Origin of the sequence: Pseudovibrio denitrificans JCM 12308 (genome assembly GCF_001310815.1) — a bacterium.
Classification (GTDB): Bacteria; Pseudomonadota; Alphaproteobacteria; order Rhizobiales; family Stappiaceae; genus Pseudovibrio; species Pseudovibrio denitrificans.
In genome coordinates, this window is the sequence record NZ_BAZK01000018.1 from 56,869 (window position 1) to 109,465 (window position 52,597).

50 protein-coding genes and 5 pseudogenes (1 of these 55 cut by a window edge) are annotated in these 52,597 nt (G+C 52.0%); 18 read left to right on the forward strand and 37 right to left on the reverse strand.

Going from position 1 to position 52,597, the window contains the following annotated elements:
* From JCM12308_RS20575 to lgt, 5 genes are all read right to left on the reverse strand, one after another.
* Positions 1 to 244, reverse strand: the 5' end (the start) of a protein-coding gene (locus JCM12308_RS20575) for a hypothetical protein (protein ID WP_041768747.1). Its footprint begins 260 nt before the window's first position; the window shows 244 of its 504 coding nt (coding positions 1–244); its start codon is at positions 242 to 244; its stop codon lies off the left edge, out of view.
* A 76-nt stretch (positions 245 to 320) separates the two neighbouring features.
* A complete protein-coding gene (locus tag JCM12308_RS20580) occupies positions 321 to 1,499 on the reverse strand; it encodes a M24 family metallopeptidase (RefSeq protein WP_008547693.1) in 1,179 nt (392 codons plus the stop codon).
* A 53-nt stretch (positions 1,500 to 1,552) separates the two neighbouring features.
* Positions 1,553 to 2,320 (reverse strand): peptidoglycan editing factor PgeF, encoded by a 768-nt coding sequence (gene pgeF, locus JCM12308_RS20585; RefSeq protein ID WP_054784921.1) that lies wholly within the window; start codon positions 2,318 to 2,320, stop codon positions 1,553 to 1,555.
* A gap of 24 nt (positions 2,321 to 2,344) precedes the next feature.
* Complete coding sequence (locus JCM12308_RS20590; protein WP_054784922.1) at positions 2,345 to 3,436, reverse strand: class I SAM-dependent methyltransferase; 1,092 nt, start codon at positions 3,434 to 3,436, stop codon at positions 2,345 to 2,347.
* Positions 3,433 to 4,266, reverse strand: coding sequence for a prolipoprotein diacylglyceryl transferase (gene lgt / locus JCM12308_RS20595; RefSeq protein ID WP_054784923.1), 834 nt, complete (start codon positions 4,264 to 4,266; stop codon positions 3,433 to 3,435). Before lgt ends, JCM12308_RS20590 begins: the two co-directional genes overlap by 4 nt.
* 385 nt (positions 4,267 to 4,651) lie before the next feature.
* Between lgt and JCM12308_RS20600 the strand changes: the two genes are divergently transcribed.
* From JCM12308_RS20600 to JCM12308_RS20620, 5 genes are all read left to right on the forward strand, one after another.
* A complete protein-coding gene (locus JCM12308_RS20600; RefSeq protein ID WP_054784924.1) occupies positions 4,652 to 4,936 on the forward strand; it encodes an accessory factor UbiK family protein in 285 nt (94 codons plus the stop codon).
* Between the two features lie 295 nt (positions 4,937 to 5,231).
* Positions 5,232 to 5,732: a type III secretion system chaperone family protein gene (locus JCM12308_RS20605; protein ID WP_008547464.1), complete on the forward strand. Its 501-nt coding sequence runs from the start codon at positions 5,232 to 5,234 to the stop codon at positions 5,730 to 5,732.
* Positions 5,729 to 6,550 carry a pyrroline-5-carboxylate reductase gene (gene proC, locus JCM12308_RS20610; protein ID WP_054784925.1) on the forward strand — a complete coding sequence of 274 codons (822 nt, stop codon included), beginning with the start codon at positions 5,729 to 5,731 and terminating at the stop codon, positions 6,548 to 6,550. Before JCM12308_RS20605 ends, proC begins: the two co-directional genes overlap by 4 nt.
* Before the next feature lie 273 nt (positions 6,551 to 6,823).
* A complete protein-coding gene (locus tag JCM12308_RS20615; protein ID WP_054784926.1) occupies positions 6,824 to 7,516 on the forward strand; it encodes a hypothetical protein in 693 nt (230 codons plus the stop codon).
* 36 nt (positions 7,517 to 7,552) lie between these two features.
* Positions 7,553 to 7,909, forward strand: a complete 357-nt coding sequence (locus tag JCM12308_RS20620) for a tRNA-binding protein (RefSeq protein ID WP_008547588.1) — start codon at positions 7,553 to 7,555, stop codon at positions 7,907 to 7,909.
* A 564-nt stretch (positions 7,910 to 8,473) separates the two neighbouring features.
* On the opposite strand, the gene JCM12308_RS20625 is transcribed toward JCM12308_RS20620, so the two are convergent.
* The 3 genes from JCM12308_RS20625 to JCM12308_RS20635 all read right to left on the reverse strand — a co-directional run bounded on the left by JCM12308_RS20625 (position 8,474) and on the right by JCM12308_RS20635 (position 11,087).
* A complete protein-coding gene (locus tag JCM12308_RS20625; protein WP_054784927.1) occupies positions 8,474 to 9,790 on the reverse strand; it encodes an ATP-binding protein in 1,317 nt (438 codons plus the stop codon).
* 109 nt (positions 9,791 to 9,899) lie between these two features.
* Positions 9,900 to 10,601, reverse strand: coding sequence for a response regulator (locus tag JCM12308_RS20630; RefSeq protein ID WP_008547432.1), 702 nt, complete (start codon positions 10,599 to 10,601; stop codon positions 9,900 to 9,902).
* A 9-nt stretch (positions 10,602 to 10,610) separates the two neighbouring features.
* The gene (locus tag JCM12308_RS20635) at positions 10,611 to 11,087 is read right to left on the reverse strand and encodes a MarR family winged helix-turn-helix transcriptional regulator (RefSeq protein ID WP_008548140.1); all 477 of its coding nucleotides are present in this window, start codon (positions 11,085 to 11,087) and stop codon (positions 10,611 to 10,613) included.
* A gap of 319 nt (positions 11,088 to 11,406) precedes the next feature.
* Here JCM12308_RS20635 and JCM12308_RS20640 point away from each other — a divergent pair.
* Positions 11,407 to 12,305 (forward strand): annotated as a pseudogene (locus JCM12308_RS20640) (branched-chain amino acid aminotransferase).
* Between the two features lie 60 nt (positions 12,306 to 12,365).
* Here the strand turns inward: JCM12308_RS20640 and JCM12308_RS20645 are convergent.
* The 11 genes and pseudogenes from JCM12308_RS20645 to JCM12308_RS20690 all read right to left on the reverse strand — a co-directional run bounded on the left by JCM12308_RS20645 (position 12,366) and on the right by JCM12308_RS20690 (position 21,305).
* Positions 12,366 to 13,625, reverse strand: coding sequence for a multidrug effflux MFS transporter (locus JCM12308_RS20645; RefSeq protein WP_054784928.1), 1,260 nt, complete (start codon positions 13,623 to 13,625; stop codon positions 12,366 to 12,368).
* 160 nt (positions 13,626 to 13,785) lie between these two features.
* Positions 13,786 to 14,261 (reverse strand): annotated as a pseudogene (locus JCM12308_RS20650) (molybdenum cofactor biosynthesis protein MoaE).
* Between the two features lie 49 nt (positions 14,262 to 14,310).
* On the reverse strand, positions 14,311 to 14,562 hold the full coding sequence (gene moaD / locus JCM12308_RS20655; protein WP_054784929.1) for a molybdopterin converting factor subunit 1: 252 nt from the start codon (positions 14,560 to 14,562) through the stop codon (positions 14,311 to 14,313).
* 60 nt (positions 14,563 to 14,622) lie between these two features.
* Positions 14,623 to 15,195 (reverse strand): CDP-diacylglycerol--glycerol-3-phosphate 3-phosphatidyltransferase, encoded by a 573-nt coding sequence (gene pgsA / locus JCM12308_RS20660; RefSeq protein ID WP_008547678.1) that lies wholly within the window; start codon positions 15,193 to 15,195, stop codon positions 14,623 to 14,625.
* Between the two features lie 117 nt (positions 15,196 to 15,312).
* On the reverse strand, positions 15,313 to 15,594 hold the full coding sequence (locus JCM12308_RS20665; protein ID WP_054784930.1) for an HlyU family transcriptional regulator: 282 nt from the start codon (positions 15,592 to 15,594) through the stop codon (positions 15,313 to 15,315).
* 35 nt (positions 15,595 to 15,629) lie between these two features.
* Entirely contained in the window at positions 15,630 to 16,256 is a 627-nt protein-coding gene (locus tag JCM12308_RS20670; protein ID WP_054784931.1) for a thymidine kinase, read from the reverse strand.
* 117 nt (positions 16,257 to 16,373) lie between these two features.
* A complete protein-coding gene (locus JCM12308_RS31760) occupies positions 16,374 to 16,547 on the reverse strand; it encodes an HAD family hydrolase (RefSeq protein WP_306303369.1) in 174 nt (57 codons plus the stop codon).
* A gap of 53 nt (positions 16,548 to 16,600) precedes the next feature.
* Positions 16,601 to 17,062: pseudogene (locus JCM12308_RS20675) on the reverse strand (HAD family hydrolase); the annotation flags it as partial.
* Between the two features lie 49 nt (positions 17,063 to 17,111).
* A complete protein-coding gene (locus tag JCM12308_RS20680; RefSeq protein WP_208608792.1) occupies positions 17,112 to 18,143 on the reverse strand; it encodes an endonuclease/exonuclease/phosphatase family protein in 1,032 nt (343 codons plus the stop codon).
* 83 nt (positions 18,144 to 18,226) lie between these two features.
* Positions 18,227 to 20,259, reverse strand: a pseudogene (gene uvrC / locus JCM12308_RS20685) (excinuclease ABC subunit UvrC).
* A gap of 101 nt (positions 20,260 to 20,360) precedes the next feature.
* Complete coding sequence (locus JCM12308_RS20690) at positions 20,361 to 21,305, reverse strand: calcium/sodium antiporter (protein WP_506344899.1); 945 nt, start codon at positions 21,303 to 21,305, stop codon at positions 20,361 to 20,363.
* Between the two features lie 436 nt (positions 21,306 to 21,741).
* Between JCM12308_RS20690 and JCM12308_RS20695 the strand changes: the two genes are divergently transcribed.
* On the forward strand, positions 21,742 to 22,407 hold the full coding sequence (locus JCM12308_RS20695; RefSeq protein WP_014286725.1) for an outer membrane protein: 666 nt from the start codon (positions 21,742 to 21,744) through the stop codon (positions 22,405 to 22,407).
* Between the two features lie 55 nt (positions 22,408 to 22,462).
* Here the strand turns inward: JCM12308_RS20695 and JCM12308_RS33105 are convergent, their stop codons facing one another.
* From JCM12308_RS33105 to JCM12308_RS32510, 5 genes and pseudogenes are all read right to left on the reverse strand, one after another.
* Entirely contained in the window at positions 22,463 to 23,722 is a 1,260-nt protein-coding gene (locus JCM12308_RS33105) for a glutathione S-transferase N-terminal domain-containing protein (protein ID WP_373282395.1), read from the reverse strand.
* 145 nt (positions 23,723 to 23,867) lie between these two features.
* Positions 23,868 to 24,416 (reverse strand): menaquinone-dependent protoporphyrinogen IX dehydrogenase, encoded by a 549-nt coding sequence (hemG, locus tag JCM12308_RS20710; protein WP_174519207.1) that lies wholly within the window; start codon positions 24,414 to 24,416, stop codon positions 23,868 to 23,870.
* Positions 24,417 to 24,500: 84 nt separating this feature from the next.
* Positions 24,501 to 25,025, reverse strand: a complete 525-nt coding sequence (locus JCM12308_RS27925; RefSeq protein ID WP_128647450.1) for a hypothetical protein — start codon at positions 25,023 to 25,025, stop codon at positions 24,501 to 24,503.
* A 179-nt stretch (positions 25,026 to 25,204) separates the two neighbouring features.
* A pseudogene (locus JCM12308_RS20720) lies at positions 25,205 to 26,057 on the reverse strand (23S rRNA (adenine(2030)-N(6))-methyltransferase RlmJ).
* Positions 26,058 to 26,253: 196 nt separating this feature from the next.
* Entirely contained in the window at positions 26,254 to 26,901 is a 648-nt protein-coding gene (locus JCM12308_RS32510) for a cold-shock protein (RefSeq protein ID WP_054784935.1), read from the reverse strand.
* 549 nt (positions 26,902 to 27,450) lie between these two features.
* Between JCM12308_RS32510 and JCM12308_RS20730 the strand changes: the two genes are divergently transcribed.
* Entirely contained in the window at positions 27,451 to 28,116 is a 666-nt protein-coding gene (locus JCM12308_RS20730) for an MBL fold metallo-hydrolase (RefSeq protein ID WP_054784936.1), read from the forward strand.
* A 44-nt stretch (positions 28,117 to 28,160) separates the two neighbouring features.
* On the opposite strand, the gene JCM12308_RS20735 is transcribed toward JCM12308_RS20730, so the two are convergent.
* Entirely contained in the window at positions 28,161 to 29,138 is a 978-nt protein-coding gene (locus JCM12308_RS20735) for a DUF1402 family protein (RefSeq protein ID WP_054784937.1), read from the reverse strand.
* Positions 29,139 to 29,210: 72 nt separating this feature from the next.
* Entirely contained in the window at positions 29,211 to 29,624 is a 414-nt protein-coding gene (locus tag JCM12308_RS20740; RefSeq protein WP_373282397.1) for a septal ring lytic transglycosylase RlpA family protein, read from the reverse strand.
* 244 nt (positions 29,625 to 29,868) lie between these two features.
* Between JCM12308_RS20740 and JCM12308_RS20745 the strand changes: the two genes are divergently transcribed.
* The 3 genes from JCM12308_RS20745 to JCM12308_RS20755 all read left to right on the forward strand — a co-directional run bounded on the left by JCM12308_RS20745 (position 29,869) and on the right by JCM12308_RS20755 (position 34,593).
* Entirely contained in the window at positions 29,869 to 30,813 is a 945-nt protein-coding gene (locus JCM12308_RS20745) for a heparan-alpha-glucosaminide N-acetyltransferase (RefSeq protein ID WP_054784939.1), read from the forward strand.
* Between the two features lie 734 nt (positions 30,814 to 31,547).
* On the forward strand, positions 31,548 to 32,747 hold the full coding sequence (locus tag JCM12308_RS20750) for an OmpP1/FadL family transporter (RefSeq protein WP_054784940.1): 1,200 nt from the start codon (positions 31,548 to 31,550) through the stop codon (positions 32,745 to 32,747).
* A gap of 613 nt (positions 32,748 to 33,360) precedes the next feature.
* A complete protein-coding gene (locus tag JCM12308_RS20755) occupies positions 33,361 to 34,593 on the forward strand; it encodes an OmpP1/FadL family transporter (RefSeq protein WP_054784941.1) in 1,233 nt (410 codons plus the stop codon).
* 54 nt (positions 34,594 to 34,647) lie between these two features.
* Here JCM12308_RS20755 and JCM12308_RS20760 read toward each other — a convergent pair whose 3' ends face one another.
* Together JCM12308_RS20760 and JCM12308_RS20765 are read right to left on the reverse strand one after the other, a co-directional pair.
* Positions 34,648 to 35,148 carry a hypothetical protein gene (locus JCM12308_RS20760; RefSeq protein ID WP_054784942.1) on the reverse strand — a complete coding sequence of 167 codons (501 nt, stop codon included), beginning with the start codon at positions 35,146 to 35,148 and terminating at the stop codon, positions 34,648 to 34,650.
* A 118-nt stretch (positions 35,149 to 35,266) separates the two neighbouring features.
* On the reverse strand, positions 35,267 to 35,638 hold the full coding sequence (locus JCM12308_RS20765) for a hypothetical protein (RefSeq protein WP_208978807.1): 372 nt from the start codon (positions 35,636 to 35,638) through the stop codon (positions 35,267 to 35,269).
* A gap of 254 nt (positions 35,639 to 35,892) precedes the next feature.
* Here JCM12308_RS20765 and uvrB point away from each other — a divergent pair, with 254 nt between their 5' ends.
* Together uvrB and JCM12308_RS20775 are read left to right on the forward strand one after the other, a co-directional pair.
* Positions 35,893 to 38,736 carry an excinuclease ABC subunit UvrB gene (gene uvrB / locus JCM12308_RS20770; RefSeq protein WP_054784943.1) on the forward strand — a complete coding sequence of 948 codons (2,844 nt, stop codon included), beginning with the start codon at positions 35,893 to 35,895 and terminating at the stop codon, positions 38,734 to 38,736.
* A 164-nt stretch (positions 38,737 to 38,900) separates the two neighbouring features.
* Positions 38,901 to 39,542, forward strand: coding sequence for an HAD family hydrolase (locus JCM12308_RS20775; protein ID WP_014286706.1), 642 nt, complete (start codon positions 38,901 to 38,903; stop codon positions 39,540 to 39,542).
* Positions 39,543 to 39,547: 5 nt separating this feature from the next.
* Here the strand turns inward: JCM12308_RS20775 and JCM12308_RS20780 are convergent, their stop codons facing one another.
* The gene (locus JCM12308_RS20780; RefSeq protein ID WP_054784944.1) at positions 39,548 to 41,323 is read right to left on the reverse strand and encodes a S9 family peptidase; all 1,776 of its coding nucleotides are present in this window, start codon (positions 41,321 to 41,323) and stop codon (positions 39,548 to 39,550) included.
* Between the two features lie 431 nt (positions 41,324 to 41,754).
* On the opposite strand from JCM12308_RS20780, the gene JCM12308_RS20785 reads away from it, so the two are divergent.
* Positions 41,755 to 42,219 (forward strand): plastocyanin/azurin family copper-binding protein, encoded by a 465-nt coding sequence (locus JCM12308_RS20785; protein ID WP_208608794.1) that lies wholly within the window; start codon positions 41,755 to 41,757, stop codon positions 42,217 to 42,219.
* Between the two features lie 59 nt (positions 42,220 to 42,278).
* Here the strand turns inward: JCM12308_RS20785 and JCM12308_RS32515 are convergent, their stop codons facing one another.
* From JCM12308_RS32515 to JCM12308_RS20805, 5 genes are all read right to left on the reverse strand, one after another.
* Complete coding sequence (locus JCM12308_RS32515) at positions 42,279 to 42,974, reverse strand: DMT family transporter (protein WP_280138409.1); 696 nt, start codon at positions 42,972 to 42,974, stop codon at positions 42,279 to 42,281.
* The gene (locus JCM12308_RS32520; RefSeq protein WP_280138410.1) at positions 42,959 to 43,177 is read right to left on the reverse strand and encodes an EamA family transporter; all 219 of its coding nucleotides are present in this window, start codon (positions 43,175 to 43,177) and stop codon (positions 42,959 to 42,961) included. The genes JCM12308_RS32515 and JCM12308_RS32520 overlap by 16 nt, the downstream gene beginning before the upstream one ends.
* Before the next feature lie 199 nt (positions 43,178 to 43,376).
* A complete protein-coding gene (locus JCM12308_RS32525; protein WP_256377897.1) occupies positions 43,377 to 43,505 on the reverse strand; it encodes a hypothetical protein in 129 nt (42 codons plus the stop codon).
* Between the two features lie 168 nt (positions 43,506 to 43,673).
* Complete coding sequence (locus JCM12308_RS20800) at positions 43,674 to 44,084, reverse strand: DUF3775 domain-containing protein (RefSeq protein ID WP_008547506.1); 411 nt, start codon at positions 44,082 to 44,084, stop codon at positions 43,674 to 43,676.
* Between the two features lie 443 nt (positions 44,085 to 44,527).
* Complete coding sequence (locus tag JCM12308_RS20805; protein WP_208978808.1) at positions 44,528 to 44,854, reverse strand: GtrA family protein; 327 nt, start codon at positions 44,852 to 44,854, stop codon at positions 44,528 to 44,530.
* A 345-nt stretch (positions 44,855 to 45,199) separates the two neighbouring features.
* On the opposite strand from JCM12308_RS20805, the gene JCM12308_RS20810 reads away from it, so the two are divergent.
* Positions 45,200 to 46,399 carry a pyridoxal phosphate-dependent aminotransferase gene (locus JCM12308_RS20810; RefSeq protein ID WP_008547844.1) on the forward strand — a complete coding sequence of 400 codons (1,200 nt, stop codon included), beginning with the start codon at positions 45,200 to 45,202 and terminating at the stop codon, positions 46,397 to 46,399.
* A 96-nt stretch (positions 46,400 to 46,495) separates the two neighbouring features.
* Here JCM12308_RS20810 and JCM12308_RS20815 read toward each other — a convergent pair whose 3' ends face one another.
* Positions 46,496 to 47,233, reverse strand: a complete 738-nt coding sequence (locus JCM12308_RS20815; RefSeq protein ID WP_208978809.1) for a hypothetical protein — start codon at positions 47,231 to 47,233, stop codon at positions 46,496 to 46,498.
* A gap of 448 nt (positions 47,234 to 47,681) precedes the next feature.
* Here JCM12308_RS20815 and JCM12308_RS20820 point away from each other — a divergent pair, with 448 nt between their 5' ends.
* Complete coding sequence (locus JCM12308_RS20820) at positions 47,682 to 48,191, forward strand: DUF992 domain-containing protein (RefSeq protein ID WP_054784946.1); 510 nt, start codon at positions 47,682 to 47,684, stop codon at positions 48,189 to 48,191.
* Positions 48,192 to 48,437: 246 nt separating this feature from the next.
* Positions 48,438 to 50,498 (forward strand): elongation factor G, encoded by a 2,061-nt coding sequence (locus JCM12308_RS20825; protein WP_054784947.1) that lies wholly within the window; start codon positions 48,438 to 48,440, stop codon positions 50,496 to 50,498.
* Between the two features lie 118 nt (positions 50,499 to 50,616).
* On the opposite strand, the gene JCM12308_RS20830 is transcribed toward JCM12308_RS20825, so the two are convergent.
* Positions 50,617 to 51,066 (reverse strand): HIT family protein, encoded by a 450-nt coding sequence (locus tag JCM12308_RS20830; RefSeq protein ID WP_054784948.1) that lies wholly within the window; start codon positions 51,064 to 51,066, stop codon positions 50,617 to 50,619.
* Positions 51,067 to 51,128: 62 nt separating this feature from the next.
* Here JCM12308_RS20830 and JCM12308_RS20835 point away from each other — a divergent pair, with 62 nt between their 5' ends.
* Positions 51,129 to 51,968 (forward strand): metallophosphoesterase, encoded by an 840-nt coding sequence (locus JCM12308_RS20835; RefSeq protein ID WP_208978810.1) that lies wholly within the window; start codon positions 51,129 to 51,131, stop codon positions 51,966 to 51,968.
* A 2-nt stretch (positions 51,969 to 51,970) separates the two neighbouring features.
* Here JCM12308_RS20835 and JCM12308_RS20840 read toward each other — a convergent pair.
* A partial coding sequence (locus JCM12308_RS20840) for an NAD(P)-dependent oxidoreductase (RefSeq protein ID WP_054784955.1) occupies positions 51,971 to 52,597 on the reverse strand: 627 nt, incomplete at its 5' end.

Sequence of the window (52,597 nt, forward strand, 5' to 3'; positions counted from 1 at the left end):
TGAGATTCGCTGCTGCTGCGCGATTCCCCAGTTCCTCGGAGAGATCGTCGGCAATGTTGCCAGGCAGTCCGGTCAGCTGTTCGAAGGCGAACGTTGCTTTGGCGGGAGATACAGCCGGAGGAGCAGACTTGGTTTCAATCATGTCCCCGATGCTGGACGGGGGAATAGGGTTTGCCGCACAGCCTGCAAGAATTGCCATAGCGGCAATGATTAATACCCGAGGTGAAAGTACGAGCTTCAGCATGTCAGTCCTTAAAGTCCACTCAAAGAATCAGCGAGGGGTGCCCCAGTAGATTCGTAAAGAATAATTATGGCAGTCTTTACCCTGCCTTCACAGGGAGGTCGAGAGAAAGCTGTGATAAGCTTTCTGGCCCATCTTCGTGTGTGATGTAAGTTTGGCCCAAAGTCATGGCAGTTTCGCTATCGGAATCCATGATGATCATGTGCATAAACAACACCATGTTTTCCTGAATTTCATGTGCATTTTCTTTGAAAGCCATATACGGCGGCTCCATCCAGCTTGGTGTGAAGCGGGCACCAAGGGAATATCCGCAGGCATTGAGGCGATGTGGCATCAGGCCGCGATCATCCAGAATATGAGCGTGCGCGGCAAACAGATCGCCAAAGGTGTTGCCAACCTGCATGGCCTGTTCAACGGCAATCATCGCGTCTTTTGCAGCTTGATGAAGCTCCAAATGGCGCGGGGTCGGTTCCCCCAGAATAACGGTGCGGATGGCGGCTGCGTGGTAATGACGGTAAACACCGGCCCACTCCAGTGTGAGCTGATCATTTTCTGAGAGCGTTCTGCGGCCAGACTTGTAACGGCAGAGTAAGGCGTCCGGGCCGGAGCCGATGACAAACTCGTTGGCGGGATAGTCTCCGCCGCCTTCGAAGATAGTGCTTTGCATCTTTGCGAGGATGCGGCCTTCATCTGCTCCCGGCTTGATCTCTTCCATGGCAGCGAGGAAGGCCTGATCAGCGAGTTTGCCAGCGGTTCTGACGTATTCCAACTCGGTTGGTGATTTGACCAGACGCAGTTCCTTGATGATGTCGGAGGCGTCGTCCACGTCTGCGAAGGAATGGAGAGACTCGTCGAGCAGGCGGCCATTGGCGGCAGTGAGACCGTGGGTGTCGTATTCCACGCCGATGCGGGTGCCGAGCAGGTCGAGATCGAACAGGAGCTCCTTCACCTGCCCAACAGGAGATTTGCCAGCCACATCCATCCAGAGGCGGATGTCTTTGAGGTTGGAGGTGTTGCGGGCCTGTCTGAGGTCTGCTGAGCGGGTGAGTAGGATTGGTTCTTCGCCTGGGCGATAAATCAGGCATTGGAAGAAGCAGTAGCCGAAGGTGTCGAAGCCTGTCAGCCAATACATGCTTTCCTGCGCGAAGATCAGCAGGCAGTCCAGATTGCGCTCTTTGAGTTTTGCGTCCAGAGCAGCACGGCGCTCAGCAAATTCTTCCGGTGAAAAGTGCAGGGCCATGGTTTTCTCCCAATCCATAGTTTGCAACGCAATCTGAAACAGAACTTACTCTTGCTCGCCCGCCAGCACAATCAGGCGGTTAACATGATAGTTGATATTTGGCGCCCGTAATCCGGTTCTTTGTTATGGGTGGTTCTTCGGTAGGAGAAGAACCTATCTGCATCTGCATAGGTGCAGAGTTTCAGGTCGATGACTTCTTTCAGGCCCAGTTGGTCGAGCTGTGCTTTGATGAAGGCAGGTAGGTCGAACATACTGTGCAGTGGCTTTTCGGAAGGTACAAAGAAGCGTTGATTGTCCTTGGATTGCTCAAGGAAGCGCAGGGCAAACTCCGGGCCGACTTCGTAGGCTTGCTGGGAGATCATCGGGCCCATCACAGCCGTGATGTTGGCTGGATCTGCGCCAAGCTGCTGCATGGCTTTAACGGTGTTGGGCAGGATGCCGTCTACTGCGCCTTTCCAGCCGGAATGGGCTGCACCGATGACGCCTTTGTCCGGATCAACAAACAGGATCGGGCCGCAGTCCGCTGTCAGAATGCCGATGGCGACACCGGGTGTGTTGGTGACAAGGGCGTCGGCGCGTTTATCGTCTTCTTCAGCGAAGGGGCCGGATACACTCAGGACCTTGGTGGAGTGGATCTGGTAGGGCGTGACCAGATGCTCTGGCGTGGTGCCGAGCTTTTCGGCAACGCGGCGGCGGTTTTCCAGCACGTCCTCGCGGTTGTCGCTGGAGCCGAGGCCGACGTTGAGGCCTTTATAGATGCCGGAGGAGACGCCGCCTTCGCGGGTGAAGAAGCCATGTGAGATGCGTTGCATTGCTTCAAGCTCTGGCACTTTAATCATTGGCTTCTCCGGCGTTTGACTGGTTTAATTCTGGAAAGGAATTGGTTGTTCTGAAGTGTTGGAGATGCAGAGGACTTTGAACAGGGTGCCCATCTGATCATCGGCGGCAAGACGCTCTACATCCTTGCGGATCTGGTCCTGATCCAGCGTGGATTTGCCTGCACCAAGCTGGCCTGCGCGTTCCAGCAGACCGAGGCCGAGCAGGAACTGGCCTTGACCGATTGGGCCGTGCGCAGTGGCGCCTTCTGCTGCAGCTGCGTTTGCCAGTGCCTGAAAGTTGACGTGTGCGGTCAGATCTGCTTCGCCGCAGTGTTCCAAAGTGGAGACGTACTCGTGCTTCTTGAGAGCCTGGAAGGTGTCACCGGTGGCAGTCTTGGCGTAACCGTAGTCGATCAGCAGTGCTGCGCCGCCATTTGCTTTGAGGCGGTGGCCGATCTGGGAAGCAATGGCGTTGGAAGCTGGTGACAGTTCCAGTGTGTCGCCGATCTTTGCCTGCAGGTTCGCTTTTGCGACGTCTGCTGGTGACAGAGTGCCTGAGCCAATGCCGAACGTGAGGTTGCCATCTTCATCCAGACCAACGCAACGCTCGCGCCAGCCGGTGTCTGTCAACTGGTACTGGTGGATTGGTAATGCGTCGAACAGCTCGTTGGCGACGAGCAGCGTCGGGCCTTCCGGGATGGTGTCTAGCGTGTCGTGCCATTTGATGGAATAAGCCTTCAGCAGCTTGCGCTGTGCTTTGCGTAAAGATGGGCTGGTTTCGACCAGATGGATCTGAATGTTGGCGAGCATCTGAGGGCGCAGTGAGATCACGCGCAGGATGTCCTTCATCAGTGTGCCACGGCCCGGGCCCATTTCTACTAGATGCACTGGTCCTTTTAGGTCCTGCGAAAGCCATTGGTGCAGAAGCCACGCGCCGATGAGCTCGCCGAACAGCTGAGAGATCTCTGGCGCTGTGGTGAAGTCGCCTTTTGCGCCGAAGGGCTGCTGGCGCATGTAATAGCCGTGCTCAGGATCAGACAGGCACAGCGCCATATACTCGGCAACGGTCATTGGACCATGATCCGCAATGCGCTTTTTGATTTTTTCCTGAAGAGGCGTGGATGCGGAACCGGTCATTTTGCTTCTTTGTTTTCCGTATTTCTTTTAAGTGCCCAAACCACGATGACGATACCGATCAGAACCATTGGCAGGCTTAGCAGCATACCCATGGTGAAGAAGCCGGATAGATAGCCAATGTGTGCATCCGGAACGCGGTAGAACTCTACAAAGGTGCGTGCCAGACCGTAGCCAATTGCGAAGCTGCCTGCGAGCACGCCGGGCTTTTGCAGCAGTTTGAAGCGGTGAGACAGCAGGCGGAGCACGAGGAACAACAGAGCTCCTTCCAGTGCTGCTTCGTAAAGCTGGCTTGGGTGTCTTGGTTCTGGTCCGCCATTGGGGAACACGACAGCCCACGGCACATCCGTGACACGGCCCCAAAGCTCGGAGTTGATGAAGTTGGCGATGCGTCCGAAGAAGAGACCGATCGGCGCGGCAATGGCAGCCAGGTCAAACATGGTCCAGCCGGACAGGCCGCGGGCTCTGGAGTAGATGAACAGCACGACAATCATGCCCAGCAGACCGCCATGGAAGGCCATACCGCCTTGCCAGACTGCAAGGATCTCGGTCGGGTTCGCCAGATAGTAGGGCAGATTGTAGAACAGCACGTAGCCCAAACGACCACCCAGCACGATGCCGAGTGTTGCCCACATGACGAAGTCGTCGATATCGGTTCCTGTTGGATGAGCTGTCTTGCTCCACAGATTGGTGTTGCGCACGGTCACGACCATATAGCGCCATGCGAGAAGAATTCCGGCGATATATGCCAGCGCATACCAACGGATGGCCAGTGGTCCGAACTCAATCAGAACCGGATCAATCATCGGGAACGGTATGGCTAGGAGCGGCATATGAGATCCTTTTGTTTTTGGAGCGTACCTGTCGTCAGAACTCTTAGGGCTGTTCGCATTTATGTTGAAACGCCTGACCTGCTTTCGCTCATATTCTGCGTATCTTTATCCGAAAAACGGTCCCCACTTTTTGGAGATACGCTGTAGATTTGAGCGGTATGTGGTCATTTGATTGCAACGGATCAAGCAACAGACACCCCGAATGAGCGAGCATTCCGACAACTAGAGGATTTGGTCAAGTGGTTTGTGGGAGGTGTTCAACACAAGCTTTCGGCATTTTACTGACAGGTTCTTTAGGGTTCTGGGCGCAAAACAGCTCTCAACGCTTGAAAGTGGCGGGCCAGACCAATACTTGTTTGAGAGAGATAAATTTTAAGAGGACGCCATGAGCCAGTCTCCTAATCGCATGTTCGACGAGTTTGCTAAGCTGATGACCGATGCAGCTGGTGTTGCACAGGGTGCCAAGCGGGAAGTCGAAACCGCATTCCGAGCACAGATCGAGCGTTTCATGTCGGATATGGATCTGGTGTCCCGCGATGAGTTTGACACAGTCAAAGACATGGCGATCAAGGCACTGGATGACGTAGAAAAGCTGGAAGAGCGCCTTGCAGCTCTGGAAAAGCGCCTTGCGGATCAGGACGAAAAAGCTGCCCCTGAAGACAAGGCATAATGCCCGCTGAAAATTACATGTGAATATGCTGTGGGCGGCTTTGAGTCGTCCACAATTTTCGCAATGAACTGTCTGTTCCCCCTATAGGGGAATGTCCAAGTCTATCGGTATATTGGCAAAAAAAGGGATTCGATGTGTTGCATCAATAGTTCCCGTGAAACCTTCTTGGTGGAACTTCCTTTGTAGCGCATGCTTCTATCTAAAGAGCACGTAAGTGTCTGGTCCATGATCACTCAACCCGCGTCCGTCCGGAGTGGGTAGATAAACCATTCCTCAAACGGAAAGAGGACCGGAAATGAGCCTTATTGAGTTCGGCACGGAACGCCCCCTGAATCCGGTTGATACGATCGAAAACCTTGCAACCGGTAACGACTGGTCCTTTGAACGACTTGGTGATGATGAAATTTCCATTTCGGTTACAGGGACTTGGTGCGACTATCACGTAACCTTCTCGTGGATGGAAGAGTTGGAAGCGCTGCATATGGCAAGCGCATTCGACCTGAAAGTCCCAGCTCCCCGCAAAGATGAGATTGTCCGCCTGCTTGCGTTGATCAACGAGCAGCAATGGATGGGCCACTTTGATATCTGGGGCCGCGAAGGTGTTGTTATTTTCCGTCAGTCTTTGCTTTTGGCTGGTGGTGCAGAAGCCAATTCTTCTCAGATTGAAGTCCTTTTTTCCAATTCTCTGGATTCATGCGAACGGTACTATCAGGCATTCCAGTTTGTCGTCTGGGCAGGCAAGACCGCTCAGGAAGCGATGGAAACAGTGATGTTTGAAACTGCCGGTGATGCATGAAATTAACGAATGAACGTCCGCTTGTTCTGATTGGAGCAGGTAAAATGGGTGGTGCCATGCTGTCCGGCTGGATGAAGCAGGGTATGGCACCAGAACATGTGGTTGTTGTTGACCCGAACCCACCTGCCGAGACGATTGAAACCATTCAGGCACATGATCTGGTCTGGCACAAAAGCGTGCCTGACGGTGTTGTTGGCGGTGTGCTTCTGCTCGCTATCAAGCCACAAATGATGGAAGACGTGCTGCCGACGCTTAAAGGTCTGGCAGATGCGCAGAGCGTGGTGCTTTCGGTGGCTGCCGGTACGACCATCAAGCGGTTTAAAGACAACTTTGGTGCCGGACAGCCGGTGGTTCGCGTTATTCCAAATACACCTTCGCAGGTGGGCCGTGGTGTGACGGCTGGTTATGCCTCTGATGAAGTTCAGGACACGCAGAAGGCACTGATGAGTTCTCTGCTGGAATCCATCGGCGTGTTTTACTGGGTGGAAGCTGAAGAGCAGATTGATCTGGCAACGGCTGTGAGTGGTTCTGGTCCTGCCTACGTGTTCCATCTGGTTGAAGCGATGAGCGCAGCAGGACAGCGTTTGGGCCTGACTGCGGAACTTGCGGAAGCGCTCGCAAGAGGGACAGTATCTGGTTCTGGTGAGCTGCTACACCAATCCTCTGAGGATGCGGATGTTTTGCGTAAGAACGTAACCTCGCCGGGCGGCACAACAGCTGCAGCGCTTTCTGTGCTGATGGGGGATGATGCCCTGACCAACCTGATGAGCGATGCGGTTGCGAAGGCAGCGCACCGTGCAACAGAACTTGCTGATTAAGGCAGCTTTGGCGGTGCTGGAAGATCGCTTCCGGCAGGTTTCAAAATTACTCGATATTGACGTAAAGCCTCGGTTACTAGACTGAGGCTTTTTCTTTGTACGTGGGGTGTTCCTGTGTGTATGATTAAGTGTTGATGCGTAGTTGGAGCACGTTGCGTTCATTTACATTCACGCCCCGCACTCTAACTTCTTTAATGAAGCGGGTTCTCTGCGGTTGGTCCTGGCCAATCTAACGGAATGCGCTTCAGAGTGTTGGCCATACAGGAGCGTGCCATGCCTACTGAGAAGACCCATCAGAAAGTCGTCGCGAGTTTCATTGAGCTGCTGGAGACGCACCGGATTGAAGAAATCACCTATGCGGCGATCGCGGACAATGCGGGTGTCAAGATTGAAGTGGTGCGTGCGTGCTGTAATGGCAAACTGGACCTGCTTGCTGCCTTTATGCGGGAGATCGATCAGAAGGTTTTGAAAGAGCGGGACCCTGATCTCATGGATGAGACCCCTCGGGACCGCCTGTTTGATGTGCTGATGTGTCGTCTGGACCTCATGGAGCCACACAGAGAAGCCATCCGAAATCTACGCAGAACAGTTGTTAAGGATCCCGCTCTGGCTATGCACATGCATAAGCTGGTGACACGCTCCATGAAGTGGATGCTGGTGGCTGCCGGTATTGAAGAGTTTGGCTTGCGCAATGTGGGTATGTCGAATGCGTTGGCGCTGGGCTTTGAGCGGTTGGTGCGGGTGTGGCTGGAAGATGATGCGCCCGGACATCCTAAAGTTATGGTCGCCGTTGATGATATGTTGGCAAATGGCGAAAAGTGGATGGGCCGTGCTTGCCGGGTCGAGAAAGTGGCGGCACCCTTTATTGAAGGGCTGGGCCGTTTGTGTCAGAGGCCGCTGCGCCCAAAAGGCCAGAGCACACCTCCATCAGCTACTGCAAATGGTGGGGCTGAAGCCAGCCCCTGATGCGGTTGGCGTCTAATTTAAGTTATTGAGAAGAATATGGACCAAAAAGAAACTACTAAAACCATCGGCATTGATGATTTTTTGAATGTGGATGTGCGTGTTGGCACCGTTATTGAAGCAGTTGATTTTCCAGAGGCACGTAAGCCTGCGTACAAGCTGAAGATTGATTTTGGTGATGACATTGGCGTCAAAAAGACGTCTGCGCAGATCACTGCGCATTACACACCTGAGACACTGATTGGTCGTCAGGTGGTTGCTGTCGTGAATTTCCCACCACGCCAGATCGGGCCTTTCATGTCTGAGGTTCTGACCCTTGGGTTGGCTGATGAGAATGGCGATATTGTTCTGCTGCATCCTGACAGCAAGGTGCCAAATGGCGGGCGGATGCACTGACCCTTATGTGGTTGTTCGGGCAGGGAGATGAAAACTTATCCCCCTGCTGGATTTCTCCCGTAATCTAAACCCATGCCTACGTAACGGGCTGCTGGCGGAGCGACCGTCAGTGTGTCGTAGGCTGGGCGGGGCTATCGGAAGAAGTAACGCAACTTTCGGTGGTCCGGTGAACCGAACTTCAAACGTGGCCGCATGGTTTGAAGGGAAGGGCCCAGGAATATAGGGTATCACGCGGTGACGGGTGTTGATGCACCGGCAGGGGAACCTGCTTTTGCTGATGTGTCTGTCAGAGACGGAGGAACTGTTTGGGCAGGGAAACCTGACTGAATAAGCCACTGTCTTTCCGGGAAACCGGCTATCGTGCCTTATAGGCAAAAGAGGCGACGTTGTTCATCCCAAGAAAGCCCGGGCAAGGCGAGTAGCCAATGCCGAAGAATTAGTTTCAATAAGTAGCGCAGGTATTGCCTGCCGCCTTGCTCTCCCCGATTAACTCGGGAACTCCAGCTTCACCACTGCATGGGATGCCATGCAGTGCTATTGGCATGTCTGCTTGCTTATTGTTGGTTAGATCGGGATGCGAATGCGCACGCGCAGGCCGCCCAGAGGGGACTGGCGAAGGAAGATTTCACCGCCGTGGCTTCTGACGATATCCCGCGCAATGGCAAGGCCCAGACCTGAGCCACCGCTGTCCTGATTGCGGGCCGTATCCAGTCTATGGAACGGACGGAAGACGTTTTCACGCTCTTCCCGCGGGATGCCAGGTCCATCATCATCGACTGTAATGATCAGCCAATCCGGGGTTCGGTTGCCCTTGATGCGCAGCGTCTTGCCGTATCGGGCTGCGTTGGAGATGACGTTCAGCAGACAGCGCCGGAACGCACGGCCTTTGACGATAACGAGTGGATCGCCGTCGAAGGATGAAGATACATCCGCCCCAACAACTTCAGCCTCAACCTCCAGATCTTCCAGCATGAGCGAGATGTCGACTGGGGCAGGGGGCTCGTCGCCGTAGCCCTTGGAGAAGGACAGATAGTCCTCCAGCATCCGATTCATCTCATCCACGTCTTTGCGCAGTGCATCAGCTTCAGGCGATTGAGGCAGCAGTGCGAGCTGCAAGCGGAAGCGGGTGAGAATGGTGCGCAGATCATGGCTCACACCAGCGAGCATGGTGGTGCGCTGATCCACATGGCGCTCAATCCTGCGGCGCATATCGATGAACGCAAGCGCTGCCCGGCGGACTTCTCGTGCACCATGCGGACGGAAGTTGGAGACCTGCCGGCCTTTACCAAACTCCTCCGCCGCATCGGCCAGTTGCTCGATGGGCCGGATCTGATTTCGGAGGAACAGCACAGCAATGATGATCAGCACAAGGGACGTGGCCACCATCCACACGATGAAGATGTGCGAGTTGGAGGCATAGGTCTGGCTGCGCCGCGCAATGATGCGAAGGGTCTTGTCTTCCAGCTGAATGCGGATCTCAACGTATTTGGCTGCACCGACAGTATCGATCCAGAAAGGCTTACCGATGCGCGCTGCAATTTCCCGGGTCATGTAGCGGTCCACCAAATCAAAGAGAGGCTTTGGTTTTGGTGGTGGAAGTGGCTCTTTAGGGAGCACTGTCACAGACAAGCCCAGTGCTGAAGCACTGATTTGCTTTAGTGTCGCGTAATTGTCGTCGTGATTATAGGTCTCCGCCATATCGACGACAGCTGCAATCTGTCGGACCACTGCTTCAGACAAGCGCTTGGTCACGAGGTCGTAGTGGCGCTCCATGAAAACGAAAGCGAGGACCGATTGCAGGATCAGGAAAGGGATGACGATGATCAGAAGGGCGCGGACATACAGGCCTTTGGGAAGGCGGTAGTGCAGCCAGCTTGTCACCGCGAAGTAGGGCGTTAATAGCGTTCTGACCCATTGTGGGAGTTTGAACCGGTCTGATAAGCCATAGTCCTCTCACTGTTTGCGTGTCTGCTGGCTGTTACTATGACAGCTAGTTGGTAATAAGCCGATAACCTATCCCACGCACAGTTTGCAGGTACAAGGGATTGCCGGGATCTTCCTCAATCTTTCTTCTTAAGCGGTTTACCTGAACATCAATTGTGCGTTCACCGAGGGAGGCATCTGCTCCCACCAGATCAGTTCGTGCTACAGTTTGTCCTGGCTTCTCTGCAAAGGTGTTGAGGATCTGTTTTTCGCGGTCAGTCAGGCGGACGTGTTCGTCATTACGCTTCAGTTCACCGCGTTCGGCGTTGTATTGGAACGGACCGAAAGAGAGGACTTCCAGCTTCATTTTTGGTTTGGGGCCACCCCGACGGAGGATGGCGGAAATTCTTAGGAGGAGTTCGCGTGGTTCGAAGGGTTTGGAGACGTAATCATCGACGCCAGCTTCCAGACCTTCGATGCGATCTTCGATCTCAGAGCGGGCAGTGAGCATGAGGATCGGGACAGCTTTGGAGCGGCGCAGGTCTTTGGCGAGCTCAATACCGCTTTCGCCCGGCATCATGACGTCGAGAATGAGGAGGTCGAACTCCAGACCAGATAATCTGCGGCGTGCTTCTTCTGCGTCTTTGGCGACGGTGACGCGGAAGCCGTTTTCCCCGAGGAATCTGTTGAGGAGGTCACGGATACGACTGTCGTCATCAATCAGGAGAATGTGAGGTGCATCATCTTCCAGAAGAGCAGAGCGGGCCACGGTAATTCCTCAATCTGTTTGTTTGCCAATGAGACGGGCAACTTCGCTGCGATCGTTCTCATCGATCATAAGATATAAAAACTGTCGGACAATCTCATCACTGCCGTCGGGCATCAGGGAGATCGCCTTATTAATACGCTGCGACTGAAGTTTGGACAGCTGGGCACAAAATTCCGTACCCTTTTCAGTGGTATAAAGCAGGCGCTGGCGGCGGTCCAACGCTCCGGGTTCCTGACAAATGAAGTCTTCATCCACCAACTGTTTCAAAACGCGTCCCAGACTTTGCTTTGTAATCTTCAAAATATCGAGCAAGTCGGAGACTCTGATTCCCGGGTTTCTGTGCACAAAATGGAGAACACGGTGATGGGCACGGCCAAAACCCAGTTCATCAAGAAGCACATCCGGATCACCCGTAAAGTCGCGATAAGCGAAGAAAAACAGTTCAATAAGGTCAAACCGTGGTGAATCGCTGTCTTTTTTGTTCATTTCCTGTCCCGGATAACTGCCTATTTTTTAATCTTATAAAAAATACGTCAGCTATGTTGACTTATTTCAGAATGATAGTTACAAGTTACTCATCGCTGAAGAAAGGAAAGAACTCAACATGCGCTGTGTGCGCAATAGTTGAAAAATTAATTTCTTCATCGGTTTTACATCGTGGATAGATATTGAACATCTGCAGTTGTAATGCGGCTGGTCGTTATACCTATCCTTTAAGAACTCATTGATTTAGCTAGAACACACCTTGACTGGCAAGGCCTTGCTTTGCCTGCACCGTGAATTGTTCGCCATATGGAGAAGAGAAATGGCGGGTATACCCTTTGATCAGCTGGAAGGCTCAATCTGGTTGGATGGAAAAATCATTCCTTGGTCAGAGGCCCAAGTGCATGTGCTTACACATGGCTTGCACTACGGAAGCAGTGTGTTCGAAGGTCAGCGTGCGTATGGCGGCGAGATCTTCAAGCTGGAAGAGCACACCAAACGTCTGCATGCATCTGCTGAAGTTCTGGGTTTCACCATTCCGTGGACTGAAGAGCAAATCAACGATGCCTGTAAGCAGATGCTGGTTGAGAACAACCTGACCGACGCTATCTGCGCCCAGTTGCATGGCGTGGTAGCGAGATGATGGGTATTTCAGCGCAGGCGAACACCATCCATCTGGCGATTGCTGCCTGGGAATGGCCAAGCTACTTCTCTCCTGAAGAGCGTTTGAAAGGCATCCGTCTGGACATGGCGGAGTATCGTCGCCCTGATCCTAAGACCGCGCCGTTCAAGTCCAAGGCTGCTGGCCTTTACATGATCTGCACTATTTCCAAGCATGCGGCGGAAGCAAAGGGGTATTCCGATGCTTTGATGCTGGACTGGCAGGGCCGTGTTGCTGAAGCGACTGGTGCAAACGTCTTCTTCATCAAAGACGGTGCGATCCATACGCCAATCGCGGATTGCTTCCTGGATGGCATCACACGCCGTACCGTAATCGATCTGGCGCGTGCTCGCGGTATCGAAGTGATCGAGCGCCGCATCATGCCTGAAGAGATGGAAGGCTTTGAACAGTGTTTCCTGACTGGTTCTGCTGCTGAGGTTACACCGGTTTCTGAAATCGGCCCTTACAGCTTCGTTCCGGGTGACATCACCAAGCTGATGATCGAGGATTACATGGCTGCCGTTCAACCAGCTAAAGAAGAGCTGCTTGTCGCAAGCTAAGCTCTGAAGCTCAGAAATTTTAAAGCCCGCGGCTCGGTTGGAGCGGCGGGCTTTTTCGTTTTACTTGGTTGCGAGCTGAGGTTGCTCGTGTTGTGGTCTGAAGAGTTTCCCGTTCTCCGTTATCAGAACGCAGATCAGTCCAAGGATTGAGAAGAGGGCCACGCCATAGACGAGTGGTAGCTCGGTCCCATCGTAGAGTTTGCCAATGCCTGCGCCGAGCAACGCTCCGATCAGGGTGGTGATGAAGCCAATCATGGCAGAGCCAGCGCCTGCAACGCGTCCCAGTGGTTCCATGGCCATCGTGTTGAAGTTCGGGCCGATGAAGCCGAAGAAGAACATGGCCAGCGACTGAATAGCGATGAACGACACGATGGTCAGTGTACCGCTGTAAGCAATTGCTGCAGTCAACAGAGAGGTGGCTGTAAAGCCCAGCAGAGCCATGTGAGACATTTTCCGCAAGCCATAGTTCTCCACCATTTGAGAGTTGAGGTAGGAGGAAAGGGCCATAGCGATGGAAATTGCAGCGAAGACAATCGGGAACAAATCAGCGAGAGCAAAGCGTTCCATGAAGACTTGTTGCGCTGAGTTGATGAACGCAAACAGGCAGGCAAAGACGAAGGTCATTGCCATCATGTAGCCAACGGTAACGCGGGTGGTCAGGGCGAGACGATAAGCGCTCAGGATTGATCGGGCTTTCAGCGGACGTTGATTTACAGGATCAAGGCTCTCTGGCAGGCGCATAAGGCACCACACCAGAAGGAGGACACCGAACATGGTCAGAGCTGCAAATACACCCTGCCATGGTGCAAACCACAGCACGACCTGACCTAGGAATGGGGCTATGACAGGTGCAATCTGAAAGGCGACCATGACGAGGGACATCACCTTGCCCATCTGACGGCCACTGTACCAGTCTCTGATCATGGAGATAGAGGCAACCCTTGGGGCTGCCGCGCCAACACCCTGGAGCGCACGGGCAGCGAGCATGTGCTCGTAGCTCATGGCAAAGGTCGAGTACACTCCGCCTATGATGTAAAGGCTAAGGCCGATCAAAAGCGTGGTTCTTCGACCAATCGTATCCGAGAGCGGACCGAAAAAGAGGGAAGCACAAGCAAGACCAATCATGTAGGCCGTGATCACCAATTGGCGATCATTGTCAGCGACAGACAATGCTTCGCTCATGGCTGGGAGAGCCGGAAGCATCATAGACGTCGCAACCGCGTTCAGCGCCATAAGCGCTGCAACAAGGCTGACAATTTCCCATAAGGAAAGCCCAGGATGAGGTACTCGCTCATGCTGCAGATCAGAAACTGCAGACATCAGAGACCTGTTTGTTGGGTGCAAAAAGGTAAGAGGCCACGATTGCGACCTAATAAACTTAAATTAGCTTCTATTTGAACTGGCAAACATGGCTATGTCAAGGCAGGTGCCAGTCCATTGTTGCGTGATGCATGTTTGTGAGATGCTGAAGTTATTTGGCTTATTCTTCATTCCAGCGGGCGGCATCTGCATCATCTGCTGCTTTGGCTTCAACCCAGGTTCCTTCAGAAGCATCTTTAAGATGTTCCTTCTTCCAGAAGGGAGCCTGCGTTTTCAGGAAGTCCATCAGGAAGTCGGCGGCTTCAAATGCTGCACGGCGGTGTGGGCTGGTTGCAATGACCAACACGATGTTCTCACCCGGAGGATTTTGCCAAAGCGGTGAATGATGGTGAGGCCGGTGATTGGCCAGCGCTCCACGGCTTGCTGCGCAAACTTGGAGATCTGAGCCTCAGCCATCCCCGGGTAGTGCTCTAGCTCGAGGGCTTCGAGTGTGCCGCCTTCATCACGGCAAAGGCCTGTAAATGTGACGATTGCGCCAACATCCTTGCGGCCTTTGGTGAGGATTTCGGTCTCTGTCAGAACATCGAAATCCTCAGCCTGAACGCGGACTGTATACTCTGTGGTGCTGTTTGCCATGGTATTCGCAGACTTTCGGAATTGCTGGAAGAAGAAGGCGAAGTGTTCCTCAACCGCCTGTCATTGGCGGGAAGAATGCAACCTCTTCCGTTCCAGTCAGAACGTGGTCTTCCTCTACGTGTTCCTGGTCAACGGCAATACGAATGGTTTCTGGCTGCTCAAACGCGAAGGCATAGCCTTCATCGCGAGCTGCAAGCCAACTCATCAACTCACCAGTTGTTTCGACGTTTTCCGGAAGCTCAATGGTTTCCTCGGAGGTTCCAGTACGTTCACGCAGCCAAGCGAAGTAACGAATTTTCATGAGATTGAGCCCCGGTCTTTTATAGCTTCCTTTGAGTGGAAGCCTCGTCTTTTACAGGAATTAGTCTTCAATCAGATGGCCAATTCCAGCGCGGAAGTAGTCATAGCCCGTATATAGGGTCAAAATCGCTGCGACCCAAAGTAGCACGATGCCGGTTGAAGTGGTGTACGGGAAGATGACGTCCCCTGCCTGGCCTGCCAACAGAAAGCCAAGTGCAATGAGCTGGACCGTGGTTTTCCATTTAGCCAGTTTGGTCACGGGCACTGAAACACGAAGCTCAGCAAGGAACTCACGCAAGCCGGAAACAAGGATTTCTCGACAGAGAATAATGATCGCTGCAAAGATGGACCAGTTTCCGATTGTCTGATCCCACGCCAACATAAGGAGGCAAACTGAAACAAGAAGTTTGTCAGCAATCGGATCGAGCATGCGTCCCAGGGCGGATTGTTGCTGCCAAATTCTGGCGAGGTATCCGTCAAAGAAATCCGTGATGGCAGCTACGAAGAAGATACCTAATGCAATCCAACGTGCAGTGTGGGTCGGGAAATAGAAACACACAGCCAGAGCTGGCACAGCAGCAATGCGGCCGTAAGTAAGAATATTTGGAAGCGAAAATATAAGCTTACGGGACATATGGACCTTCAAGTTTACGCGGCTAACAAGCGCTCATACTCAGGGTGTGCACATCCAAGCGGGTCCTGTCAATTGTGGCCCGCGTATTTGTGCAGGACTTTGGGGGAGTATGTGGGATTATGTAAACATCCCGTCACCCATTTCCTTAATGATCTGCTTTGCCTTGCGCGAAGAGAACTCTTTTGCTTCATCTTCAGATGCATGCGTGTCTGCGCGGATGAAGACATGCTCTTTAGTCTCTTCACCAAATTGCTTGGTGATGCGACCTGCGGTTTGCCACTGACCACCACGGCGGGATGGCTCAGAGTAAATCAGATAACCCTCGAACTCTTCTGCTTTTGCAGATGGAGCCGAGTTTTCGTCTTTGTTGCCGCCAAACAGACGTGAGAAAAAGCCCATGGTAGTTCTCCCAGACTAAACGTGGTTTCAGTGGTCTACAGGTTCGCACAGGATGTCAGCGAGCGCATCCTTGTTTTCAGTTGCTCGCCAAGTTTGCGCATGGACCAATGTTTTCTGCAGAGCGAGATGTAGGATTCCTCACCGCCGATGACAACCTGATCGCCTTCTTCAACAATGTTGCCGCTCTCATCCATACGTGCCACCATGGTTGCCTTAGAGCCGCACCAGCAGATGGTTCTGACTTCGCGAAGGATGTCGGCGATTGCAAGAAGCGCGGCACTGCCTGGGAACATCTTGCCCTGGAAATCGGTTCTAAGGCCATATGCCATCACAGGAATGCGGAGGTGATCAGCCACACGGGCGAGCTGCCAGACTTGATCTTCTGTTAAGAACTGCGCTTCGTCGATAAAGACGGCGTTGATTTGCTGCTCTTTGAGCTGCTCTTCGATGCAGGCGAACAGATCGAGTTCGGTGTCGTAGATCAGAGCGTCTGATTTGAGGCCAATACGCGACGAGATTTCTCCGACTTTGGTGCGGTTGTCGAGCGCTGCTGTGAACAGCAGGCTGCGCATGCCACGTTCCTGATAGTTGTAGGAGGCCTGCAGCAGCAGAGTGGACTTACCAGCATTCATTGCGGAGAAATTGAAATATAGTTTTGCCATTGGCCCTTCGCGGCGCAGAGCGCCTCATCGCGTTCAATCTGATTAGGTCTTCATACATGGATTCGCGAGTGAGGCCAGAACCATGGGAGGTTACTCACAAGGTTCAGTGGCAAACTTTCAGCGGGAGGCGTATCCAGCTACCAAACTAGGTAATTCTCTCATGCAGGCGATGGAATGATCTGGCAGGACAGGAGAGCTGTTGTCGTGATGAAGAGGATTAAACCAGACGGATGTGGCGCCGATATTGTTTGCACCTGCGATGTCGTGTTCCAGAGAATCTCCGACATGAATGAGTTTGTCGGGCTCATACCTGCCATTGAGAGCATGGCATCAAAGAGGCGGGGATCTGGTTTTCTGTAGGGATATTCTTCTGCCATCACCACGAAGTCGAAGAGGTGGGCGATCCCTGCGCTTTTGGGGCAAGAGTTACCGTTGGTGATCAACGCTGTTTTGTAGTTTCGCTTTAGTGTCGCGAGTGTTTCTTTGACATGGGGATAGAAGTAGGGATCACCAAATCGGACTCTTTTGAAGATCTCCAATGCCTGCTCGGATAATTCCTTAGCATTGCTCAGTGGATTAAGGGCTTGTTCAAATGAGGCTCTTCGTATTTCTAACAATCGGATATTGTTGGGATCTGCGTCTTCTACAAAAGCCTTGTGTATTCTCTTCAAGCGCCTGGGCGTGATGGGCTTTTCTGAATAATGACTGAGAAAACTTGCAGTGGTGATCAGGGCTTCATCGAGAATGCGTTGAAAGTCAAAGAGGGTTTGGTCTGCGTCGAACGATATGAGCAATTCTCGTGGCATTCCAATTTTCCCTCCGGATTAGTTCCTAGAAAGTTATTATAGCCTTACTTTAAGGTAATATGTGAAGTGTTGCGAAGATTGGAAAATGGTCTGAGCCGACGTCTTCGCCAATCATAAGGTCTTTGATGATTATTTTTTCAGAAGAGGTGATGTGATCGACTTTAGATCCCAACACCTTTCCAAGGAATGGATTGATAAAATATCGCGTGGTCTGCGGAACGAAGCTTGTGAATGTTGTTTTCAGCTTCAGATCAGCCAGCAACTTCTGGAAGGTATCTGACCAGACCGGAGTGTTCCAGTCCCCTAAAACCATAATGGGTGTATCTGTCCGATGTTCTTGGATGTGCTTGGACACATAATCCACATAGGTCGTGCGACCATTCAGTCGACGTTTGCTGCGCGGGCTTGCTGGGTGGATTGCGTAAAGCTGAATTTTCCGGCCATTGACATTGACATCTGCGCTCAAGAACTCACGGGGAATGTAACCGTTGAACCCCAGCCCCGGTACAAGGTTGCGCTTTGAGTTCTCTAATGGGAACTTACTGAAGACTGTGAGGTCGGTGTCTTTCTTTTCAGGTGGTAGGATCGCGTACTGATAGTTTTCTCTCAGGAATGCTTGGAGACGCGGTGTTGCACTTGCGGTTTCCTGGAACACGATCAGATCGGGTTGGCGTTTTTCGATGAGTTCCTGAAGAGCTTCTTTTCCGAACTGCATATGCAGGAGGTTGAGGCTCATGACGTCGAAGCTCTTACTGTCCGGATGGTTTTTCAGAATAGCAGTGGGTTGTCTGACAAGGCGAATACTGGTGACCATCCAGAAACTGGAGATAATCAAGCCCAGAAGGCACAGCAGATGAAGCCAATGCAGTCTTCTGGCCATGACAAGCCAGATCAGGAGACCGATAAAACCTGCTGCGATGAGCTGTGGGATGAAGAAAGCAGCTGCTTCGCTGAGAAGATTGCCCGGTGCAACCAATGAGAACAGAAGCAGGAAGGTGACAGCAAGCGTTCCGGCACGGACCAGATGAAGCAGTATTGGGGTATTTTGCTTCTTCTTTAAAAATACCCTGTCTGATCGCACTGACTTCACCTTTGGCTGTTAAATTTTATCGAGAATAGCGCAGAGTCGTTTTCTATTTGTAAAAACAACGCGTTATCCCGTGATTATTCGTGAAAGTGATTGTAAATCAGCTTGGCTATGCTTTCGGAGATACCAGAGACAGCTCTCAGATCGTCGATGCCTGCCTTTGAGACGGCTTTTGCCGTACCGAAATGACGGAGCAAAACGCGCTTTCTTGCCGGGCCGATGCCAGCGATTTCATCCAGTGGGTTGGCAACAACAGCTTTTTTGCGACGGGCTCTGTGAGAGCCGATGGCAAAGCGGTGGGCTTCATCTCGCATACGTTGGACGAAATACAGAACCGGGTCGCGCTCTGGCAGCATGAAACTTTGCTCTCCAGTTACGAAGAACTTTTCGCGGCCTGCATCGCGGTCCGGGCCTTTGGCGATGCCGACGAGTGGGATGTCGGTGATGCCCATTTCTTCCAGCGTTTCACGCACAGCGCTCAGCTGCCCTTTACCACCATCGATCAGAACCAGATCTGGCCACGCAGGGATGTCGGCGTTTGAAGGGGCGATGTCCTGCTCATCACTTTTGGCTTCTTGGCTCGCTTTGGATTGTGCTTTGAAGCGTGCTGCTTGTTCGTAACCTTCCGGATTTTCTTTCTGGAGGCGTGCAAAGCGGCGGGAGAGGACTTCTCGCATCATGCCGTAGTCATCGCCGGGGATTAGGTCTTCCGACTTGATGTTGAATTTTCTGTACTGGCCTTTTGCAAAGCCATCAGAACCAGCAACGATCATTCCGCCGACCGCGTTGGTTCCCGAAATGTGGGAGTTATCGAAGACGTCGATGCGGCGCGGGGTGCGATCCAATCCAAAGGCTTCGGCAACGCCTTTCAGGAGTTTCAACTGGCTTGAGGTTTCAGCAAGTCTGCGGCCTAGTGCGCCTTTTGCATTGGTGAGCGCATGTTCCACCAGTTCGCGTTTTTCTCCGCGTTTTGGTGTTGCGACTTCAACCTTGCGGTTTGCGCGGGCTGTCAGGGCTTCTGCCAGCAGATCCTGTTCTTCGAGATCATGGGAGAGCAGGACCATACGTGGTGGTGGTTTGTCCTCGTAGAACTGGGAGAGGAAGCTCTCCAGAATTTCAGAGGGCTCGTAGCTTTTGTCCGCCTTTGGGAAATAGGCGCGGTTACCCCAGTTCTGTCCTGTACGGAAGAAGAAGACCTGAACGCATGTTTGTCCGCCTTCCTGGTAGGTAGCGAATACGTCAGCTTCCTCGATACCTTGAGGGTTGATGCCCTGGTGGCTCTGAACGTGGGAGAGTGCTGCAATACGGTCGCGATAAACTGCGGCTTGTTCAAAGTCGAGGTTCTCGGAGGCCTTCTCCATGGCCTGAGCGAGTTCCTGCTTGATGAGCTGGCTTTTGCCGGAAAGGAACGATTTAGCTTCAGCTACAAGGCCTTTGTAGTCTTCGATAGAGATCTCGCCGGTGCATGGAGCTGCACAGCGTTTGATTTGATAGAGCAGGCAAGGGCGTGAGCGATTGGAGTAATAGCTGTCAGAACAGTTGCGGATCAAGAACGCCTTCTGCATGGCGTTGATGGTGTCGTTTACTGCACCTGCGGAAGCGAATGGGCCGAAGTAGTCACCCTTCCTGATGCGGGCGCCGCGATGTTTGATCAGGGCAGGCGCCTCGTGATCAGCGCTGATCAGGATGTACGGGAAGGATTTATCGTCGCGCAGAAGCACGTTGAAGCGAGGTCGCAATCGCTTGATCAGGTTTGCTTCCAACAGCAGGGCTTCAGGCTCTGTGCGGGTTTCGACAAACTCCATGGCGGCAGTCGCATGATCATCCGCATGATGCGGTTGGATTGTCCTTGCAACCGCGTATAGCTGGTCACACGCTTTTTGAGAGAGCGGGCCTTACCGACGTAGAGGACTTCGCCATCCTCATCAAACATACGGTAGACGCCAGGACCAAGTGGCAGGCGTTTGACGAAGTCAGCGATGACTTCAACACCCTTTACGCCAGGCTTGCGCGGGGAGGCATTGCTTTCGAACTGGATTTCTGGAGTGCTCTCAGGCACATCGACATTGTCTTCTGCTTGGGCAGGCATGTCGGATGTGTCTTTGGCCATGGTCCGTTCGCTCTCGGTATGTTCAGAAGTAAAATATGGAAACGCACCTTACCCGATTCAACGGCAGGTGCGTTCTCTCAAAAGCGTTTTAGGTGTGACTCTTAGATGAAATCCAGAGCAAATACGCCATAGATGTAAGCGACGTAAGCAACGCTTAGGAAAATGCCCCATGCTTTGCCAAGGCAGAGGCGCTTGGCTGCGAAAATATAGAGCAGTACGGCACAGGCCAGCATGACCCAGATATCATAGACGAGGATCTGTTCTGGGATCGGGATCGGAATAACGGTGACCGTGATACCCATAATAGCGAGTAGGTTGAAAACGTTGGAACCGATGACGTTGCCGAGTGCGACCGCAGAGTGCTGACGGATTGCAGCCATTACGGTTGTAGCGAGTTCTGGCAGGGAAGTGCCAAGAGCAACGACTGTCAGGCCGATCACTGCATCAGAAACACCCCAGGAAGAAGCGACATCGGTTGCGCCTGAGATGGTCAGTTGGGCGCCGAGTGGCAAGCCGATGAGGCCGAGGATCAGGAAAAGAGCTGCAATGCCTTTGTTTTCCGGAACGGAATCAACGTCGAGATCGTCTTCTTCATCATCGTCGGAGGCTGTTGTGCAGCAGGAGCCGTTTTCTTTCTTGTGCTTCTTTGTTGCGCGTACAGAATCGCCGAGGAAGATTGCGAGCAAGATGAGAAGGCCGATGCCTGCATAGTGGGTAAGGGTACCCATAAAGCAGAGAGCTGCAAAGATTACAGAGACCACCAGCATGAACAGGGCATTTCTCTGAGCGCCGTTCTCATCGCACGGTGTTGTTGCGATGAGGGCTGGGACGCCGAGCACGAGCAGCACGTTGGCGATGTTGGAACCAACCACGTTGCCGATTGCAACGCCACTTACGCCATCGAAGGCAGCTTTCAGGGAGATGAAGAGTTCTGGTGCAGAGGTACCAAAGGCGACGATGGTCAAGCCGATGATGAGTGTTGGAATTCCCAATGCCTGAGCAATTGACACAGCGCCGCGTACAAGCAGGTCACCGGCAAAGATCAAGAGTGCGAGACCTCCGAGGAGGGCAGCATATGAGAAAAGCATAGGCTGAAATTCCAATTATATATGGTTTTTTGTTTACACCGAAGGGGGCAGACAAGAGTCTGACCGGGTATATAGACAGGTTTGCGGCGTTCTTGAAGTGTCTCAGATCACTTTTGATACTTGATCTCTGCAAAAATTTCAGTCGGCAGAAATGATCACAGCTTGTGTATAGTAAAAAGGCCACTCAAATAGTATATATTACCTAGCGTAAACAATAGGTTGTCAAAGTCGCCATATTCTTTCTGTAGTTTGCCTTGAATTAACCAGAATTCGCGTCAGATCCAGCCACAAAGTCAAATCATACCTTTCTCCATCCCGGGGCGGTCTCATTTGATCGCCTTCCCCCAGCGGATGCGCTTCATGCGCTCCGCCTATATTTGTTGGAGAATGATACATGCTGCGTATTGCGTCTTGTACCGCTATTGCTTTCGGTCTGATGGCCGGCACTTCCCTTGCTGCTGACCTCCCTCAGCCAGTGCAGCCAAGTCAGCCAGAAATTTCTTATGAAACACCAGCGACCTTTTCTGCGTATGACTGGTCCGGCGCTTACATTGGTGCCAACGCTGGCTGGGGTTTCCTCAGCGCTGATGGCAAAAGCGGTGCATCCGGTGCTCTGGATGACGACCAGAACGGTGTAACTGCAGGCGTTCACGCTGGTTACAACTTCATGGTTGCTCCTAGCGTTGTGCTGGGTGGTGAAGCTGACATTCAGTACAATGACCTTGAAGAGAAAAGCGCTGGCGTAGAGCTGCAGTCTGACTGGAATGCGACTGTTCGCGCTCGTGCTGGTTACGCTCTCGACCGTACCCTCGTATACGGTACAGGTGGTGCTGCATTCAAAGACCTGACTGCAAAATCTTCTGCAGGCAAGGATGAGAAAACTGCGATTGGTTACGTTGTAGGTGCTGGTGTTGAACACGCAGTAACCGACACTCTGACTGCTCGCCTCGAATACCTCTACCAGGATTTCGGTGACCAGAAGTTTGACTTCGGTGGTACTACTGAAAAAACCAAGATCGATGAAAATCTGGTACGCGCAGGCGTATCCATGAAGTTCTAATTGAACGGATTTTCTGCATTAAAGGCGCATGCTTCTCGCATGCGCCTTTTTTGTTTTAGCTTCCTTCAAGCATCTCTGGTGCCAGTGTTTCATTGTAGGCAGGCACCTGCTCGACAAAGGCGTCATGCCAGCATATGAGCTCCGGATTTTCGCGGCGCCAGTCGCCGTTGGCCCGTAAGTCCAGATAACCCAATGAACATGCCAGAGCGATTTGAGCGCAGTCCGGGATGCCATTGGTTTGTGCAGGTGTTGGAAGCGGTTGGTCGTTGAACGCTTTGAGTGTGCGGTTGACCTTCCCTTGTTGGCGCTCGATCCAGACTGTGTTCCAGTGTTCTTCCGGATGATTTCTGGTTTCGATCTGCGCCTGAATGGCTGCATCCGTGATGCCGTCCGCCATTGCCTGCTTTGTCAGCGCTGAAATGCGTGCTTCACCTGTTGGGATGATCTTACCGCCGCCTGCAAGCGCGTCCAGCAGCTCCAGCGCAACGCGGCTGTCGTAAACGCTCTCGCCGTTCTCAAGCAGGAGTGTCGGGACTTTTGCAAGCGGGTTCTGCTCGTACAAAGATCCTTCAGAGGCTCGGGTGTCAGCCCAATCGACTTTGATCTGATCTTCAAGACCAAGGACAGCCGCAGCAATGCGAGCCTTCCTCCCATAAGGAGAGGTTGGTGATGTGCGAAGGATGATCATTGCAGCTCTTATGCTCCTGGCTCTAGGCTTGGTTTTGTCGTAGGCTGGAACGCTGGATGCGAAGTCATCAAGCCATGCGACGAGCTTTGGATAGGACTTGCGCCATTCGCCTGCAAAGCGCAGGTCAAGATATCCGAGCGCGCAAGCCAGGGCGATCTGTGCAGCATCCGGTGAGTTGTGCTGAACCTGAGGGAGTAGATTGTTTTCAAAGGCTGTGAGCGCGCGATCTACTTTGGCCTGCTGGTAGTCTACCCAATCCTGATGCTTCTTCTCTTCAGGGCGCATACGGCCTTCATAGACGATCTGGATTGCTGCATCACAGATGCCATCCGCGAGTGCTTGCTTGGTCAGAATGTCAAAGCGTTCAGCACCGGCAGGGATCAGCTTTTCACCGCCTGCCATGTAGTCCAGATACTCGGTGATCACGCGGCTGTCATAGAGCACATTGCCGTCTTCAAGAATGAGGCAAGGGATTTTGCCGAGTGGGTTTTGCTGGCGCAGCGTATCGTTTGGATCCAGTGTCTTAGCGACTTCCACGTTCACTTTATCTGCGAAGCCTAACACATACAGCGCGAGCTTGATTTTGCGACCAAAAGGAGAAGCGCTGGAGGAACGAAGAGTTTGCATGGCAGCCACCTGTAAAACACTAAATCATGTTGTTACGCGCATCCTTGTCCGAAAACCGGAATTACTTTTCGGGGAGACGCTCTAGGAGAATTGAGTGGTCTGCACGATATCCGTGTTTCTTCCAACAATGCAAGTGACTTCACTGCTAAAGTGCCCGTGCCTCTCGTGGGCTTGCGAGTTCTTCTGCAAAACGTTCAACGGCTTGCCAATCCGTGAACTCGATGGAGAGGGATGGGTCTGTTGGACCATTGGTCATCTTCATGATGAGCTGGATCATCAGACGATCCCACGGTTTATAATCAGGGTAGTTGAGCGCACCTGCAAAGACAGCAGCCTGCTTTGGCTGGAACTTTGATTTTTCGAGGAATTTCCTGAGATATGCGTTGGTTTCTGGTGTGCTCTTCTCGGCTTTTCGAGCTGTCAAATTGACTGAGAAGAAGGCTGCATTAGCCGAGTTCAGTTTGCTTAGATTTTGCTGTACGAACTGGCGTACTGGCTTGAGATGAAAGCCGTATCGGATAGGCGCACCGATCAGAATGCTGGTATCTTGCAGATCAGAGGGGAGTGGTTCCATCCCCGTTGCAAGGGGGAAGAAGACAACCTTTTCTCCTTTGAGTTCAAGAATCTCTGAGATCTTGCCAATTATTTTTCTGGTTTGGCCATCATGGCTTGCGTAGGCGAGATAGTGTTTCATCAACTGCATACCCGTAGGACTGAGCTGGATAGATTATAGATCTCCAGCTTCCTTCATCCTACGAGGCATGATGTAGCAAGGCTGCTAGCGCGGAATGATTTCCTGCTCTGGGCGAACGGTTCGGCACTCGCCGTCATAGACCCGGAATTTGTCGAGGCCATCGATACACGCTTTGACCCCCCACGAAATGCCAAGGAAGCCATCGTATTGTACGAGTGCGTAATAAATTCGGTAGCGGGCGTCGTCTGTCAGGGTGGCGATGCCGTTGCAATAGCGTCTGCCTACAGGACTGGGTCTTCTGATCGTGAACTCGGACTCGCGAATATCTTCAATCAGCTTGATCTGCAATCCACCATAGTAGCTGGGCACTGCACGTGCGATTTGGCGGGCGACAGCGCGTTGGGCCTTGCCAGAGTCACAGGCTGGAAGGTAGTCGCCGGACCATCCGAAATAGACCTTCTCATCTGGATCGATGAAGTCTTCCTTGTCTATCTGAGGGATGTTGGAGTCATAAGTTCCCGGAGGGGCAAGATCAGCGGCAAATGTCGTCCCGGTGGCAACACTCAATACAGTTGCAGTCAATAGTGTGAGGATTGATCTCGCGCGCATTAACACTCTCCACGGAAAGGCTGGCTGGTCTTGAACAGCAGAAGGCTGCTTGCAGGAAGCGTGAATGCACCAGCCTCTTTACGAGGCGCGACGAGATACAAAAAAGCGCATGAGCTTTTATCCTGCGCTTTAAGCAATCAGTGATTTGCGGATTCTGGTCAATCAAAGGTTCTGAGGGGTTACTCAGCAATGACCTGCTTCACAGACCATTCTGCACCTTTGCCCTGAGAAAGGGTCTGACAGAGCCATGGCAGGGCTGTGTTCATGTCTCTTGTGAGTGTCCAAGGTGGATTGATGACCAGCATGCCACTGGACTTCATTGGCCTGTCATCGCTGATCTGGCCTGCGGAGAGTTCCAGTTTCACAGCGTTGCGGATGCCAGCTTCTTCAAGTGTTGCAATGAGTTGGTTGACGACGCGTTGGTTTTTGACCGGGTACCAGATCGCGAATGTGCCGGTTTGCCAGCGCTTCCAGCCGCGGATGACGCCCTCTGCGAGGCGCTTGAACTCGTCTTCCACTTCGAAAGCCGGATCGATTAGTACAAGGCCACGTCTTTCTTTTGGGGGGAGGAAGCTACCCAATGCCAGCCAGGCATCCAGTGCAATCACCTTGACCTTTTTGTCCCCGCCGTAATTGTTCTTCAGCTCTTCAAAATCTTCTGGATGAAGTTCTGTCAGTGTGAGGCGGTCCTGCTTTCTGGCGAGCATACAGGCAATTTCCGGGGAGCCCGGATAAAACTGTACGCCGCCACCGGGGTTGAGATTCTCAACGGTTTCCAGCCACGGGGCGGACTTCTTTTACCTGATCAGATGCGGCATCAATGTTTTCCAGCACCTTGCCAACGCCTTGCTGCCATTCACCGGTTTTCTGCGCTTTTTCTGAGGTCAGGTCATACAGGCCGATACCGGCATGTGTATCGAGCACCCGGTAGGCTCCATCTTTTTTCTGGAGGTACTTCAGGATGTTGGCAAGAACAACGTGTTTGAGGACATCGCCGATGTTGCCTGCATGATAAATGTGCCGGTAGTTCATAGTGGCGCCTGTTGGCCTTTGTTTCGCGCAGCCGGAGGGAATGTGTTGCCGTTGGCCGCGCTTGTGACTGAGTTTGTTGTCGGCCTTATAGTCTGATGGCGGGGGAGGAGACAAGGCGCAAAGAGGCAGGTTGCGGACAAAACTAAAGGCAGCGAAATGCTGCCTTTAGAAAATCAACAGAGCTGCTTCAGGAGGCTTAGTCCTGACCCATGCTGTCAAAATCGTTGTTCATCTCTGGCTGAGATTGAGAGTCTTCAGATGAAGCTGCTGGACCATCTTCCAGGCGCAGTTCAACTGCCTTTGGACCTTTGCCCCGGCGATCAGGTTCTGTCTCAAAGGAAATCCGCTGGCCGCTATCGAGCGTGGTCAGGCCGGAGCGTTCAACGGCTGAGATATGGACGAACACATCGTTTTCGCCTTCATCTGGAGTGATAAAGCCAAAGCCCTTATCCAGTTTGAAGAACTTAACGGTGCCTGATTGGCGTGGGCCACGTTCTACTGGAGGATAGCTGCGTCGACCGCCGCCACCGCCGTTTGGACCATCACGGAAGCCACCGCCTCCGCCGCCGCCACCACGATTGCCATATCCGCCGCGGTCACCATCTCCGTGTCCGCTTGCACGATAACCGTTATTCCGGTCTCCGCCGTACCCTCCCGAGTTGCGGTTCCCATAGGGGCCTCTGCGTTCATTTTCCATCATCGGAGGCGCGTAGGCATCGCGCTCGGTATCTCCTGGAAAATAAGCTGGTGCCCCAAACTCCGGGCCGAAATTCTGCGAATCCCCAAATTCGCGCTTGCCGCCTCGCTTGCTGCGTGGACGACGACCCGAATTCCCATTATGCATTACAATATCGCCTTTCCTGCGGATTTAAACCTGCCAGTATCCGCATGTACTCGCTTTCTCAAAGCCAAATGCCCGTCCGAAAACAAACAAATAATAAAATCAAATGTCCTAGTGGGGCTTTGGTTAAGAGCTCCTACCTGCCTTACACCGCAAATGCTCCCTAATTTGCTTGGCCGGGTAATAATATTGGCCAGATCAACATAGGCAGTCTTCACGAATGCGCGGCATATAATAGGGTTCAGTTTGGTAATAGGGCAAGCTTTTCCTAGGGAAGGTGGAGGTAAAACCCTATGAAATTGGGGGTGTGACCAGAAATTAGAGGATAAAACGGCATAGTTTACCTCTAAAAGATCGAATATTTTTGCGATGACAAATGAAATTTGCATGTTTGACTGTGATCGCAATTATAAATGGTATTTATTTGGACTTGCTTTGGAGGTTGTATTTGAAAATCGTAATATTAGCTGAGTTCAAATGCAGCGGAGAGTAGCCCGCCAAATATGATTACTGTATGGTGCGTGGAATTCGGAATTTGGAGATTGAGCACTTATGAGTGATGCCAGCAATAAAGCAGATCTGTCAGGAATTCAGATTACTGTTGTCCCGGTCACTGCCTTCCAGCAGAACTGTAGCATCGTCTGGAACAAAAGCACGCAAAAAGCGGTTGTTGTTGATCCGGGTGGGGATGTTGATCACATCCTTGCTGCGTTGAAAGAGCTTGGCGTTACTGTTGAACATATCCTCATCACTCACGGGCATATCGACCATATCGGTGGGGCTGCTGAGCTGGCGGAAGCTTTGGGTGTGAAAGTGATTGGCCCGCATGAGGCTGACCGTCCGCTAATTGACCGCGTTGAGGATCAGGCAAAGCAGTTCGGTCTGGATGCCGTGCGTAAAGTTGAACCAGATCAGTGGCTTGTGGAGGGTGATGTGGTGACTGCTGGTGGTGCGGAGTTTCAGGTTCTGCATTGCCCAGGCCATGCTCCGGGGCACGTCGTCTTCTATAATACAGATCTGAAGCTGGCGATTTCCGGTGATGTTCTGTTTGCCGGTTCAATCGGGCGTACCGATCTGCCGGGTGGTGATCATGATACGCTGATTGCATCTATCAAAGAGAAGCTCTTGCCGCTGGGCGATGACATTACGTTCCTGCCGGGACATGGTCCTGCGTCTTCGCTTGGCCACGAGCGACTGAACAACCCGTACCTGAAGTAAACCTCAGATACTGTGGCGGAAAGGGGAGTTTCAGCTCCCCTTTTTTATTGCAGGATGGCTCTGAGTTCATCAATGCGCTCATTGATCAGCCAGCCGTAATAGTTCTCGCGGGGCAGGTGAGCTGGTCTGATGCGGCGCTTGTTTCTGTAAGAAATTGCGCGTTCCCAAGGGTTTCCGAGGTTATAGAGCGTGGATGTGATTCCAGGGTTCTCAGAGATGTCGACGTTCGCGACTTGCTTGTAGGCGTTGATCGCATCTCTCAGGACTGCGGCGGTGTAGTGGATGGATTTGTTGGGGTCCATCACTGTTTTATAAAGACCTGATGCATCTTTGGAACTGAGCCTCGGGAGGCCGCTGATGCTGTTGACCATGTCGTTCATCTTCAAGGCCGTCAGTGGGGTTATCTGACCTAAGCCGAAGCTTTGACCGGCAAACATAGGGCGGAAGAAAGCGCGGTGGAATGGCTCTCTGGGATAGCGGATGCCGCCGACGCGTCTGCCCATGAACTTGGAGTTCCAGATGAGTTCATAGCATCTCCAGCGACTGTTGCTGGTTTCTTCACGGTGACAGTTATTAAACTGCGGGCGTTCTACAAAGCTCCAAACCTTCTCGCCATCATATTGAAATGAAATGGGAATTCGGGCGTATTGCAGGGCTTTCATGTAATAGCCCTGCGCGCTGTCGAGGCTGTCGTAGTTGTAGGTATGCTCGCCGACGATGGCACCGAGGATATGAACGGGATCAATATTATAGAGTGTGGCGACTTTTTTGATGTTCCGGATCAGGCGGTTTTCTCTTCTGAGCACAGTGAGAATACGCTGGAACTTCTTCTCGTAGGTTCGATTGAACGCTTTGGTGCGGGTTGCGGATGCAGTTGGGATTGTTGGCTGGATCTTCAACCGGTTGCCAGCAGGCACAACAAGCGGCACGTTGGCCTTTGCCGGGCTCAGCAACAGGTCAGCACTGGGTAAGGTCAGGCATAATGCTAAAAGAACAGCACTGGTATTACGCGGTAACTTCATAGCAATCGAACTCTGGACTATTCATTATTTTAGGTTCTGATTGCTTATGTGTATAGTAATTGTCCTAAAATTTTATTCAGTCAATGTATTTGTGGCGCTATTAAAAGTATATTGTTGATTATTACATTTGTGCCCTTTCAAATGTTGTTTGAATTCATTGGCGACTGAGATTTTTACCTGAGTTACACCGCTTTTAATGAAACCTAGTTCTGCAGCAGCTGCTTTGGAAAGGTCTATCAGGCGGTTTTGTGCATAAGGGCCACGATCATTGATGCGCACGGTCAGTGATTTGCCGTTGGTGAGGTTTGTGACCAGCACTCGGGTGCCCATTGGAAGCGTGAGGTGGGCCGCCGTGAGTTTGGACGGGTCCATCATTTCCCCGCTGGCCGTTTGAGAGGTGAGGGCATACCAGGATGCCTCACCGCATTGGGAGGAAGTTTTTATCTCAACCTGATGGGGGCGCAAAATGAAAGCAACAAACACGATCACGATGGCGGTGATGAGAAGGAGGAGGGCGTAGATGCGGCTGCCGCGATGGGCTAAGCCTTTATTGTTCCAGGACATTCCGAAGCCTATTGGCTATTTAGCTTCCCTATTTATACAGGGTTTCCCTTGTTTTAGGGACCGGAGAGATTTTCTGTGTTGGTGAGTTGGTTTATGTAGGTTGAAGATAATCAACGCGTTTGTAGTGGTGCAAGCCGCTTTCGCAGATCCTGAATAGGGGAATAACGTGCAGCAAAACCCATTGCCAAGCAGACTTATCCTCGCGGACGTCGCTCGCGGTCTCGCACTTCTGGCAATGGCGATTTACCATTTTTCCTGGGATCTCTCTTGGTTCAATGTTGTTGGCTGGGATGTCTCCGGTGCGCCGGGTTGGCGCCTGTTCGCTCAATTGATTGCCGGTAGTTTTCTCTTCCTTGTTGGCTTCAGTCTTGTGTTGGCACATAGAAATGGCATCCGATGGGAGAGTTTCTGGCGGCGGGAGATTAAGGTTGCTGTTGCTGCGCTGGCGGTTTCTGTCGCAACCTACTTTATCTTTCAGGATCAATGGGTTCGCTTTGGCATTCTGCATTCCATTGTGGTTTCCAGCTTGCTCGCTCTGCCGTTTTTGCGGGTTCACTCCATAATTGCGTTGCTATGTGGGGCAGGGGTGATTTTGCTCTACCACTGGCTGGGGGATTACGTGCTGCCTTATCGCCAGTTTTTCTGGCTGGGGCTCAACTCATTACCCGAAGTTTCCGTTGATTATGTGCCGCTTATTCCCTGGTTTGGCCCTGTGCTGTTGGGCGTAGGCTGCGGGGATATCTTTGCCCGCTACGACCTTTTGCGGTTTTTGCGCGGTTCTGCGTCGCCGAGCGTTATTTCGCGTTGCTTTGCGTGGTTCGGTCGTCATTCGCTCGCGACCTACCTTCTTCATCAACCGATCCTGTTTGGTGTCGTTTGGGTTGGTGTGAATGTCGGTCTGTTCGGTGATGTGCAGGTGCGAAGCTTTCAACAGTCATGTACCGCAGTGTGTAGCCAGACCGTTGATGCGGAGCAATGTGCGCGAGCTTGCGAGTGTACATCTGCTGAGCTGATGGAGCGTGGTGTTTGGGAAGATCTGCTGGTTCGGCCGAATGATCCTGATGTGCGTGAGATTGCGCAGCAGGTGTTTCAAGTGTGCTTGCGGCCCTAGAGCTATCGAGGCTTGTGCAGGGAAATTTGCGTTACTTTGGTGTTTTTCTCGTTGAGTGGCTCTATGGCTACCTTCAGTTTTCAGGGATGTGCTGAAAGCTAAGATATTCCCTCTGGTGTCAGAGTTTATCCTCCTTCCTCAAAAAAGATATGCCCGCGCAATGTGTGATGGGGCTAGCCGTGAATCAGTTGGGCCTCGAGCTTCAGCATATTTGTGGTGTTAAGCCTCAAATATGCTGCTGCGTCGTTATTGCATTGAAAAAATATGCTTTTTTTGCCCGCTGAAATCTAAGGGGTTTGGCATTGCAGGCCGACCCGCAGTGTTGCGACACATTTTCTGATATTACCCAAACGTAAGCTTTAGAATTGAATGAGTTTTTCCATTTGGGCGCGAGTTTTCATTTTGATGCGAAAGTCATATTTTGCTTATTTGTGTAGCTCACATAAAGTTAGGTTTAGAAGAAAAATACTCAAAACTACATATGGATGGTATTGACCACGATAAATGTGCGGATAATATATCACTTGGTAAATATACGCAGTTATTATGAAGTGATGTTGGGATTTTCGTGCTGGTGGAGGAAGTATAGTCGTAATCTATGCTCAAATAATGTTTTAAACATAATGCCACCTCTTAGGGGTTGGCTCTTCTTTCACGACATATCTTCGCATCCCTTCAAACGTGGGTCCGGCCCTGGGGAGTTGCACGAGACCCATTAGCATTGGGGGAAGAGTATGCGGGTTTTAAAGAATGCAGGCCGCGGCCTCGCAGCAGGCTGCTTTGTGCTGGCCGGATCAGGCTCAGCTTTAGCGGGCGCGTGGGATACGCTTGGTATCGGCTCGTCTGAGTTGCTTTTTGCACCTGAGAAGTTTGTGGTCGAAGGTTCTGTGACCTACGTTGATCGCAATGTAGACTACGACAACACTGCGGCCAGTTTTGTTATTCCAGGCGTGCCGCCAACTGTAGTCAACCCAGGTGGACCAGCAACTTCACGCGCTACTCCAAATATTTGGAATTATCAGGGTGCATTAAAATTCGGTATTACGGACAATGCGGACTGCATGGCGCGCATAAATAATCCTCTATCAATTGAGGAGGAAATGGATCCTGATTGGCGTGGCCGTTTTTCTGGTTATGAGACACAAGCTCGGACGCTCGCATTTGATGCAACCTGCGCCTACAGATTTCAAGTGGGTGAGGGACGATACTTCCGTGCAATTGCAGGGGTGAAAGCTCAGGATCTGAGCTATTATTCAAAGGGAGCTCATCCACTAGCTGGAACTGCTGAGGTGGATCTGAAAGCTGATGGATTGGATTACGGTTGGCGCGTTGGTGTGGCATATGAAGTGCCTGCATACGCATTACGCGCCAGTCTGATTTATGACTCTCAAATCGAAACAGATCTCAGTGGCGATACAATCGTAGGAGGCTCGAAGGCTTTTGACAGCACTGCATCCTTAACTTTACCTCAGTCGGTCGAACTAAATGTGCAATCTGGTATTGCTCCAGGTTGGTTGGTGAGTGCTGGTGTGAAGTGGGTTGATTGGTCCGTAATTGATGTCTTGTCTGTAGATAGCTTTCACCCTGTGAATGGAGCTGCGGTGGGTGAGACAGTTCATCGGAAACTCAACTTTAAGGATGGGTGGACTGTTAAAGCAGGGATCGGTCATGCCCTTAATGAGAAGGTGAGCTTGGGAAGTTCACTGCAGTGGGATCGTGGTGTCGGTGGTAGTTACTCTGATACCTACACTTTTGGTTTTGGTGGATCTTATGCTGCCAATAAAAACGTGAAGTTTACTGTTGGGACTGCAGCTATCTACAAAACTGCAGGATCGGGTGATGCAACTAACTTTGCATCAGGTACGGTCAACGAGTATGACTACGATGCGTCCTGGGCTTATGCAGTGAATACTAAGATACGTTTGTCATTCTGATACATTTACGAGAACTCAAATGCGAAGCCGGAGGCGCTGTCTCCGGCTTTTGTCGTTTTGGGTGTTCATACTGCGATTTGCGGGGAATCCCTCACTGTGTGTGATTTGTGCAAGCAACACCCCGATTTGTGCTGTTTGTGCAACAGTTTTGTGGAGAAATGAGCATGTTGATTTGTTGGAAAAGCTAGCTCAAAACTCTTAAGTAATTTACGTATAGGTAAGTTTGACTATAGTCTAATACATGGCGTCATCTGGTGATTAACTTCGTTGCTCCGAAGTTAAGTAAATATATCATCATTATTTACCTTAGGTTATATTTAAGTCTTGAAATGCCTGCCCAAACGAAATGGCGTAGTATTTATACTATGGGAGGGGTGATTATTTCTCTCAATGCGTTATGCATGCAGTCAGAACTATATCAGTTTGCTCTGCAAATTGGTGGGATTGCACTGGCGCGAGACACGTAGAGACTCGTTAAGTGCGGATTGCATGTGTATCGCATTGGGGTGAAACGCGCTGCAATTTCCGTATCTTAAGCAAGTGCTCCCAACTGAATGAACCTGAAATCAGTGTTTTAAACATTGTATATGGGGAAACATAAGGGGGAGAGGGCATGCGTGTTCTCAAAACATTGGCTCAGACCACCGTTCTGGGCTGCGCGGTATCCATGGTTCCTGTTGCTGCATTCGCTGGCGGCTGGTCCACTGAAGGTATTGCTGACTACGATCTTCTGTTTGCTGACGGTAAGTTTGTTTTTGAAACTCAGGCGACCTATGCTGATCGTAACGTTGACTTCAAGAATGCAAAGACCAATCAGACTGGTCAGTCAGAAGTCACATCTAATTCATCTGCTGACGATATTGCGCCGAACATCGCAGTGTTTTCTGGTGCTGTAAAAGTTGGACTGCTGGACAATCTAGATTTGTACGCGCGTCTCAACCAGCCTTATCTAATCCGCGAGCAACCTGGCTTTGACTGGAATGGTCGTTATGCTATTGGCGAAACCAATGCTGACGCATTGGGCTTCGATGCAATGTTGAGCTACAAGCACGAAGTGAGCAACGGTAACTTCGTTCGTGTGTTCGGTGGTTTGCGTTCTGTGACAGTTAACTATGAGCAGCTGTCGAAAACCTTGGCACCAGTTATCGATCCTAGTAGTGGCCTTCCTGTTGGCACTATCGATCTGGATACAGATATCAATGTGGATTCAGAGCGCCAATATGGCTATCGCATCGGTGCTGCATTTGAGAAACCTGAAATTGCCTTGCGTGCAATGATTGCGTATGAATCTGCAATTGATATAGAGCTTGACGGCGATCTCACTATTCAGAATATTGGAAGTTTCGGTTCACATGCAGAAGCGACTCTTCCTCAATCAATCGAGGCTAAGGTCCAGACCGGCATCGCTCCTAAATGGTTGGCGACAGTTGGAGTTAAATGGACTGATTGGAGTGTCCTTAACGAGCTCGCTGTAGATGTTGCTTCTCCAGGTGGTCCAGTGCCAACAAAAGTAGTCCGCGATCTTGGTTACTCTGATGGCTGGATTGTCGAAGCTGGTATCGGTCATAAGTTGACAGACAAGCTTAGCCTTGGAAGCAGTGTTACTTGGGACAAGGGCATCGGTGGCCCTTACTCTGATACCTATTCCCTCAGCCTTGGTGGTAGCTACGATCTGGCAGATAATGTTAAGTTCTCACTTGGCGGGCGAGCAATCTTCAAGACTTCAGGTGAAGGTAGCTATGACATCTCTAAGACTGCGGCTATTAACTCTGAAGTCAACACCGACTACGAATACGACTCCTCCTGGAACTTCGCTGTTTCTTCCAAGATCCGCGTCGCGTTCTAAGTTGTTGTATCTTTGAGAATTATAGGGCCGGGGATGGTGATCTCTGGCCCTTTTTTATTTGGGGGATGAGGCGATGAGGTGGCATTCGTAGCGGTTGTTGTTGCTGAAGCGGATTTCGACTGAAGGATGTTTGAACTTGTTGTTGATCCGGAAGATCACCGCTTGTGCGCCGAGGCTGGCCAGGTGTTTGGGCAGCTTGTTGCTGAAGAACTTGTAGTGGGCCTTGATGGGATGTGGGGTCATTTTTACGATTTCGCCTGCGACGGCGATCTCGGCGAAGGCGTAGGTTGAGCTGGTGTCGATTTCATAGTCGACGAAAACAGCTGTTCCGCGAAACTCGTCATAGATGGACTGGCAGTGGTCAGTCATGTTTGAGGAGGCCAGTCCGGTGCTGACGGCGGTGCCGAAGTGGGCGATGGGCAGCATGAGTTCTTCTGTGATCAGCCGGGCATTTGCGTTGCCGGCTGATCCCAAAAGAACTGCAGTGCCAAAGCACACCATCACTGCGAATGTGCTGAGCGGTGTGTGTTGGCGGGCGGTTGCTGTGTAAGGCATTCGCCTTATTGTCTCAGCTTGAAGGCTTCGGTGCTGAGGAAGCACTTGTCTGTTGGCTGATCTCCAGCGGCGATGATGTGGACCACTTCGTCATCAAAATCATCTTCCATTGTGAAGATCACACGTAGGAACCTTTCTGCTTCAACACATCCGGCATTTTATCTGAGGTGAATGAGTAGGTCTCCGGGATGCCGAGAGGGGTGAGCCTGACTTCGGTGTCTTCCACCAGCGCAACCGCGCGGTTTTGTGTTGGGCTGATCTGGTACTCGACAAAGATTTCCTTGCCCATGCCCACTTCATACTTTTTCTCGCAGGCTTCTGTCACAGCCTGGTCGGATGAACCGTCTTCTTTTAAGCCGATGATGTAGTTGAGTGGGACGAGGACCTCACCGCTTACGTTTTTGGAAGGCGCTGCTTGGGTGGCGGACGCGAGGAGGAGGGCGGCAGAAAATGTGGTTATGGCACCAGGTCCGAAAAGTGTTTTTTTCATTCTTATTGTCCTGCTCGGTGAGTGAGAGAGAGCGGTTGTGTTTATCTGTGCGGGCCAGAACACGCTCTGGCTGTTGAAGCGCAGTCTGCGGCAACCTCAGGCACCACTCAATCCAATGCATTCAGTCTGGTTAAGAGAGGGCAACGGGTTCTTTCAAAACTGTCCTTACAAATTAAGAGGATGATTACGCGAGAGTGATGGAACGAAGGAAGAACATACTTTCTTTTCCAAATGACTCGCGGCATAGTGTGCCCATGACTAAGCGCCCCACAAAAACTTCCAGTTCATCCTCACTCCCAGAAGCTGAAGGGTCTTCCTCCGGCTTTGGTGAGGCTCCGCAGCCAGCTCTTTCCGGCAGTCCGTTGTCCGGCTCTGTTTCTGACTGGGCTGATCAGCTTGCTGAAGAAGATCTTTCTGGTCTGAAGGCAAAGAAAGAAGCCGAGCAGCCAGCTGAAGAGAAGCCTGCGCCAAAGAAGAAAACGGCAGCTAAGAAACCTGCGGCTAAGAAATCGGCTGCGAAGGATAAGAAGGCTCCTGCGAAATCTGCGCGGGGTACGTCTATGGGGGCGACCAGTGATCCGCGTGAGCGGGCCAAGGGTGGTTTGAACCCGATTGCCGGTTTGGACATCTCGTTGGAAGACGCTGAGAAGCTGCTTGATACTCACGTCAAGGAGACAAAGAAAAAGCGGAAGAAGGCCAAGGAAGAGACGATTACCGGTGCGACTGCGACTGTTCAGGCGCTGGCACGGTTGATTGAGCAGGGACGTTCTGATGAAACGGGGGAAGATGCGTGGGTACCGCATCGACCAGAGCGTCCGCAGAAGTCTGAGGGCGGCGTTGCCTTTTCTCTGGAATCTGAGTTTGAGCCGAAAGGCGACCAGCCGAAAGCGATTGCGGATCTGAAAGCTGGTTTGGCGGATGGTGATAAAACACAGGTGCTGCTGGGTGTAACGGGGTCGGGTAAGACCTTCACCATGGCGCAGCTGATTTCGCAGACCCAGCGCCCGGCATTGATCCTTGCGCCGAACAAGACACTGGCCGCACAGCTTTATGGGGAGTTCAAAGCGTTCTTCCCGAACAATGCGGTTGAGTATTTCGTTTCCTACTACGACTACTATCAGCCGGAAGCCTATGTAGCTCGGACGGATACCTTCATCGAGAAGGAAAGCTCCATCAACGAACAGATTGACCGGATGCGCCACTCGGCGACCCGTGCCCTGTTGGAGCGTGATGATGTTATCATTGTGGCGTCGGTCTCCTGTATCTACGGTATTGGTTCGGTAGAGACCTATACGGCGATGACCTTCAAGCTGGAAGTTGGAGAGAAGATTGAGCAACGGCAGTTGCTCGCGGATCTGGTGGCCTTGCACTACAAGCGCAATGATGCGGCTTTCCAGCGTGGAACGTTCCGCGTACGGGGGGATACGATTGAAGTGTTCCCGGCGCACTATGAGGACCGGGCGTGGCGTATTTCCCTTTGGGGCGATGAGATTGAAAGCATCACCGAGTTTGATCCGCTGACGGGTAAGAAGTCCGGTGAGCTGCAGCTGGTGAAGATCTACGCGAACTCACACTATGTGACGCCGAAGCCGACGCTTAATCAGGCGATCAAGTCCATCAAGAAAGAGCTGAAACATCGTCTTGATGAGCTCAATGATCATGGCCGTCTGCTGGAAGCGCAGCGGCTGGATCAGCGATGTACGTTTGATCTGGAGATGATGGAAGCGACGGGTGCCTGTGCGGGTATTGAGAATTACTCTCGCTATCTGACGGGCCGTGCGCCGGGTGAGCCGCCGCCAACACTGTTTGAATATCTGCCTGACAATGCGCTTGTGTTTATTGATGAAAGCCACGTGACCGTGCCGCAGATTGGCGCCATGTACCGGGGTGACTTTAGGCGTAAAGCAACGCTTGCGGAGTATGGGTTCCGTCTGCCGTCCTGCATGGACAACCGTCCGCTCCGGTTTGAAGAGTGGGACGCCATGCGTCCGCAGACGGTCGCAGTTTCCGCGACACCGGGCGGCTGGGAGATGGATGAGAGCGGAGGGGTGTTTGCTGAGCAGGTTATCCGCCCGACCGGCCTGACTGATCCTGATATCGAGATCCGGCCTGCCAAGACGCAGGTGGATGATCTGCTGGGTGAGGTGCGTGAGAAGGCGGCAAATGGCTTCCGTACGCTGGTGACCACGTTGACCAAGCGCATGGCGGAGGATCTGACCGAGTATCTTCACGAAAACGGTGTGCGTGTGCGTTATATGCACTCGGATATTGATACGCTGGAACGTATTGAGATCATTCGTGATCTTCGTCTCGGTGCGTTTGATGTGCTGATCGGGATTAACCTGTTGCGTGAGGGCCTTGATATTCCGGAATGTGCTCTGGTGGCCATTCTGGATGCGGATAAGGAAGGCTTCCTGCGCTCTGAAACTTCGCTGGTGCAGACCATTGGTCGTGCGGCGCGTAACGTGGATGGTAAGGTTATTCTGTACGCAGACAACATGACAGGTTCTATGGAGCGGGCGATTGCGGAAACCAACCGTCGTCGTGCCAAGCAGGAAGCGTATAACGAAGAGCATGGCATCACGCCGGAGAGCGTGAAGCGCTCCATCGGCGATATTCTGGAAAGCGTTTACGAGCAGGATCACGTTTCGGTGGATGCTGGCTTTGCTGAGGAAGGGGCCACCATTGGTCACAACCTCAAGGCCCACATTGAAGACCTTGAGAAGCAGATGCGTGAAGCGGCGGCTGATCTTGAGTTTGAGACAGCAGCGCGGCTGCGTGATGAGGTCAAACGTCTGCAGGAGACTGAGCTTGCGGTGGCGGATGATCCGATGGCGCGGCAGTCTTCCGTAGAGCAGCAGACTGGCGGTTTTGGCGGTAAGAAGAAATATGGCGCTTCCGGCAACTTGCCCAAGGCAGAGGCGGAGAAAGCCGATGCTGGCAGCAAGGTGCACAAACCGCGGCTAGGTGAGATGGGACCGGGAACGGATCTGCCGACACCTGCTGGTGCCACGGGTGAGAGGAAGAAACGCCGGACAACATCAGGCCGCAGCTCTGGTGGACGTCCGGGTACGCGGACATTCAGGAAGAAGAACTAACCGAGTCCAACAGCTGTAGCTTGTTGCTTCGCGTCTCTTTCTACGGAGATGCGCAGCATTGACAGGCGTCACTGTTTGCACCACATGTGAGGCAAATGTTCTGTTTGCATATCCGTTAGCGCCACCGGGCACTTTACGGCGATATCCTGAAACTGGTTAGGTCTATGATTAAGCACATTGTCTGGGACTGGAACGGTACCCTGCTGGATGATTTTGAGATCACAGCACAATACGGCATCGATACTTTTGCAAAGGCTGGTTTGACCGGTGTAACGTTCGATGATGTGCGGCAGCATCATACGCGTCCTTTTGCCGATTATCTCAAGGCTGTGATGGGGCGCGATGCAACAGACGTTGAGCTCTCTGAATTTTATAGCGGGTTTGGTGCAGTCTATGAGCCGGTGATGTACGATTTGCCCCTGGCTCCTGACGCGTTGCACGCGCTTGAAGCTATCAGCGGCGCAGGCAAAAGCCAGTCCATTCTCTCCATGGCACCGCATGAGGAGCTGGTTTCTCTGGTTCGTCACAACGGCATCTACGAGCACTTCACCCGGGTTGATGGCGCACAGGATCTGAGCAAGCACTTCAAGATTGATGCCCTTCGCGCGCATATCGACAAGCTCGGCGTGGATCCTTCCAGCGTCTGTGTGATTGGCGACAGCATTGATGACTTTGACGCAGCAAAGGGCCTCGGCGCTTCTGCTGTTCTCGTCTCCACTGGCATGTACGCCCACAACCGCCTCATCGCCACCGGCGCCCCAGTGGCAACAAACCTGACAGGCGCTGTTGCCGAAGCGTTGAAGTAAAGGTTTCAGAGACCTTCGATCAACTCGCGGCCTGCCGGAAATTGAAGGGATGATCCTTCAAAATCAGTTCCGACAGGCTCGGCTTTCCCACCCAGATGCTGGGCGAGGAACTGCTCGACTATCGCATGATAGGCACGACGGTTGTGCATCTTCTGAATGCCGTGCCCTTCGTCCGGAAAAAGAGCGTACGTCACAGGGATATCCTGATCTTGCATCGCAGAAACGATTTGCTCTGACTCAGATGCCTTAACGCGAACGTCTTGGCCGCCCTGTACGATGAGTAGTGGTTTCTCAATGTGACTGACGTGTGTCAGAGGAGAGCGCTCTTTCAGGAAGGCGCGACCTTCTTCAGTTGTGTAATCGCCAAGTCGGTTCTTGTAGACGGTCTTCCATGTTTTCCAGTAGTCGGGGATGGTGTTGAGGAAACTCATAAGATTGGATATGCCGACCAAATCAACGGCGCAGGCAAACTTTTTGGGTGTCTGAGTAAGACCGGTCAAAGCTGCAAAGCCACCATAGCTGCCGCCCATGATGCAGATGCGGTTTGGATCGGCGATACCTTTCTCAATCGCCCAATCGACTGCATCCAGCAAATCGGTTTGCATTTTGCCGCCCCATTCCTTGGTGGAGGCGTTTACAAACGTCTTTCCAAATCCGGTAGATCCTCTGAAATTGACAGAGAGCACCGCATAGCCTCGATTTGCCAGCCACTGGTGGGTCGGGTCTAGTCTCCAAATGTCTCTCATGTACGGGCCACCATGTACGAGCAGCACCATTGGGCAGGGTTTTTCTGCATTGACTGGTTGTGACAGATAACAGACTAGGTCCAAGTCATCTCTTGTCTTTATGACCACGGATGACATGTTTGCTAATGGTAAGTTGCTCAGCTTTGGCTGTGCCGAAAACAGAGGTATAGCCTCTCTGGTTGCTCTGTTGAAGTTGAAGTACTCAACTGGCTTATTGTCCTGCATATGAGCGAAAACGAGTTTCTGAGTGTCATTTGACATGCTGGTGATGTCGATATCGCCAGAAAACGTCTCCTCCAAATAAGAAAGAGTTTGTTCGAGGTCTGGATCTATAGGGAGCCAATCTGCACGGGCATAAGTAGCAGTAGCGGCAAGTGGGTAGTTTGTAAGGGGGTGGAGCAACAAGTTGCTGACATCTGCTTGCGGATGTTGTGCCAACAGAGTGGTGGTTCGTGTTTGCACATCTTCTGCCATAGCCACTGCTTTGTCTTGTCCGCGACTATCGATCCAGAACAAGGTTTGCCCGTCTTTGCTGAACTCAATCGGTCTGGTTGTCAGGCTGTCTTCGAAGGGGATGAGCGAATAGCGTTGCCATTCCTTGCCATCTGATCGATGAAGGTATTCTATCTCACCTTTTTCCGTATAACGGCGGGCGAGGCGGACGTTAAAATCGCTGTCGGTGAAGAAGCCTGCAAACTGGTCATTCTTCTCAATAAGTTGACTGTTTCCGGTGGTGAGAGAGACTCTGTAGAGGTCGAAGCGTTTTGTTGTCCGTTGATTGTGAGCGATCAGGACTTCATCAGTGTGTTTGGTTGGTGGTTCTTGAAGAAATGCTTTGACGCCAGTTTCCGGGCTCAAGGCCACCGGATCTGTGCCATCAACTGGGACACTTAGAATATGGAAGTTTTCATCTCCAACCTGATCTCGAGAAATCAGAATGCGGCTGCTGTCGGGTGACCAACGGAGTGTGAGACCGATATGGCGATCGCTAAAGGATGTGAGTGGTCTGGCTGACTTCGGATCTTCACTGCTCATAAGCCAAAGATTGAGAACGCCATTGATGGGTGCTTTAAAGGCGATCCACTGCCCACAAGGACTAATTCGGACTAAAAGTCGTTCGAAGGGATCGAAAAGTGTCCGGCGGGGTATGAGGCAAACTTCTTCCATCAGTTCCATTGGACACAATCCTCTTTGAGATGTAGCGGTCTGCAGGCTCAGACAGATAGAAGAGCCCATATTATGGGAAGTTGGTGATCTTCTTGCTGCTTATCAATCTCTGTTTTTGTTGCTGAAAACCTACCAATTCCTGGTTGCTTAGATTCTTGAACAAGAGTTTGGTTATGATCGAGTATTCAGAGACAACTCAAACCGTGCATTTTGAGATTTAGCTGCGTTAGATCAATGCAGTCTACCCGTTAGGGACGCATTCTTGATAATAATTCCGAATTGCAGTTGGACGTGTCTCGATGAAAAGAATTCTCTCAACCTTGGCCCTGAGTGTGTTGATGGCGGGTGGTGCGCTTGCTGAGGAGGGTAAGACGTATTCCGTTAATCAGGTGACTGATGCCAGTGCGAATACGCCTTCTCATATGTTCCGGTTTGAGCCGGATCTGCTTGAAGTTCCGCTGGGCGCCACTGTTAAGTTTGATAATTTTGACGGCAACCACACTGTTATTTCGATCAAGAAGATGACACCGGAAGGTGGGCCGAAGTTCAAGTTCAGCAAGATGTCTCCTGACCGGAATGTGACCTTTGATACGCCGGGCATTTATGGCGTGACCTGCGGCATTCATGGTCGCTTTGGTATGGCGATGATTATCAAGGTGGGTGAAGACAATGCTGAGGATCTGAAGAGTGCACGCACTGTGGTGCCGGGTGGCCGCATGGGCACCAAGATCTCTCAGATACTGGATCGGCTGGAAGACAAGTAAGTCCAGATATAACAAAGGCAGCCGAAGGGCTGCCTTTTTTGATGGTGATGTCGGTTAGGCTATTCGGCCTGTGCCACACTGCGCCTGGATTTGATGTAGTGCGGTCCGACTTCCACCAGCAGGATGCCGCTGAAGATCAGAGCGCAGCCGACCATGCCGATTGGGGCGATGCGTTCTCCCAGAATGACAGCAGCTGCCAGTGCTGCGAACAGAGCTTCTGATGAGAGCATGATTGCGGCGTCGGATGGGGTTGTCCATTGCTGGCCGAACGCCTGGAATGTGAAGGCAACACCGCCTGACAAAGCGCCTGCGAAGAAGATCTCAAACCATGCGTTCTGCAATGACTGCAGGGAATAGCTCTCGAAGAAAAGAGAGAGGAACACGCAGATCACGCCGATAGATGCGAACTGGATGACGGCGATGGTGATCGGGCGGCCTGATGTGCTTGCGAGGCGTCCTACAAAGATCACCTGCAGTGCCCAGAAGACGGCGCAGACCAGCATGAGCAGGTCGCCGGCATTTAGAGCTGTCAGACCTCCGCCGAGCAGGTAGATGCCAAGCAACGTGAACAAGCTGGCAGGCCAGACGAGGAAGTGGGGACGTCCTTTAAAGAACAGTGTCACGAGGATCGGCGTCAGCACAACATAGATGGCTGTCAGAAATCCGGCGTTGGTGACGCTGGTGATGACGATGCCGTATTGTTGCAGAACCGTGCCCAGAGTGAAGGCAACACAAATCGTCAAAAGTGCCGGCATATGTGCTTGGTCAGCTTTTTAGTGTTGTGAATGCGGCGTTCTCGCAGAGCAAATGGCAGGATTACCAGAGTCGCGAGAAGAAAGCGCAGGCCAGTGAACTGCAATGGGCCAAGATTTTCCATTGCGGTTGACTGCGCGACAAAGGCCATGCCCCAGATGAGGCCGGCCATTAGAAGAAGAATGTTTGCAGATGCCCTAGTCATGCCGCAGCTGTACTGCAAGCGAATAGGCGCCGCAAGCGGTCTGTCAACGCTTCCGTTGAAATTCTCTCAAGACGATTTTGAGCTTCTGATCACTGCCAGATACGTTGCGTTTGCTTACGCTCGTGCTGCGTGTGCTGGCAATTGTCTTTCAGGCACGGCTCTTTGTCATCCGGTTGAGATCAACCAAATGAAAGATACTTTAAAAGACGAAGAGGACCATAAACATGATGCCGACAAAGGCGGCAATGATGGTGGCCGCTACAGGCCATGGTGACTGGGCATGGTCGACGTGTTCTTTACGATGGTAGTCAACTGGCGAGGTTCTCATTGTGTCCCCCTGCGGCCCGGGTCAGTTGTGTTCCTGAGTAGGGGCCGATAGACGCGGATAACATCGAATACAGAAAGTATATATTACTGGAAATTGGTGTGTTCGAGATACCACAGGTTGAGCTTAAGCAGATCACTCAATTGCAAAACTGCTATGGCCCATATTTTCTCATAGATTTAGAGCTTCGAGACCAGCCTCAAGATAATCAGGCAAGAGTGGTAACCCGAGCAGGTAGGTTGAGACCGGAGAAGTAGATCGTTCACGTGCTTCGGCGAAGGCCAGATCGAGGTCTCCCTGATCATAATCTCCCCGTCCGATCCAGGCGATTGCAACCAGCTCAGTTGCTTCATCGACGTTCAGATCGTCGATGATTTCTCTCAGCTCAGACTCAGAAAAGTCATCGTGTTCTTCTTCTGCAAGCCCGTCATGGTGGTGAACGTTTTCCAGTTTTTCCGTGTCGAAGGACAGATCGCCTTCGTGCCCGTCTTCGTAAGTGTCTGGCAGGCTTTCGGAAACAGCGCGCGCTTTTTGTACGATCATGCGAACAGTATCTGCAGATAGTGCTAGTTCTACGGCCATCTTGCGTCCCCGCTTATTGCTGTAGGAGAACGTTACTCCTGTTCGGAATTATTCTGCAAGTGGAACTTATGGAACACCTGCCTGCATTCCAATCGGGCTCACGGGCAGTATGGCGCTGCCAGCTGTAATAGGCGATTTAAGCGGCGGAAAAGAAAAGGGATTTGGTTAAATGGCCGTTAGTGAACTGCTCAAACTTTTCGTATGTAGTTCTACTGAGCGGAATACTGGATATCGTTATGGTTAAAAAAAACAGTATATACCGCTACGGCAGGACTTGTTTGTGCGCTGCACCTACGAGTAGCATTTGATTCAAGGGCGAAATTACAATCAAATCTCCCAGAAATTATAGGTGCTGGCGGACCTGAGTGCATGGTGCTGGCAGGGTTGTTTATTGCCCTGTCGGCACATCCTAAACCCGTCATTTTCATACAGTTTAGCCAGACTTAGCTTTTGAATGCGTAGATCTTTGAGAGCACGAAGTTGAATGTCATGGAGACGAACGTGGCGAGGATCACGGCCAGATAGGTGGAGAAGCCATCGATCAGGGTGATGAGCGCGCCATAGGTGCTGTAGTTGATGACCGCACCCACGCTGTTGACCAGAACGAATCTGAAATACTCACCCAGCGGGCTGCCTTCTGAGCGGAAAGTGAAGACGCGATTCCAGAACCAGTTGTTGGTCATGGCAACCCAGATGGACAGGATTCGCGCGATGAGGGGATCGAGGCTAACTACCTGCCAGAAGAAGGCGAGGGCGGCGAGGTCCACCACAAGACCGGAGCCCCAACCATTCCAAAGCGAATGAACTGATTTTCTAGGAGTTTTCGCAGCAGGATGTTCACGGGAGTTGGGCTCTCTGTTCTGGTTTCACCAGCTAAATTTTTTGGTGTTGCAATGTATGGGCTGCTTATCGCTGTTCTGCCAGAAATACAAGAGACGCTGCGTCACAGAACCTGCGATTATATCTGGGGAGTAATATTTGAAAAAATCTGCAGTCTTTGGCGAAATTTGAGCCGAAAAACTAGCCTGTTTGCGCTTGCCAAGCCATGGTCTGCGCCTTAGGGTCTGCGCGCACTTATTTTGCGAAGAACGCACCCGCTTCTATTGGAGGGCATTATGGGCTTTATCGCTGACTCGCTGTCTCGTGTGAAACCATCTGCAACGATTGCAGTGACCACGAAGGCACGCGAACTGAAAGCCGCTGGCCGCGACGTTATCGGCCTTGGTGCTGGCGAGCCGGATTTTGACACGCCAGAAAACATTAAAGCTGCTGCGATTGCAGCCATTAATGGCGGCAAAACAAAATACACAGCGGTTGATGGCACTCCTGAGCTGAAACAGGCAATCAGCGCGAAGTTTCTGCGCGACAATGGCCTGAAATATGAGCCAAACCAGATTACTGTCGGTACCGGTGGTAAGCAGGTGCTCTACAATGCGTTGATCGCAACCATCAATCCGGGCGATGAAGTTCTTATCCCAACCCCATATTGGGTGTCTTACCCGGACATGGTGCTGCTCGCTGGTGGTGAGCCAGTGGTTGTTGAAGCGGATCAGAAGACTTTCAAGATCACTCCGGAAGCTCTGGAAGCGGCGATTACGCCTAAAACCAAATGGCTGATCTTCAACTCACCATCCAACCCGTCCGGCGCTGGCTACACCCGTGATGAGCTGAAAGCTCTGACCGACGTGCTGCTGAAGCATCCGCATGTTTGGATCATGTCTGACGACATGTATGAGCATCTGGTCTATGACGACTTTGAGTTCACCACTCCTGCACAGATCGAGCCTAAGCTTTATGAGCGCACTCTGACCGTGAACGGCGTTTCCAAAGCGTACTCCATGACCGGTTGGCGTATTGGTTATGCTGGTGGCCCTGTTGATCTGATCAAAGCAATGGCGAAGGTCCAGTCTCAGTCCACCTCCAACCCGTGCTCCATCTCTCAGGCAGCTGCGGTTGAAGCGCTGAATGGTACGCAGGACTTTATTCCGGTCAACAACAAGGTCTTCCAGGATCGTCGTGATCTGGTTGTTTCCATGTTGAACCAGGCGTCTGGCCTTGAGTGTCCAGTTCCAGAGGGTGCGTTCTACGTGTTCCCATCCTGTGCTGGCACCATCGGCAAGACGGCGCCATCCGGTAAGGTCCTTGAGACTGATCTGGACTTTGCAAGCGAGCTTCTGGAAACAGAAGGTGTTGCTGTTGTGCCGGGTTCTGCGTTTGGTCTGGGTCCAAACTTCCGCGTTTCCTACGCGACTTCCACTGAAGCTCTGACCGAGGCATGCACTCGTATTCAGCGTTTCTGCGGAAACCTGAAGTAAGCAATTTTCTGAAATGGGTGTCTGGGAGATCTCAGGCATTCGGTTTCAAGCGACAGATACAAAAAAGGCGCTGCATCACGCAGCGCCTTTTTTGTTTTAGGTGTTTCGCGAGACTGGAGGCTTAGTCCGGGAGGAGGGCGTCCAGAATGTAGCTGTTGTTGACGAATGTACCGCGGCTTTCTTCAACCAGTGTCTGTGCATCGGCAAAGGAGAAGCGAACGCCAGCATGATGGATGCGTTTTCGAGCTTCTCTGAGCGCAGGTCTGCGAACATCGTCATGCCATTGGCAGTTTCTGTGCCTGGCTTGAACTCCATACCCATTGCATAGATATGATTTTCACGCAGGTAGCGGTAGCCGGCATAGAAGCGGGCATTTTCGCTGGCATAGTAAGATGCAGTTGCACCGCCCATGACTGAGCCCATGTCGTCGATCATCTGCACACCGATCAAACCGTCGACGGACAGATTTTCAAAGTGAACCTGTGCTTCTGCACCAACGTAGCCGAGGGATCCGGCACCACCGTTGATCTGTGCTGCAGAGCCTACAAGACCGAAGTAGTTGTAGTCTTGCGTGCGGAAGCCCATGCGGCCAGTGCCGGCATAGAAGCCATAGTCTCTGGTTCCGCCTGCGGTCGCATCAAACTGGGATGCAAAGCCCGGGCCTTGCCCGAACGCAGCTGTTCCTGACAACAGGCCCAGCATCTTGCCTTCGAGAGCCCCGAAAGCAGTGGTGATGCGGGCATTGATGGGATTTGCCTGCGCGATCGCTGGAAGAGTTGCAATGGCTATTGCACCGGTTACGCCAAACAATAGTGTCTTAAAATTGGAGCGCATTGCTGATTCTCCGTACTCAATTTTCTGAGTGGAGCATTCCGTTTTTTATTTAAAACATTGTTCTAAAGTGTCCCATTTTGGGTCAAATCGTTAGGCTTAATATCTATGGTTAATAATTGGTTTACGGCTCGCTGAAATCTGTTTGTGATATATGATTTATCGATTTTTCTGAGCTAAGCCGTTCTGGATGCGCGGCTTTTCGTAGGCGCGGGCAAATCCTTTAAGGAAAACTTAGGGTTAACTGGCGTGGAGGAGGGGCAGGTGAGAAGGGGCTGTCCAGAGTTTATGGTGAAAATCCTAATCACGAATTCTAACGCTAATCACTAGGTAAAAATAACAGCTGAACTAAGCGGAGTGTTCACTCTGATCGTAGCAAGGCTTTGACAGGCCATACTGTTTGGTCTCCCATTGTGCAAAGGTCGTAGTGCCTGAGCATTGGAGAACAATAATGAGAAAATGCCTTGCTTTAGCTGCTGTCGCCGCTCTTGGTTTCAGCACTTCCGCCTATTCTGCTGACACTCCTGCAACTCCTCCTGAAGAACCAAAGAAAGATCGTCCCGGTGTGGAAGTCGGGTCTTTGACCTGTGATCTGGTGGCTGGCACCAACTTCATTGTTGGCTCCTCCCATGAGCTGTCCTGTGTGTTCAAGTCACCCAGTGGCAAACGCATCGAGGGCTATACCGGTACCATCAACAGTTATGGTCTGGATATCGGTCCTGTGACCTCTGGTACGCTGGTTTGGGGTGTTGTGGCACCTAAGGCCAATCTGAAGCCGGGTTCTCTTGCCGGGAACTATGGCGGTGTTTCAGCTGGTGTGACACTGGGTGCTGGTGTGCAAGCCAACGTTCTGCTGGGCGGCCTGAACCGCTCCATCGCACTGCAGCCTTTGAGCCTACAGGGACAGACCGGCGCGAACATTACAGCTGGTGTAACAGGGTTGCGGCTGACCAAGCAGTGATCCTTTAAATCTTAGGGGGATGGTGAAACCTAACCCTTTGATCCTTATAAATTGCACCGGTTCATATTGTGCGGCGGACTGTCACGTTTCAGTCCGTCGTTGTTTTGGCGCTTGCATATCACAGCGTTTCCGAGTGACGATACTTATCCAGAGTCTTATAATTCTCTGGAAGGCGCGTGTGATTTTGCGCCGCCATGGCGCAGACGCCCGTGCCTGCTTCCCAAACCCAAACAGGGAGTATGGATCATGGGAGAAAAGCATGTCGGAGTTGCCGGAGGCAGGGTTAGCAGCCCTCGTTCGGTTGCCATTATTGGACCTTTCGCAAGTGGCAAGACCACACTGCTGGAAGCTCTTCTAGCGCGAACGGGGGCTATTGGGCGACAGGGAAGTGTTGACGCGAAAAGCTCACTGGGTGACAGCAGTGACGAAGCGCGTGATCACGCAATGAGCGTTGAGGCGAACATTGCCACCTGCACCTACAAGGGCGATCACTTCACATTTATCGACTGCCCTGGATCCGTAGAGTTTCTTCATGAAGGCAACAGTGTCTTAAACGGTGTTGATATTGCCGTTGTTGTTGCTGAACCAGATGAAAAGAAGACAGCGGCTCTTCAGCTCATCCTGAAATCACTTGAACAGCGGAATATCCCGCACGTTCTCTTCCTGAACAAAATTGACAAGGCAACCGGCAGTGTGCGGGCGATGCTTCAGGCATTGCAGCCAGCTTCCAGTTTGCCGATGGTTCTGCGCCAGATCCCGATTTGGGAGAACGGCGTGGCGACAGGCTTTATTGACCTGGCGCTGGAACGAGCCTTTGTTTACCAGGATGGCAAGCCAAGCAAGACTATTGAAATTCCTGATGATGAGCGCGGTCGTGAGGTGGAAGCGCGCTATGCCATGATGGAAATGCTGGCTGACCACGATGATGTTCTGATGGAGCAGCTCCTTGAGGATGAGTCTCCTGAGAATGAAATCATTTTCGACGATCTTGTGCAGGAAATGCAGCGCGGTGAGATCTGCCCTGTGTTCATTGGCAGCGCGATCAAAGGCAATGGCATCCGTCGTTTGCTAAAGGCTCTGCGCCATGATGCACCGGATGTGGTTGATACCCGCAAGCGCCTTGGCCTTGGTGAGGATGAGGCGGTTCTTCAGGTACTGAAGACCTATCACACCTCTCATGGCGGCAAGCTCTCTGTTGCCCGTCTGTTTGGTGGTTCGCTGAAAGAAGGCGCGCTTCTCTATGATAGCCATGGCGAAGAGTATCGTCCTTCTGGTCTCTTCCAGATGTTTGGTTTGCAGCCGAAGAAGATCACGGAAGCTGCGGCTGGTGATCTGGTGGCACTTGGCAAGTTGGATGACATTGAAACAGGCATGACCCTTGCTGTGGGTGCACAGCCTAAGGAAACTCTCTTTGTTCCGGGCAGCCCTGACCCTGTGCTTTCCAAAGGCATCAAGGCTACTGAACGTAAGGATGAGGTGCGCCTCTCTACTGCTCTTTCCAAGCTGGTGGATGAAGATCCATCCCTGAGCGTGACACAGGTGCAGAGCACTGGTGAGACCGTTCTGGAAGGGCAGGGTGAAATGCACCTGCGTGTGGCTCTTGAGAAACTGACTGGCCGTTATGGCCTTTCCGTGAAGAGCTTTGAACCTCGCATTCCATACAAGGAAACCATTCGCGGTAAAACTGAGCTGCGTGGGCGCCATAAGAAACAGAGTGGCGGTCATGGTCAGTTTGGTGATGTGGTGCTGGCCATTCAGCCAATGCCTCGCGGTGAGGGCCACAGCTTCAATGACACGATCACCGGTGGTGTGGTGCCAAAGCAGTACATTCCATCTGTTGGCGAAGGCGTGAAAGAAGCGCTTGAGAAAGGGCCTCTGGGCTTCCCGGTCGTGGATGTGGCTGTGACGCTGAAGGATGGTTCCTACCACTCCGTGGACAGCTCTGATCAGGCGTTCCGTATGGCTGGTATTCTGGCCATGAGAGATGGCCTGAAGGAATGTAAGCCTGTGCTGCTTGAGCCAATCGACAAGGTTGTTGTGGCTTGTCCGTCAGAGACGACGGCGCGCATTAACGCGATTGTCTCTGGTCGTCGCGGTCAGATCCTCGGGTTTGACGCTCGTGATGACTGGGATGGCTGGGATGAAGTGGAAGCTATGATCCCAGAAAGTGAGCTCAGCGATCTTATTGTGGAGCTTCGCTCTGCAACAGCCGGTGTGGCCACATTCTCCCGCAACTTTGACCATCTGGCCGAGCTTTCCGGCAAGGCCGCGGACAAAGTCATCGAGAGTGCGACAGCACCTGCCTAACACTCCAGAGCTTGTGCGCGTATTCTTATCCGAAAACCGGAACCACTTTTCGGGAATACGCTCCAGCGTGAGACAGAAAAAGAACCCGGGGCCGTGCTCCGGGTTTTTCTATTGGAGATCAGGCGCTCTCGGTCATCAGCTCTTTAAGCTCGGAGATGAACTGGGCCATCTCAGCATGCCCACCTTTTGGCGCCTCCGGCCATTCGGTTACCTTTGTCCCCCAATACTCTCTGGGAGTGCCTTTGTAGCGTGGCATGAGCCAGACATGGAGATGGGCAACTGCATCCCCAAACACCCACGTATAGACGTGCTCGATCTCTTCATGCGCATAGAGAGTGCCAGTGATCTGCCCGATCAGAGAACCAAGCTTACCTGCTTGCTCAGGGTTGAGCTCTGACCAATTTTGAACGTGCGTTCGCGGTTCAATGATCAAGGCTCCAATGAGATTGGAACCATCCTCAGTCCGATCCGGAGCATGAGCAACAACGAAGTCGTCATATCCATCAATATCGATCGTCAAGTCGGATGTGAGGGTTTTGTGTTTGGTACAGACAAAGCAATCGGTCATGGTGCAGTTATTCTCGAATAATCAATTTTGGCGGTGGTGCTCAAACCGTCACCTCCGCTAATATGAGTCAGAGTAAGGTATTTTGTGTCGCTTTTGGTTTCCATTCCATATTTGAGGATGCCATGCTTGTTGCCCAAATTTCAGATGTTCACGCGAATCCCAACAATGACAACCTCCAACGATTAAACGCTGTTATTGCATGGTTGGAAGTAATTCAGCCAGACGTTTTGATTGTATCGGGTGACCTGGTAGATGACCGATGGGCTGATGGTTACGGCCTGATAATGGATGCGTTGGCTCCCCTATCTGGGCGGCGCTTTGTTTTACCGGGAAATGCAGATGATCGCCATTTGATGCGGGAGTGTCTTCCTAAGGAAGACTATTGGCATCATCCTTATGAAATGCACTTTGCTGAGAGCGTTGGCGGCGTAACTTTTGTAGGTGTCGATACCTGTCTCGATGGGAAAACAGAAGGATCAATTCCGGAGCATTTGAGTTGGCTAGAGCAAACACTCGACCGATGTGAGCCGCGAACAGCCTTTCTATTTACGCATCAGCACTTGTTCCCGAGTGGTATTGAGCCAGCAGATAAGTTTATCTGTCAGGGAGCAGATCAGTTCGAGAGCATGTTAAAATCTTGCTCTAATCCGCCAATTGCTATTAGTAGCGGGCATGTACATCGCAGCATGTCCAGTATGATCGCAGGTGCTCCAGCTTACATATGTGGCTCTGTTTGCTTTGCTAACCCCTTGCTTTTGGATGTGTCGTGGCAGCTACCGTCTGAGCAGCTTCCAGCGCTTATGTTGCATGACTTCAGGGGCGGCAGGCTGGTTAGCAGTCATGTCAGTGTTGACGGCTTAAACGCGCTTTCCTCTCAATCTAGGCATCTTGTCTCGGCATAAAACTATTTGGTTATCGGCGGCAGGGAAGCTGTGCGGGCTTTTAGGCGGGCTAGGGAGGACCAGTCTTCGTCGGCGTATCCGGCTTTGATGGCGGTGCGGAGTTGGTCTGTGATGATGTCTGCCATGGGGAGGTCGATCCCGAGGGCCTGAGCTTCCTGTTGGGCCAGGCTGACGTCTTTCAGGCCCAGAGTAGTTTTGAAGCCGGGTTTGGGGCTTTGCTCGCGGGCGATTAGGGGAGCGTATACTTTGAAGGCGGGGGCGCTGAAGAGGGTTTCGGTTACCAGCGTGAGGAAGACTTCCGGATCAATGCCTGCTTTGCGTGTGAAGGTGAAACTCTCAGCGAGGACTTCCACGGCTGCGGCCAGCATGAAGTTCATGCCGAGCTTGGTCACGGCTGCTTGTCGGGGTGTTGGTCCCATCCAGAACTGACGGGTTGATATAGCTTCCAGAACAGAGCGGGCTTTCTCTACAGCGTCCTGCGGGCCCGCAGTGACAGCGATGAGTTCTCCTGCTGCGGCTTTGTCTGGTCGCCCCAAAACGGGGACGCATAGAAATCTGATGCCGGCTTGTTCATGGGCATTTGTGAGCTTGTCGACCATGGGTGGACTGATGGTACTGTGGGAGATGGA

Excerpts from the sequence above, each read along its gene's own strand:
- JCM12308_RS20665 (WP_054784930.1), bottom strand. The coding sequence starts at position 15,594 with ATGGGCTTTTTCTCACGTCTGTTTGGCGGCAACAAAGACGAAAACTCG.
- JCM12308_RS20800 (WP_008547506.1), bottom strand. The coding sequence starts at position 44,084 with ATGGCCGTAGAACTAGCACTATCTGCAGATACTGTTCGCATGATCGTA.
- JCM12308_RS20830 (WP_054784948.1), bottom strand. The coding sequence starts at position 51,066 with ATGACCGATTGCTTTGTCTGTACCAAACACAAAACCCTCACATCCGAC.
- JCM12308_RS20695 (WP_014286725.1), top strand. The coding sequence starts at position 21,742 with ATGCTGCGTATTGCGTCTTGTACCGCTATTGCTTTCGGTCTGATGGCC.
- JCM12308_RS32510 (WP_054784935.1), bottom strand. The coding sequence starts at position 26,901 with ATGCATAATGGGAATTCGGGTCGTCGTCCACGCAGCAAGCGAGGCGGC.
- JCM12308_RS20735 (WP_054784937.1), bottom strand. The coding sequence starts at position 29,138 with ATGAAGTTACCGCGTAATACCAGTGCTGTTCTTTTAGCATTATGCCTG.
- JCM12308_RS20810 (WP_008547844.1), top strand. The coding sequence starts at position 45,200 with ATGGGCTTTATCGCTGACTCGCTGTCTCGTGTGAAACCATCTGCAACG.
- JCM12308_RS20580 (WP_008547693.1), bottom strand. The coding sequence starts at position 1,499 with ATGGATTGGGAGAAAACCATGGCCCTGCACTTTTCACCGGAAGAATTT.
- pgeF (WP_054784921.1), bottom strand. The coding sequence starts at position 2,320 with ATGATTAAAGTGCCAGAGCTTGAAGCAATGCAACGCATCTCACATGGC.
- JCM12308_RS27925 (WP_128647450.1), bottom strand. The coding sequence starts at position 25,025 with ATGCGCGCGAGATCAATCCTCACACTATTGACTGCAACTGTATTGAGT.
- JCM12308_RS20635 (WP_008548140.1), bottom strand. The coding sequence starts at position 11,087 with ATGAACAAAAAAGACAGCGATTCACCACGGTTTGACCTTATTGAACTG.
- JCM12308_RS20760 (WP_054784942.1), bottom strand. The coding sequence starts at position 35,148 with ATGCCTTACACAGCAACCGCCCGCCAACACACACCGCTCAGCACATTC.
- JCM12308_RS20835 (WP_208978810.1), top strand. The coding sequence starts at position 51,129 with ATGAGTCAGAGTAAGGTATTTTGTGTCGCTTTTGGTTTCCATTCCATA.
- JCM12308_RS33105 (WP_373282395.1), bottom strand. The coding sequence starts at position 23,722 with ATGCAAACTCTTCGTTCCTCCAGCGCTTCTCCTTTTGGTCGCAAAATC.
- JCM12308_RS20755 (WP_054784941.1), top strand. The coding sequence starts at position 33,361 with ATGCGTGTTCTCAAAACATTGGCTCAGACCACCGTTCTGGGCTGCGCG.
- JCM12308_RS20590 (WP_054784922.1), bottom strand. The coding sequence starts at position 3,436 with ATGACCGGTTCCGCATCCACGCCTCTTCAGGAAAAAATCAAAAAGCGC.
- lgt (WP_054784923.1), bottom strand. The coding sequence starts at position 4,266 with ATGCCGCTCCTAGCCATACCGTTCCCGATGATTGATCCGGTTCTGATT.
- JCM12308_RS20765 (WP_208978807.1), bottom strand. The coding sequence starts at position 35,638 with ATGAAAAAAACACTTTTCGGACCTGGTGCCATAACCACATTTTCTGCC.
- hemG (WP_174519207.1), bottom strand. The coding sequence starts at position 24,416 with ATGAAACACTATCTCGCCTACGCAAGCCATGATGGCCAAACCAGAAAA.
- JCM12308_RS32515 (WP_280138409.1), bottom strand. The coding sequence starts at position 42,974 with ATGCCGGCACTTTTGACGATTTGTGTTGCCTTCACTCTGGGCACGGTT.
- JCM12308_RS20815 (WP_208978809.1), bottom strand. The coding sequence starts at position 47,233 with ATGCGCTCCAATTTTAAGACACTATTGTTTGGCGTAACCGGTGCAATA.
- JCM12308_RS20750 (WP_054784940.1), top strand. The coding sequence starts at position 31,548 with ATGCGGGTTTTAAAGAATGCAGGCCGCGGCCTCGCAGCAGGCTGCTTT.
- moaD (WP_054784929.1), bottom strand. The coding sequence starts at position 14,562 with ATGAAAATTCGTTACTTCGCTTGGCTGCGTGAACGTACTGGAACCTCC.
- uvrB (WP_054784943.1), top strand. The coding sequence starts at position 35,893 with ATGACTAAGCGCCCCACAAAAACTTCCAGTTCATCCTCACTCCCAGAA.
- JCM12308_RS20825 (WP_054784947.1), top strand. The coding sequence starts at position 48,438 with ATGGGAGAAAAGCATGTCGGAGTTGCCGGAGGCAGGGTTAGCAGCCCT.
- JCM12308_RS20820 (WP_054784946.1), top strand. The coding sequence starts at position 47,682 with ATGAGAAAATGCCTTGCTTTAGCTGCTGTCGCCGCTCTTGGTTTCAGC.
- JCM12308_RS20785 (WP_208608794.1), top strand. The coding sequence starts at position 41,755 with ATGAAAAGAATTCTCTCAACCTTGGCCCTGAGTGTGTTGATGGCGGGT.
- JCM12308_RS20605 (WP_008547464.1), top strand. The coding sequence starts at position 5,232 with ATGAGCCTTATTGAGTTCGGCACGGAACGCCCCCTGAATCCGGTTGAT.
- JCM12308_RS20615 (WP_054784926.1), top strand. The coding sequence starts at position 6,824 with ATGCCTACTGAGAAGACCCATCAGAAAGTCGTCGCGAGTTTCATTGAG.
- proC (WP_054784925.1), top strand. The coding sequence starts at position 5,729 with ATGAAATTAACGAATGAACGTCCGCTTGTTCTGATTGGAGCAGGTAAA.
- JCM12308_RS20670 (WP_054784931.1), bottom strand. The coding sequence starts at position 16,256 with ATGGCAAAACTATATTTCAATTTCTCCGCAATGAATGCTGGTAAGTCC.
- JCM12308_RS32525 (WP_256377897.1), bottom strand. The coding sequence starts at position 43,505 with ATGAGAACCTCGCCAGTTGACTACCATCGTAAAGAACACGTCGACCAT.
- JCM12308_RS32520 (WP_280138410.1), bottom strand. The coding sequence starts at position 43,177 with ATGACTAGGGCATCTGCAAACATTCTTCTTCTAATGGCCGGCCTCATC.
- JCM12308_RS20730 (WP_054784936.1), top strand. The coding sequence starts at position 27,451 with ATGAGTGATGCCAGCAATAAAGCAGATCTGTCAGGAATTCAGATTACT.
- JCM12308_RS20780 (WP_054784944.1), bottom strand. The coding sequence starts at position 41,323 with ATGAGCAGTGAAGATCCGAAGTCAGCCAGACCACTCACATCCTTTAGC.
- JCM12308_RS20620 (WP_008547588.1), top strand. The coding sequence starts at position 7,553 with ATGGACCAAAAAGAAACTACTAAAACCATCGGCATTGATGATTTTTTG.
- JCM12308_RS20775 (WP_014286706.1), top strand. The coding sequence starts at position 38,901 with ATGATTAAGCACATTGTCTGGGACTGGAACGGTACCCTGCTGGATGAT.
- pgsA (WP_008547678.1), bottom strand. The coding sequence starts at position 15,195 with ATGTCCCGTAAGCTTATATTTTCGCTTCCAAATATTCTTACTTACGGC.
- JCM12308_RS20645 (WP_054784928.1), bottom strand. The coding sequence starts at position 13,625 with ATGTCTGCAGTTTCTGATCTGCAGCATGAGCGAGTACCTCATCCTGGG.
- JCM12308_RS20600 (WP_054784924.1), top strand. The coding sequence starts at position 4,652 with ATGAGCCAGTCTCCTAATCGCATGTTCGACGAGTTTGCTAAGCTGATG.